Below are 57671 nucleotides of genomic sequence, written 5' to 3'. Positions count from 1 at the left end.
ATTCAACGCATCTCAGGCTTTGATGTGGAAGAACAAACCCTCATCGGCTTAGTCAATCTCTTTTCGGATACAAATTTCAGCCGGCCTACCCTCAACGGGCAGCCCATTTCAATGGCAGCGAAAGACATCTTAGGCCACGTTTACGAATACTTTCTCGGACAATTTGCCCTCGCCGAAGGCAAAAAAGGCGGACAATATTTCACCCCAAAATCCATCGTTAGCCTCATTGTCGAAATGCTCGAACCCTATCAAGGGCGAATTTACGATCCCGCAATGGGTTCAGGCGGTTTCTTTGTACAAACGGAAAAATTCATCGCCGCCCATCAAGGCAACATCAACAACGTCTCCATTTACGGGCAAGAATTCAACCCCACCACTTGGAAACTCGCCGCAATGAATATGGCGATTCGTGGCATCGAATTTGACTTCGGCAAAGGCAACGCCGACAGCTTCCGCAACCCACAACACCTCGACAAAAAAATGGATTTTGTAATGGCAAACCCGCCTTTCAATATGAGCGACTGGTGGAGCGAAGCCCTGCAAAACGACCCACGCTGGCAATACGGCACACCACAACAAGGCAACGCCAACTTCGCTTGGCTACAACATATGCTCTACCACCTCAGCCCACAAGGGCGAATGGCATTGCTGCTCGCCAACGGCTCAATGAGCAGCCAAACCAGCGGCGAGGGCGAAATCCGCAAACAACTCATCGAAGCCGACCTTATCGAAGCCATGGTCGCCTTACCGGGGCAACTGTTCACCAACACCCAAATCCCCGCCTGCATTTGGTTGCTGAACAAAGCCAAAGCACGCAAAGGCGAAGTGTTGTTTATCGATGCCCGCGAAATCGGCTATATGAAAGACCGCACGTTACGCGACTTCACCGCCGAAGACATCGCCCACCTCGCCAGCACCTACCACGCTTGGCAAAAGGAGCAGGGCTACCAAAACCAAGCAGGCTACTGCTACACCGCTAGCCTTGAAGAAATCCGCCAAAATGATTTTGTCCTCACCCCAGGGCGTTATGTCGGCACAGCAGAACAACAAGACGACGGCGTGCCTTTCGCCGAAAAAATGCAAAAACTCACCGCACTTTTAAATGAACAGTTTGCACAAGGGCGAGCGTTGGAAGAAGAAATTAGAAAGAGTTTGGGGATTTTGGGATAAGGAATAATAAAATGTATAGAAAAATAGAAGATATTTCTAAGAATTTTGATAAATTCAGAAAACCTCTTTCCTCTAGGGAAAGAAGCAAAATACAAGGCGAATATCCCTATTATGGTGCTGCTAAGATCATTGATTATGTAGATGGCTTCACTCATACTGGATTAAGTTTATTAATAGCCGAAGATGGAAGTGTTGAAACTGAAGAGGGTTTCCCTGTCTTACAATTAGCTAACGGAAAATACTGGGTCAATAATCATACACACGTATTAAAAGGAGAAAATGACTACGAAACGAAATATTTATACTATGCCTTAAAACAGGTCAAAATATCACCGTTTATTACTGGGGCGGTTCAAAAGAAAATATCTCAAAAGGCATTAAACTCCATAGAAGTGAGATTTTTAGAAAATGCTTCAGATAGAAAAAAAGTTGTTGATACTTTAGATGCCTTTGATCAAAAAATCACCCTCAACACCCAAACCAACCAAACCCTAGAACAAATCGCACAGGCGATTTTCAAGCATTGGTTTATCGACTTCGCCCCCGTACACGCCAAAGCCAACGCCTTAGCCTCAGGGGCAAGCCCAGAGCAAGCCGAACTTGCCACAATGGCTTGTCTCAGCGGAAAAACCCTTGCAGAAATCACCGCACTTCAACACACCACCCCCGAAGCCTATCACCAACTCCAACAAACCGCCCAAGCCTTCCCCAGCGAGTTTGTGGAAAGTGAAATGGGGCTAGTGCCGAAGGGGTGGGGGTACAAGTTCTTAAACGAAGTTTGTAAGATCGCTTATGGAAAAAACCTACCAACCAAACAACTATTAGATCAAGGTTATCCTGTTTTCGGTGGTAATGGAATAATTGGGTATTTTGACAGGTATCTCTATGAACAACCACAAACATTAATTTCTTGTCGAGGAGCAGCTTCAGGAAAAATTATGTATTCTGCACCAAAATCTTTTATCACAAATAATTCATTGATAATAGAAAGCAATGAATTGTTAGATTATTTTTACATTTATGAATATTTAAAAAATAAAGATATAACACCATATATTTCAGGAAGTGCACAACCACAAATAACTATTTCTAGCATTGAAAAAATCAAAATACTTTTACCACAAGAATTTATATTAGAACGATACAGTTCATTAGTATCAAATTTATATAATAAAATATATCTAAACAATAAAAATAATGAACTTCTAGCTAAGACAAGAGATCAATTATTACCAAAACTTTTAAATGGGGAGGTTGAGCTATGAGCAATAGAACTGACTTAAAATCTATACAGAGCCATTGGACTGACGTTAGACCCTATTTATTAAAATTAACATCAGAAGATATGCAGCCTGAAAATAGTATAAAAATTAATATTGATGTATTACCTTATTATTTTTCACCTTTCATTCTTGAGCTATTATCTGAAGATAACAAAAAGAAATTAACAGATTACTTATTAAATATAAAAAAGTATCTTATTAATGAAGATAATTATACCCTTTCTACGCAACACTGCCAAAAAGTGGAAAATTTAGTTAATGAGATGACAGATTATTTAAATAAAATAGGAGGAAACATTCCTAATATAGCCATATTGGAAAAATATGACAAGGCAACAAAAGAGCAAATAGAAAATATTGAAAAGAGAGCAAACAGCCTATTTGGAGAATTAACAACACATAGTATAAAAAAAGCTTTTAATGAACAAGCTGAAAATTTTTTAAAAATAAATAAGCGTTATACCGCCTTTTTCTATATATTATTAGTATTGTTATTTTTTATAGGCTCTATAACATTTATTCTCTCTTTAGGAGAAAATGAAATTAAACTTAACAATTTTATCAATAAGATAATAATCATTATGCCTTTTATCTGGGCTATTTTATTTACGAATAAAAAAGTAAATGAATCTAAAAAATTAGAACAGGCTTATCTACACAAAGCCGTTATAGCTCAATCTTACTTAAACTATCTAAAATTTATAAAAAGTACTTTTTATACTGTTCCAACGGGAGATACCAACTCTTATCGTGAGGTACTTAATACTTTACATAAGGTTACTATGGAAAGTTTAGCTTTAAATCCAGCTTTACTACTGGATAAATCAACTGCCGAAAAAATTCCAATGGAAGAATTACTTTCTAGGATATTAGATAAAACGACAACAACTAAAAAAGGCGAATAAAAATATCACCTGATAAAACGGGCGAACACATAGGTTCGCCCCTACGTGGCAAGGCATTTAATAAAATAAAGTGCGGTAAAAAATTAATAATGTTTTTAGAAAAAAGCATATTCCCCACTAATTATTCCCCTCTTTGAAAAAGAGGGGCTAGGGGAGATTAAAAACAAAAAATCAAAAGAGGAAAATTAATATGTTTCAGGTTTTATTTAGTGGTTTTGGTTCTATCTTTTCTATTTTATTTTTATTTTTGCTGCCTAAATTTGTGCTAATAGTTATGCCTTTAAGCTGTCTTATGTTATTAGGTATCGCTGCATCATTTACCTTTTCAATACTAGCAGAAAATAGAATAATAAAGTGGTGTGCTGTATTTTTCAATTGTGTACTTATCTTTTGTTTTTTCTGGTTTGCATTTAGTGGTAATCAAACGCTAATTTTGATAGCAAAATATATTATTGGCTTTTTTACGCTGATTGGCATCATTACTGTATTTGCCTTTATAATAGAAAAATTAAATCAGAGAAAAAAAGCAAAAGAAAAAGCACAAATTGAAAATTCTGAAAATAATAAACCGCTATTACTCGAACCTACAGAGAAAACACCAAGCGATCTTATTGTTTCATCAGAACAAAAAGAAGAAACCCCAAGCAATTTAATTATTCCGCTAACCCAAACAGAAAACAGCTTAGACGCACCTATTTCTTTACCACCGCAAAAAGAAAAAGGAAACAAAAAACGGAAACGCTCCGAGCAAGCAGAAAATAACCTCACGCCAGAAGAAAAACATCAGCGGAAAACTGATGATATTAAGCTCAGAATTCTTGAATGTGAACGAAGAATTGCCGAGCTAAAAAAACAAGAGTTAGAATATAAACTTAAATCATTAGAGGCATTAGAAAAATACAGAGAAATAAAAAGAAAAAATAATTCTTCTAATAAAAAATAACGAAAAAAAATGTAGGAGTGGACCTATGTGCCCACCCGAAAAAACAACTAAATTGATAAACAAAGAATAATTATCGAAACGGGCGAACACACAGGTTCGCCCCTACGTAGTAAAGTATTTAATGAAATAAAAAATAGGGTAAAAAATGAAATATAAAAATCACCTAAAAAACCACCGCACTTTATCTTTCGAGAAATAAAAGATAAGCGAAAAGATGTAGAGGTGTAAGATAAAATCTTAAATCTCCCCTAGCCCCTCTTTTTCAAAGAGGGGAACTTAAAACAGAGATAAATAGATTTTCAGCAATAAAATAAAGTGCGGTAAAAAATTAATAACGTTTTTAGAAAAAAGCATATTCCCCACTAATTATTCCCCTCTTTGAAAAAGAGGGGCTAGGGGAGATTAAAATTTAGATTAAAAAACCACCATAGCGAGAACCTCACGATACGGTCGAAATTTGGTTATTGATTACATACAAAATAAAAAGGAAACACTATGCACATCAACGAATCCACCATTGAAAATTTAGCACTGGAGCAGTTGCAATCGCTGGGCTGGCGGTATGCCTATGGCAAGGAGGTGCTGGCTGGGTTGGCTTATCCTTGGCGAGAAACCACACAAGCGGTGGTGTTGAAGCCGTTGCTGTTGGAAGCCTTAGTGCGGATTAATCCCCATTTGCCGTCTGCAGTGTTGGAAGAGGTGGCGGCGGAGGTGTGCAAAAGTGATATTGCCCCACTGGCGGAGCGTAATCAGCGGTTTTATCGTCAGCTCAAGCAAGGGGTGGCGGTGCGTTATCAGGAAAACGGGCAGGAAAAGCACGATGTGGCGTTGTTGGTGGATTTCAGGCAGCCTGAGCAAAACAGTTTTTATGCCATTAATCAGTTGGAAATTCAAGGCACAAAAGGCAAACGCATTCCTGATATTTTGTGTTTTATCAATGGTTTACCGATGGCGATTTTTGAGCTGAAAAATCCGCTCAAGGTGAATGCTGGCATTAATAAAGCCTTTGAGCAGTTGCAAACCTATAAACGTGAAATCAGCGATTTATTTGTGTTCAATCAATTAATGGTGATTTCAGACGGCACAACCGCACGGCTTGGCTCGCTTACGGCGGATTTTCAACGCTTTTTGCCTTGGAAAGTGGTGGACGAAAGCCAGCAGAGCCAACGCATTCCTTTTGAAAATGAGCAAACAGGGCTGTTGCAAGGGCTGTTTTCGCCTGCGGTGTTGCTCGATTATGTGCGTGATTTTGTGGTGTTTGAAAGCGATAGCCGTGGGCAAACGGTGAAAAAAATCGCTGCCTATCATCAGTTTTACGGCGTGAATGCGGCGGTGGAATCCACCATTGCCGCCTATTTGGGCGATAGTCGCAAGATCGGCGTGATTTGGCATACGCAAGGTTCGGGCAAATCGCTGTCAATGCTGTTTTATGCAGGCAAACTCATCAGCCAGCCTGAATTGCAAAATCCCACCATTGTGGTGGTTACCGATCGCAATGATTTAGACGGTCAGTTGTTCGCCACTTTTAGCCAAGATCAAGACATCACCCGCCAAACGCCGATTCAAGCCAACGGTCGGGAAGAATTGCGTGCGGAGCTGGCGAAACGAGAAAGCGGCGGCATTATTTTCACCACCATTCAAAAATTCGGCTTGCGTGAGGGCGAGGAGCAACACCCTGTCCTTAACGACCGCCGCAATATTATTGTGATCAGCGATGAAGCCCACCGCTCACAATATGGCTTTTCGCAAAAAATCAACCAGCAAGGGCTATATCGTGATGGCTACGCTAAATACCTGCGTGCCGCCCTGCCCCACGCCAGTTTTATCGGCTTTACGGGTACGCCGTTGAGCCTTGAAGACAAGGACACGCAAGAGGTGTTCGGGCGTTATATTTCCATTTATGATATTCAAGATGCGGTGGAAGACGGCGCAACCGTGCCGATTATTTACGAAGCACGCCAAATTCCCTTGCAAGAAAGCCAGCAGTTTCATCACGCCGTGCAAGAAGCCCAAGCCATTTTAGAGCAAGACGAAGAAAGCTATTCTTTCCGCTTGCTGGAACAATTAATGGGAACAGAACAACGCCTCGCCCACCTCGCCCAAGACTTGGTGCAACATTTTGAAGCACGCAATCAACTTTCAGATGGCAAGGCGATGGCGGTGGTGATGAGTCGCCGTATTTGCGTGAAATTATATAATGAAATCATTAAATTACGCCCCGATTGGCATAGCGATGATGTCAATCAAGGTGTGGTGAAAGTGATGATGACGGGCAACGCCAGCGACCCCGAAGAAATGCAAGCCCACGTTTACCCGTTCACGGAGAAAAAGCAGTTAGAAAAACGCTTTAAAGACCCCGATGATCCGCTCAAACTGGTGATCGTGCGAGATATGTGGCTCACGGGCTTTGATGCCCCTTGTTGCCATACGATGTACATCGACAAACCAATGCAAGGGCATAACCTAATGCAAGCCATTGCACGGGTGAACCGCGTTTTTCGCAACAAAAGCCGTGAAAATGGCGGCTTGATCGTGGATTATATCGGCTTGGCGGAGGAGCTAAAAAAAGCCACCCAGCAATATACCAACGCAGGCGGCAAAGATGCCGTTACCACTGATATTCATCAAGTTTTCCAAAAAATGTTGGAATATCTAGACATCATTCGCGGGCAATTCGCCAGCCCTGTGGACGGCAAACCCTTTGATTTAACAGCGGCATTACACATCAGCGAGCCTGAAAAATTACTCAATGCCATCTGCCAAGCGGCGAACCATATCCTCGCCTTAGATCGACAAAAAACAGCAGAAAATCACACCGCACTTTATCCGCAAAAATCTGCACAAGGGGAAAAAACCCCACGCAAAAATGCCTTTTTGCAAGCGGTGCGACTGGCGAAAAAAGGCTTTTCCCTGTGTGGCTCAATGGAAGAAATCCAGCCCTACCGCCAGCAAATCGCCTTTTATGATGCCGTGCGTGCCACTATTGTGAAGCCTGAGCAACAGCACCGCCCCAACTCGCCCAAAGAGCGACAATTAAAACTGGTTACCCTGCTCAACCAAGCGGTGCGTTCAGACGGCGTGGTGGATTTGTTCGACTTAATGGAAGAAGAACGCCCCGATCTTTCCCTGCTTTCCGAAGAATTTATGGGCAGAGTGGAAGCCAGCGACACGCCTGATTTATGGCTCTCAGCCATTGAAGGCTACCTGAAATCTTCCATTAAAAACAAAGCACAGAACAATCTCGGCACGCAAAAAACCTTTGAACAACGGCTCAAAGAAGCGATGAACCAATATCACAACCACAATTTAAGCGTGATGGAAATCATCAAAGAGCTGGTGGAAATGGCGAAAGAGTTCGAGCAACACCTCTCGCGTGGCGAAACCTTAGGGCTAAACAGCACCGAACTGGCGTTTTACGATGCCTTAATCCAAAATCAAAGTGCGGTGGAAAAAATGGAAGATGCTAACCCTCACCGCCCTTGCCAAAGAAATCACCGCCCAACTGCGTAAATCCGTCACCATCGACTGGCAGCATAAAGAAGCCGTGCGAGCCAAAATGCGTGTGTTAATCCGCCGAGCTTTGCTAAAATACAAATACCCACCTGATTTGGCAACGGACGCTATTGAGTTTGTTTTGAAACAAGCGGAAGTGGTGGCGGAGGGGTTGGTGATGGAATAAAGTGCGGTGGAATTTTCGCGAGATTTTTCCATCTTCTATTATGAAACCATAAGTGTAAATAATAAGATACACAGGTTTCGTATAAAAATAAATTTAGAATAATCCGTTATAAAAAACCTTGTGGCAAAATCCACAAGGTTTTTTATTGTATGGCGAACGTGGGCTACTTCAATTTTTTGCTATAATCTATTGAATTTTATAGAGGTTTTCTTTTTTCTTGTCTGTTACAGGGATCTAAACAGGGATCTAAATCCTTTTTTCAGTATAAAGCGAAAATAAAACAGCTTTCAATAGCTGATGATTTTTACAGGTTGGATAACGCATTTTTTGATTATTCTTTGCGGGCGATTTTTTCTTTTTGTTTTGGGGTGAAAAAAATTTTTTTTGTCTGTGTGTAAAAAACAGTGGGAAAAGTGGGAAAATGGGAAAAAACGTTAATTTTATGTTTATATTCAATAAGTTAAGCTAAAAATAAAAATGGGAAAATGCTCAAAAAAATGGGAATTTTCGCCCCCAAAAATGGGAATTTTCTAAATTTGTCTATTTTTTATTCGGTTTTGTGTCAAAATGCGATTTTTTTCAATTTGGGAAAAAATCCGCTCATTTTGGGAAAATTTCTTTAAATTTGGGAAAATTTTTTTTAATTTGGGAAAATGATTTTTTAATAACTTGTTGATTTATTTATAATAATCTATTTATATTCCTATATTTTCCCATTTTTCCCAAAATATTTTATATACTCTAGAAAATTTTATTTTATAGCTTGCTTGGTTTTGTGGGCGGCTGAGCAAAAAAAAGCCAACTTGTGAAGCTGGCTTTGTGAGTAAGTGCGGTGCTTATTCTTCCTGTTTTTCCTCTTCTTCGATTAAAGCGGGGTACACAATAAAAAAGCGTTTTCCTTTGCTGTTGATATACCGTTCTAATTTGGTCGGTACTTTATGCTGATAAGGTCTTTTTTCTTGCTCTATACCTTTCTTGAGCATTTTGTGCTTTTCCATTGCTTCAAACACGAGTTTACGCGGGAATTCGCTTTCTTTGATTACATCTTTAAAGGCTTTAGGGTGAATATAAAAATGCTCGGGTTCTTCGCCCACAATTTCCAAAACACGATAGCCCAAGATTTTTTGAATAATCCGCTGCGTGGTGGGTTCTGGAACTTGAATAAAGCCGCTTTCCGCGTTTTCATCAAGCCAGCCATTAAAGAACTCTATGATTTTTTCTTCTTCCCGCTCGCCCGTGCCGTAGTCTGTGTGCCAGTCGTTGAAAGATTGGATCAAACATTCGCGGTTATCCGCTTCGCTCCACTGGGTTAAATGGCGGGCGGTTTGTAGTGCGGTTTCGAGTATGGCGAAGTTTGTGCCTACCCGTTGCACCTGTGAAGCGGGGTTGCTGGCTAAGCGTTCCGCCCATTCCGCTTTATAGCGTTGATATTCGGCTTTGATAAAGGCTTGGTTTTCTGAAATGTATTTGATCCATTCTCGCCCTACTACGCCATAATGATTTAGGCTCGCTTCGTTTAGGTGATCGGCGTGAGCCTTGTTATTGGCAAAGCCGTGAAGATGATTGGCTTCGATTAAAGGAATATTCAAAAGCCGCACTAATTGCCCCGCGTTAATATTTACCCCTTTCGATTGTAAAAAGCCCTCTACGTCTTTTTCGCCCGTTGAAAGTGCGGTAATTTTCCAGCGTGAAAGTTCATCGTTACCGCCTTCTTTCATTCCTTTGGCTCGCCCTTTTTCGTTGAAAAGTGAATAGGCGATATTTTCCACATCGTAAATCTTTTTGGCTTGCCCCAATTCATCAAGGGTAATAAAGCCGTCATTTCTTGCCGCCGCTTCGTTGCTTAATGCGGTGGCGGTGGTGTTCCAGCTTAAATCAATTAAATCAGGGTTGCCATAAAGACTATTGGCAATGTTAAGCGTGGTTGTTTTCCCCTTGCTTGAAGAATTAAATAAATGCACGCCAAAACTTTTTGCATTAATCAGGCGTAACAGTGGGCTAGCTAAGGCGGTGGCAATCCCTAACATCATCGACGTGTTTTTATTGGCATATTGGGCGATCTCTTGTTGCCAGCTTTCAAGCGTGCCTTTAGTGTCGTAGCCGTTGGCATTCGCACTTTTATTTTTAAAGATAATAGGGTGTTCCGGTGTGCCTAAAATCTCCCCGCTAGGCAATAAATACGCCCCATTATGCCAGCCTGTGGAATGGGTAACCGTCCAGCTTTCCACATTTAGCCCTAAGGCGTGGAAATGCTCCACAAGGTTTTGGGCGATCCCCGTTTTGGGTGTCATTTTAAAGCCTTGGTTTTTGAGCAATCGCCAAGCGGTATCAGTGCCAAAATCACCGCAATTTATCGCTTCAATGCGGGGTTCTTTTTCGTCTGGGTTGTGCCATTGGAAAATATAGAAATAATCGCCGTTTTCGTTTTTACCTTTGCCGATTAATTCCAGTTTATCGCAGATCCATTTCAAATCTTCCCGCAGCACTTCGCCCGTATCTTTGTCTAGCTTTGGTACAACATAAAATAGCCCCTCAAGTAGCCCGTTTTCGCGATAATCAATATAAGGCGAGGTTTTCGGGGCGGTCTGGTCTATGCTAGCTTGTGCGATCAGTTTCGCCGCCTCCGCTTCCCCCTTGCGGATCTTTTCAATGTAATTACTGAAATTCTCGATTAATTCGCCCGTTACAACGCTATGCAATGAAACGATTTTCGCGTCGGTTTTGGTGGCTAAATTATGACAAATTGCCGTTTTTTGTTCTTCCGTGAGCTTCCCGCATTCAAAGAGCTTGATATATTGCTGATTTTTCGGGGCAAGGGTGATTTCTGGAATATTTTTTAAAGGGTTCGCCCCAAAAATATAGGGCTTAAAATCGCAAGGCTCTTTAAGCTGATTTTCGTTGAGCATTTGCCACAGCGTGCCTTGTCCATTGCCCCACGCTTCCCACGCCTCATCACCAATTAAAATGATCTGATCTTCCATCGGTTGGGGTTTTGTGGCTTTATATTTTGTTTTTCCGTTCATCATAATTTCACCTCCACAACGGCTAATTTATTAAGCTCGGTATTTAGCTTTTCTTGTAGGCTTTCAATATGATGCAAATAAACTTGTTCAATTTGTGCCATTGCATTTAAACGCCCTAATTTCTCGCTATGGGTTTCGCCTAGATTAAACGCCGCTAAGGTTTCATAGAAATAAGGGAACACGGATAAATTCTTTAATTCCGCACTGATTTGCTCGCTTAAGGCTTTAATTTCTTGTAATGTCGTTTTCATTTTTTCCCCCATTTCTTATTCATATGATTTACTGAATTTTCGATAATCGCTTGTATGGAATGCGTAACGCCCCACATATTCCCGTTGTGATGATAAACTTTTGCGGCGTTTAATCGCTGTTCAATAAATTTAATCACCGCTTCGGCTTGCTTCTCACTTAATGGATCGCCGTGGTTAAACGGTGGTTTAGGCTCTACAGTCTTCATTGTTGAGCTTTCCACGGGTTTAGGGGGCGTGGGCTGTGGTTTGGGTTGCTCCACTTGAGGCGGCTTCGGGGTTGGCTTGCGTAAAGGATAAATCGCATTTTCAATCCGCATCAGGTTTTTTATTGCCTCGGCATATTGTTTTTGTTTGGCTTTTTCCTTCGCTTTATCTAGCCAATACTGAGCGATTTTTATTTGATTTTCTATCATATCTAGCATAGTTCACCCCACTTTTTTCTCCGCATTCAGTTCAATAATTAAATGGTTGTGGCTTCCATTTACAATCTGATTTTTAGAATAATTATTAATAGAAATGTTGATCGTTAAAGGCGTGTTTGGGTGTTCTTTTATAAATGCCAATAACAATTCAAGAGGAGAATTAGACATAGCTTGCCCCCTTAATTCTTGCGATAAACGCGGCTTTGTCGCGGGGTAAATTTAAAAATTGGCGGGCTTCTTGTTCTGAATTGGCAAGAATGGCGATTTTTAGGCGTTTTTCGCCTAGCAATAAGAATTTATAAAGCATTATTGATAGCTCCAATTGTAAATTATTGAAAGCTACCGCTAAACTTTCCACGGTCTGGCGGTAGAACGTAACAGGGTGGAAAACCGCTACAATTGGAAAACGGCAAAGGGCTAAGCCTTTCCTATTACGCTCTACCATTGAGAGAAAAACGCCTAAGGCATTTTCTTTAGGTGTGCGAAAAATACGAACAAAAAAAGCACGGTTTAACGGCGTGCTGTTCGCCAATTGTAATTTATTCAGCTTTCCACGGCTGGCTTTCGATTTTGCGAAAGCGTGGCAAGTGTAAGCTGGAATAGTTGGGGTTGTCAAGGCTAAATTACGCATATTTCACCCCCTTAATTCTTGCGATAAATGCGGCTTTATCGCGGGGTAAATTTAAAAATTGGCGGGCTTCTTGTTCTGAATTGGCAAGAATAGCGATTTTTAGGCGTTTTTTGCCTAGCAATAAGAATTTATAAATCATTGCTGTAACTCCACTGAATAAATATTTAGAAGTTACCGCTTGAAGTTTCGAGGCTTTTGGGCGGTAACGTGTTACGGGCTCGAAAACTGCGATCAGTGGAACACAGCAAAGGGCGAAACCTTTCCCATAACACGCTACCATAGATAGACGCTCAGGGCTTTCGTGAAGCTCGGGGCGTTCTTGGGGTGTGTTTGTGCTACGCATAAAAAAACACGCATTTAAGGGCGTGTATTTATCCGCCACTGATATATCGTTCGAGTTTCGAGGCTCGGCACTTTTTAAAAGTGCGGTGATAAAATACGACAAATTTCCCGCACTTGTCAATAAATGGTGGCGGTTTTGTAAAAAATGATTGTGATATTTTCTTTTTAGTGTAAAATCCAGTGTTAAATCATTACTATTTTTTCTCATAATTAAAAATCCTTACCTTTGTTATATTATGAAATAAAAAGCACATCTTGATGTGCTTTTTCTTTGCCTGAACATTGCACTTTATCGCTTGGGGTCTTGTTGCCATTTGTGGCTTGGTTTTACGGGCTGAAAAACGCCTTTTTTAATTTCGCCAAGTTGTGCCGTAACCGTAGCTTTAATGTCGCACTCTACGCAATAAACGCTCGCTTGCGTTACGCACGCACTGGGGCGATCAGAGGTGCGGATATTCAAAGCTTTTCCGCACTCGGGGCATTTGATTTTTAAGCCTTTCATTTTATCTAAGCTCCTGTTCTAGCCCTTGTTCAAGCCGTTTAATTAGGGCTTTCTTTTGCGGTGTAGAAAGGCGGTTGAGTGTGGCATAAATCTGCCCTAAGGGTGAATGTTTTGTCTTGATATGCTCTTCGCGGTGTACGTCTTCATACAAGGAAAATAGCACTTTCATTCTTCCCTTATCATTAAGCGGGATAAATGCCCGTATAATAGCGAGTTCATCAGCGTTCATTATGCTTTCCCTTTATTTGGGTTTTGCTTTGCGATCCACGCTTGCACGTCTTCTAATTGCCATAAGCTACGTTTGCCAATTTTGAGCGGTTTCGGAAATTTCCCCGTTTTTATGAGCTGGTAAATTTTTGTTCTTCCGCCAATTTTCATTTCTTGCAATTCTTTCAAGGTGAGTAATGCCATTGGGTTTTCTCCTCTTAATATGGGCGTAGCCTTGCCCGCTACGCCGTTAGCACTAGCCTAAAATTACCATTGCGGGATCAATCGCCGCCATTAAGCCTAAATCTTCAATTACATAGCCTTCATATCGCCAGTAGCTCACGATTTCCCGCTTGTAATCCTGATCTTCTCGTATGGAATAACGCCCGCTGCGGTTGAAAATATAAAGGCTTAAATTTTGCAACGTGGTAACTACCGCCCCATAAATTGGAAATTGTGGCGGGGTGAGGGTTTTCATTCCGCCGAATTGGTTAGCAATGTAGTGATTTTGTAAACCTGTTTTTTCTTGTGCCGGTGGGTTCGCACTGGTGATCGGCTGAGCTTCTCGGGCGAGTAATCCCGCTCCAACAAGGAAAACAAGATCATTGCGGTTGCGGTGATGCTCGTCGAGTTGGTTTCTTAGAGCAAGGGCAAGTGTATCTAAATTTTCATAATCCGCATTTTCGCCAAAAATTTTTAACTTGCCATTTTTACCCGTGGCTTTGATATTTTCGGGCTTTTGCTCCGCAAGCAATGCAAGCCAGCCTTTATTTACGTCTGATAGGTCTACCGCTTGTGTATTTGTGGCTAAACTTTTCCCCGCCCAACCGATTTGCATCATATTTGCGGCAATTTGATCTAAAACAAATTCATCGAGTAAGTGATCGAACTTTTCGGGGTGTTGGCTGAAATTATCAAGTAAGCCCCATTTGACTGTAACGCCGCTATCAGTTTCATAAACTCTATAGCCTTGTTCATTATCAATTTGATCAATAATATGTCGGGCTTCTGCTTGTCGCCCAGTAATATTTGGCTTTAATGGGCCGTAGATTTTTGCCCCTTGTTCTTGGTGTACGGGGATCATATTAATCGCGTTGAGAAAATCAGAACGTTGCTGAATTTTCTCATTCATTTCTTTTACTTGATATTCATCAAGCGAAAAAGCACTTTTATCATATTGATCCTGTGCATTAAATTGCTTCGCCTTGTTATCTCTAAACTTGTGAAGTTCGGTTGAAAAATTCATTGTTTTTCTCCTATTTTGGTTTCCAAAAAATGCAAATAAAGGGTTTTATACGTTCGCCAACGTTGAAAAACGCTTTTTTTGTTTGCGGTGGGAATGATAGGAAAAAAGAAATTTCAATGGTGAAAACTTGCCAAAAAACGCAATTATTCTTTATAACCATTTGATTTTTATTGTATTTTTGTTCATTTTTGGCAAGTTTTTAGAATGGCAAATAACGCCTTTTATAAAAAAGCAAGGCTTAGCTTGCCTTGCTTTTGATGATGTTACTGAAATGATTTCTGATCGTGCGATTACTCACTTTTTTAATTTCTTCTAGGCTTACATTTTTCAAAAACTCGTCAATATCCCTAGAAAGTTTACTTATATTTAATCGCCCCGCTTTAGTTAAATAACGCCTATCAATGGGGCGACTAGGGTCAAGAATATGTAGTAAGCCAAAAATTATACTTTTGAGCGAGTTGATTTCTGTTGGGTTGCCGTCGTAAGCAAGTTTGTTTTTTAGATTTATAATTTCTCTTTGGATTTGTTTACTTGCGTTATAATCTTTTAAGAAAATACTTGTTTTTTTGCTTTGTTGAATTAAATCTTGTATTTCTTTCTTGCACAGATATAGATTATCTGTAAAATCAAATCCTGATTTAAATAAAAAATCTTTTTTAATATAAATGCTTAAATCCTCTATTTGTAAATAAATATAGAAAAATCGTTCTAATAGATCTAGGTACTCTTTTAAATAATTATTGCTAATACCTTTTAATAAATTATATAAAAAGTAATATATTAATGATTTTAAAGTATTTAATGCCTCTTTATTATCTATTTCAAAAAGTTCATCAAAATTGAAATGAAGTAAGAATAAACCATTAAAATTAAATTTATTGCTTATTCTCATTACTTTTTCTTCAAAATAAAAGGGATTATAACTAACGTTTTTTGCTATTTTCCCTTTCTCTAATATTTCAACTGAAATACTACCAAAATTATTTTCTACTGTTTGTATTTTATTTTCTATAAGTTCTTTATTAACAATTTCTTCACTTTCATATGTAATTAACTTATATTCATTAATTTCATCACCTAAACCAAAATAAGGATTATTTTCAATAGTTTTTCTGTTAAGGAAAATAACTTCTTGATTTCCTGATATTAGTATGTACAAATTAAGAAACTTATTTAATATCAAGTTAGCTAATTCTTCATATTTAATTTCTCTGCCAAAAAGCTCTGAAGAAAATCGCATAAATGTACGCAATGGAATAAAATCTTGATCTTTAAAAATATCCATAATCCCTACCAAAGAAAGCTGTTTATATATACAATAATTATACTGTTTATTATCACAGTTTAAAAGTGCTATATCGTGCGATAGGGTGCAAAATTGAAGAAGCAAAGAGAGAAAAGAAAAAGCCGCACTAAGGCGGCTTGTAGGGGGATTATTGGCGTTGTTTTAGCTCTTCTAAACGTTGTTGGGCGAAAAATCCTTTTGGTCTAAGTGGATATGAAAAACAAGGCTTATTCACTTCTAACGGTGAATTTTGTGGCGGCTCAACAAGTGGCTTTATTTTGCGGCTGAAATCCTCTAAAAACACTTTTTCTATGCTTAAATTAAAGGTGCAAAGCTGATTTTTGTCTATATAATCTAATTGTTCTGCATAGATACCACATAAAAAATTCAAGGTAGCGATAAAGTTATCATCTTGCATAACATTTAGGGCAAATTCATAGGCATAGCTATGTAATTTTCTGTATTTTGAAGCAAGTTGAGAGCCTAACTTACTATATTCGTCTAGCTTGATAATTTCAATTTCATCACGGGTTTTTTGGTTGAGCTTTTCCAATGTAGCGATTTTTCTTGTGTTGGTATTGAGCTGATCGGAAATTTTATCAAAGGCGGAAAAGTCAAGATCGCCGTTGTCATTTTCGACCCCATTATCTAGCTTTTCTTCAAGCTCTGAATTTTCAGTTGTCAAGGCTTGAATAATGGTGGCGTTTCTTTCTACTTTTTTTTCTAGGTCTTTTATTTTATCTAGAACTTTATTAAACTCTTCTAATTCTTGCTGATATTCGGTTTTAAGTTGTATAAAAGTTTCATTTTTTTGTAGGGGTTGTAGCATTGTTTTATCTCCGATAGTGTTTGTTACATTCTTTATTCATATAGATTTACAAAAAGCATTATATATTCTGGCAATCTGTAAATAAAAATAAGGAATATTAAAGATAATATTACGGCTAAAATATTCGGTTTATTGGGTTATGTTGTCATTTTTATTTGATCCTTTATTTATTTTTGAAAATTTCTTATTATGTTCTTTATTGCGTTCTTTTAAAAACTCTGTGTACACTCTGATAAAATCAGGCAATCTATACACAATCACAATTAATATAACGCATAAAGATAGGGATATAATGTTATAATTCATTCGTTCTCCTTGACTATATAAAAAAAATAAAATTAGAATACATACAATCAAAACTTCTTATTTAGTTGGTTGATAAGGGAATAAGCCCTAAATGATATTAATAGTTTAGGGCTTCTTTATTGCCTCTTATCTAACTTTTCTTTTATCCAGTTATCTATCTCACTTTCTACCCACACAACACGATTACTTGAAATTGTAATACTCTTAGGAAATTTATTTTTTCGCATATAGTTATAGATTGTTGATTTGCTCAAGCTTGTTCTTGCTAATACTTCATCTAATGAAATAAAACGTTCTTTCTTCTCTGTCATTTATACTCCTAAAAATTGCACGGCAATACACGCGATAAAACTTAATTGAATGCTGAGATAGTAGGGTAATTAATGAGCTAATTAAATAGAGGGGCTTTGTGATAATCACTATCACAATAAAAAGCGGAATAAAGAAAGAAAAAAGGCTAGAAAATGATAGAGGGCTGGGTAAACTTCACGCCACGTAAAACATCACGAAATTTCCTCTCCCCCACCCGCGTTTTTTGTGTTAAAAATTGCTGTTTTTTCAGTTAATTTTCAACATTAAAAATATGTAATGGATTGAAAATAAAGGGAATAAACTCATTTTATCCCATTTTCTTAACTGAAAAAATTACAGTTAATTTCAGTGATTTTCAGTTAAGAAAAGGCAATAAATTATCTATTTTTATTGTAATTTATTGAAATAAAAAGAATTTTTTGATTTTACGTGAGAAAAAAGCCGCAAATTTTTTACAGTTAAGAGATTGAACAATGTCAAGAGCCTTTAAAATTTACTGCACCGTTTGCAAAAGCCAAGCAAAGATCACAAGAACAGAAAGACCACTTCAAGGCTTCAGCCGCCTTTATTGCTCTTGCAACAATCCAGAATGTTTACATCGTTTTGTAATGAATTTAGAGTTCAGCCATACAACAAGAACAAGCCTACTAGATAAAGACGCTTTTATTAATACACTTATAAGCCAATTTTCACCAGAAGAGAAAGCCAAAATGCTCACCGCATTACAGAAAGAAAATAGCCCTACTAAGTAGGGCTACATCTTTATGCCTTAATCGCTTCTATTTTGCATTGCTCCACAAAATCCCCCCAAGTTTGCATAATCTCAATTCTTGATTTCCATTTTTTAGATTTATCATAAGCCGCCCTTACCTTGCTCTTATTCTCGTGAGAAAGGCATAATTCAATCGCTTCAGCGGAAAATATATCTAAATCGTGCAAATAAGTACTTGCAATAGAGCGTAACCCGTGAGCAACCAAAAGCCCCTTAAATCCCATTCTTTTTAAAGCCACATTTGCCGCTTGCGTACTCATATGATTAGTATAGGGGGCGGTATAAGTTGAAAAAACATATTTTCTATTGCCATTATATTTATACATCTGCTCTAAAATATATAAAGCTTGTCTTGATAATGGCACACTATGCGGGCGTTTTCCCCCTTTCATCTTTTCCGCTGGAATATTTAACACCTTATTTTTAAAATCAATTTCAGACCATTCAACCCGCACCGCTTCAGCGGATCTCAACATTGTTAATAATTGCCATTCAATTAAAAAAGCGGTCGGTTGCTGAACATTCGCATTAAGCAACACCTTAAAAAAGTAAGGCAACTCACTAGGGCTAATTGTTGGCTGATGTACCGCTTGAATATAATTGAACTCATTATGAATTCGCCGCAAAGGATTTTTAATGATTAATTCTTCATCTTCCGCAAGTTGAAACATCTGATTTAGAGAAACATTGATCTTATAAAGCGTATTGGTATGCTTCAACGGCGATAAAGCAAAATAAATACTTTTCATATTTACTTCTTTTATATTCATATTCCCCACAATTGGCAAAATATGAATTTCAAGCCGTCTAAAAGCCTCTCTAATCGTTTCCTCTTTTACTTTTCCTTGCTGTAATCGCCTATCTCGCCATCTAATCGCCAATTCTGTCAAAGTGATATTCTCATTTTCTAACTTCTCAAATTGAGCGTTTTTATAACTCAAAGGATCGATATTTTGCACAAGTAGGCTGCGATATTCTTGGGCGATCTCTCTTGCTTTGGCTAAAGACAAATCAGGGAACGCCCCCAAACTGATTTTTTTATGCTTCTTCAGATATTTATAGCCAAAATACCAGATTTTCACGCCATTAGGCTTTATTCTGATATAAAGCCCTTGCCCATCTGATTTAATGTATTCTTTTGCCATCGGCTTTAAACGCTGAAGCGTTGTATTCGTTAAAGGTTTTACTATTTTGCTCATCTCATAACCTTATAAAAAATAAAGAAAAACTAGAATTTTAGATCCCTCGTAGATTTCCCCCAAAGACGAGGGATCTAAACAGGGATCTAAAACTCACGGCTGTAAGCAAACAATAAAAAACGAAAACAACAAAAAAAGAACAGTAACACGCTGTAATTACTGGATTTTTTGAAATTTTTGAACGTTGGCGAACGTAAAAAAACAATAATATGGCGAACGTGGGCGGGGTCGAACCGCCGACCTGTCCCTTAGGAGGGGACTGCTCTATCCTACTAAGCTACACGTTCTTTTGAGTTTCAGTTTGACATAAATTTATGTGAATGAAAAGCCAATCAATAACAGAAAACACGATGTCATTTCCCATAGATACCACGGGTTATCTAGGATCAATATTTTTAAGTAAGTAATTGCCTACCTCATCACAAAGACTACGAAAACCCACATTGGTAATTTTCAGTTCTGCATTTTGATTTGTGTGATGATAATCAAAATTTTCGTGGTGATGTCCGTGAAAAATATGGGTAACCCCCATTTTTTCCGCAAGCTGATTAAACACAGCAAAACCACGTGGATGAGGTTTAGGAGCTTCGTGTGTAATTAAAATATCCGCTTGCTGAGTTTCTAGCTGTTCAAAATCAGAAGGGAAAATCGAGGTGCGATGACGCAAAGGCACACCACCACGCCAAATTCGCTCAGCGGGGCTATATTGACAAAAATGAATCGGATCAAAAAAGGAAGGACGGTAAGGCGGCATCCAGATTTGTCCACGGAATACACCACCTAATCCTGCAATACGTTTGCCTTGAATAGTTTCCACTTTACCGTGCAAATTTCGACTACACCATTGCGATCCCCAAATAGCTTCAAATGCTGCCACCGTTTTACTGTCGTGATTACCGTGAATGAACCAGAGATCACAATATTGTGCCAACTTGTCAAGTTCTGCAGGGCTGGTGAGTTGGAGATCGCCGAGGATAATCAGGGCAATATTCTCCCTTTCTTGCAAAAAAGGATAAAGATGTTCATATGCACCGTGTGGATCGCCTGCAAATAAAATCATTTTATTCCTCAAAAAGCAATTTATCGTGAATTAGCTCGGGCAATTCTTCTTCGTTGAGAATTTTTTCCACAATCTCTTTCACTTTATTGTAGCGTTCTAGATAACTTGGCGATTCAATTTCGATATAAGGCACATTATATTTATCCAAAAGTTTTTTCAATAACTGTTGGAAACGTTGCCGTTGCTTGTGACTACCTAAACTACGCAATCCATCATCAACCCATTTAGTGTTGTTGTTCAGTAGAATGGTAATATCAAACGGATATTCTTTAATCATTGAATCTAAAAATGGGTGGGCTTTGCCTTCATATTGAATGCAAAATGCTTGCGTAGTAATGAAATCTGTATCCACAATCGCCACTTTATGAGCGTGGCGAACTGCATAATCAATATAACGTTGATGTCCCAGTGCCATTTGTGGGTAATCAGAATATTGCATCGCTTGCTCATCACCACCAAGCTGTTCAAACACAAACTCTCGACCATATTCCCACGCGGACGTAGTATTAAAAACGGTCGCCAATTTATTCACTAATACTGTCTTACCACTGCTTTCTCCACCTAAAATCGCAATGGTTTTGGCGAAAAATGGACGCACTTCTTTCGGAATAAATTTCCAATAATGGAAAGGATTATTACGAATTTTAGTGGCAGACACATTAAAAAATTGACGCTGTGGATCAACCAATTCTACCTGCAGATTCAAATACTTTTCGTAAGGGGCTTTATCTTGAGGTTCACTGCTAAATACGACACTTGGATTAACATTCTTCTCGTTAAACAATTGCTTTACCCGCTCTGCCCAAGCTTCCCATCCATTTGGGTAACTCGGTAAACCATCTTCCACTAGGTGATGAATAACAATTTGATTTTTCTGGTATTTAAAGATTTGTTGCATCCAACGCAGACGATCTTGCACCGTTGGCATTCGCTTCATTTTGCTATCATAAAAGAGTTTGAGATCCCGCTCCGTATCACTACACACCACAACGTGAACTTCATCAACCTTACTGAAAGCCTCATAAATCATATTAATATGCCCTGTGTGAACAGGGTAAAATTTGCCAAAAATGACACCTACTTTTTTATCTAGCTGTTCAGTAATTTGTAGTACCTTATGCAGTGCCGAAAGCTTTGCAGCACTCGGATTTTTAATTTTGCCACTAACTAGCTGATTAAAATAAGCACGCGTAATATTGGCTTGTTCGCAAACTTCGCTTACTTTTAAATGAAGTTGTTTTCGTTTTTGTTGTAAATAGGCGAAACTAGACATCAATAAGCTCCTCAATAGCATTAACGCTTAAAATTATGTAAAAAAGACCGCACTTACACAAAAGTGCGGTGAGATTTTAATCCGTTTTTTGTGCCAATAGCGTATCAAGCCGTTTTTCTAATTCAGTCAGTTTTTCGCGAGTACGCATCAACACTTGGGTTTGTACCTCAAATTCTTCACGAGTAACCACATCAAGCTTAGCCAACTGAGCCTGTAGAACCTGCTTAAATTTCGCCTCGGCATCTTTACCGAGATCTTTCATACTTTGTGGCAAAGCATTTTGAACTTGTTGTATCACTTGCTCTATTTTTTGTGGATTTAGCATAAAAACCTCATTCATTACAATTATGTTGTCTATTGTATGCAATATCGCTCCAAAGAAAAACATTTTTTCTCCATTAAGATTGCGTTATACTACGCACACATTCTCAGGGCAGGGCGAAATTCCCTACCGGTGGTAAGTGAGTCAGTACTCATCAGCCCACGAGCGTTTATTCTTCGTGAATAAAGTCAGCAGATTTGGTGCAAATCCAAAGCCGACAGTAATAGTCTGGATGAAAGAGAATAGACAGATTTTATTAAAAATAAAATCTGCTTTTGTTATGGATTTTCCTCTCTAACGAAAACTTCCCTCATCAGCCCTGATTCAAGTATCAATTTGTTATTAAAAGGTTTTTTACTATGAATCAGTCAATTTTAGCCCAATTTGGCACACCGAAAGAACGCGTTGCCAACGCCATTAATGCTTTCAGACAAGGCAATGGTGTTTTGGTTTTAGACGATGAAGATCGCGAAAATGAAGGGGATCTCATCTTCCCTGCCGAGACCATCAACACTGAGCAAATGGCAAAACTTATTCGCTACGGCAGTGGTATTGTTTGCCTTTGTTTAAGCGATGAACTCTGCCAACAGCTCGAACTGCCACCAATGGTTCAGCACAACACCAGCGTCAATAAAACCGCTTTTACCATCACCATTGAAGCTGCTGAGGGAGTATCCACTGGAGTATCCGCAGCCGATCGTGTAACTACTATTAAAACTGCAGTGGCAGACAATGCCAAACCACAAGATCTTCACCGCCCAGGCCATATTTTCCCCTTACGTGCAGAAGAGGGGGGGGTTCTGAAACGCCGTGGACATACAGAAGCTTCCGTTGATCTCGCTCATCTCGCAGGCTACAAATCTGCCGCTGTAATTTGCGAAATCACCAATGACGATGGCACAATGGCACGCACACCAGAAATTGTAGAATTTGCCAAAAAATTTGGCTATCCCGTAATGACGATTGAGGATTTAGTGCAATATAGAGTAGAAACTAAATAAACAGCTATAGGAAATCATCTAGATTTCCTATTCTTATATAGGTATTTTTGATTTCAAAATCATAGCATTACTTTATTCTATCGTATTCTTACAATTGCTCTTACTGTTTCTCATCAATAAATGTGGCACTAATGGTAGATACAAAGGCAATAATCCTTATATCCAAATTATTAAATACGACATAAAATATCCTTTAATAAATTTCAGATATAAAAAAAAGCCTACTAAATGTAGGCTTTCAAAAATCTAAAATTATTCAGTAACTGTAGCTTCTTCAGATGCTACTGGGCGATCAACAAACTCAATGTATGCCATTGGAGCATTATCACCAGCACGGAATCCACATTTTAAGATACGGGTATAACCACCAGCACGCTGTGCAAAACGTGGACCTAACTCATTGAATAATTTAGCAACAGTTTCAATGTTGCGAGTACGAGCAAAAGCTAAACGACGGTTTGCAACACTATCTTCTTTTGCTAATGTAATTAACGGCTCAACTACACGACGTAATTCTTTAGCTTTTGGTAAAGTAGTCTTGATTATTTCATGACTTACCAAAGCATTTGCTAAATTACGAAACAGCGCTTGACGATGGCTGCTATTACGGTTTAGTTGACGACCACTCTTACGATGGCGCATGATCTTATCCTTCTCAGAAAAATCTTAACCTAATGACCACTAATCTTCAGCAATACTTGCTGGTGGCCAATTTTCAAGGCGCATACCAAGTGATAAGCCTCGGGAAGCCAGAACATCCTTAATTTCAGTAAGAGATTTCTTACCTAAATTAGGTGTTTTTAATAATTCAACTTCCGTACGTTGTACTAAATCACCGATATAGTGAATTGTTTCTGCTTTCAAACAGTTAGCAGAACGAACTGTCAGCTCTAAATCATCAACAGGACGTAAAAGAATCGGATCAAACTCCGGCTTTTCTTCCTTAATTTCAGGCTGACGAACATCTCGCAAATCAACAAATGCATCCAGTTGCTCTGCTAAAATCGTTGCAGCACGGCGAATTGCTTCTTCTGGATCAATAGTACCATTTGTTTCTAACTCAATTACTAGCTTATCTAAGTCTGTACGCTGTTCTACACGAGTAGCTTCAACATTATAAGCAATTCGTTGAACTGGGCTATAACAAGCATCTACTAATAAACGACCAATAGGACGCTCTTCATCTTGAGAATGAACTCGCGTTGAAGCTGAAACATATCCTCTACCACGCTGAACACGAATACGCATATTAATTGAAGCGTTTTCATCAGTAAGATGGCAAATAACATGCTCAGGATTCACAATCTCAACATCCCCATCATGAGTAATGTCTGCTGCAACAACAGGGCCAATTCCAGATTTGCTTAGTGTCAGAAATACATTATCTTTATTCTGTACTTTAACCGCTAGGCCTTTTAAGTTTAAAAGCACTTCAAGAATGTCTTCTTGAACACCTTCTTTACTACTATACTCATGCAATACACCATCGATCTCCACTTCAGTAACTGCACAACCTGGCATTGAAGATAGAAGAATTCGGCGTAATGCATTACCTAGAGTATGACCAAAGCCACGCTCTAACGGCTCTAAGATCACTTTAGCATGAGTAGAGCTAATTTGCTCAATATCAACTAAATGTGGTTTTAAAAATTCTGTAACAGAACCCTGCATTTTATCCTCTCTTTGCTACGAAGCTTTAACTATTATTTAGAATAAAGCTCTACGATCAGATGTTCGTTAATGTCTGCTGATAAATCAGAACGTTCAGGAACACGTTTGAACACACCTTCCATTTTAGCAGCATCAATTTCTAACCAAGTTGGTTTTTCTCTCTGTTCTGCTAGTTCTAATGACGCTTTAATACGAGCTTGTTTCTTAGATTTCTCACGAATAGCTACAACATCATCTACAGAAACTTGGAAAGATGGGATATTAACCACACGACCATTAACAACAACTGCTTTATGACTCACTAATTGGCGAGCTTCTGCACGTGTTGCCGCAAAACCCATGCGATAAACAACGTTATCCAATCGACCTTCTAATAACACTAGTAAATTTTCACCAGTATTACCTTTCAAACGGTTTGCCTCTTTGTAGTAATTACGAAATTGACGCTCTAAAATACCATAGATACGACGAACTTTTTGCTTTTCACGTAATTGACTACCATAGTCTGACAAACGAGGTTTACGAGCACCGTGCTGACCTGGTGCTGTATCAATTTTACATTTTGAATCAATCGTGCGTACTCCTGACTTAAGGAATAAGTCAGTACCTTCACGACGGCTTAGCTTGAGTTTTGGACCCAAATATCTTGCCATTTTCTTTCTCCAACTATCCTAATACGTCTTACACACGACGTTTTTTCGGTGGACGACAACCGTTATGTGGGATCGGGGTAACATCAGTAATGTTCGTAATACGGAAACCCGCAGCATTTAATGCACGGATTGTCGATTCACGACCAGGACCCGGTCCTTTTACCATAACTTCCAAGTTCTTTAAGCCAAATTCTTTGACCATTTCCGCACAACGCTCTGCCGCAACCTGTGCAGCAAACGGTGTTGATTTACGAGAACCACGGAAACCTGAACCACCAGCAGTAGCCCATGCTAGAGCATTACCTTGACGGTCAGTAATAGTAACGATTGTATTATTGAAAGATGCGTGAATGTGAGCAACGCCATCTACTACTTGTTTTTTTACACGTTTACGTGCACGAACTGGTGTTTTTGCCATTTAATTTACCCCGACTTATTTCTTGATCGGCTTACGTGGACCCTTACGGGTACGCGCATTAGTTTTAGTACGTTGACCACGCACCGGTAAGCTACGACGATGACGTAAACCACGATAACAACCTAAATCTAATAGGCGTTTAATGTTAAGTGTTACTTCACGACGTAAGTCACCTTCAACGGTAAATTTACCAACTTCGTCACGCAGTTTATCAATCTGCTCTTCAGACAATTCTCTGATCTTAACGTCTTCAGCAATTCCTGTCGCAGCACAAATAGCTTTTGCTCTAGTTTTGCCGATACCGTAAATTGAAGTTAATGCAATTACAGTATGTTTTTGATCAGGAATGTTAATGCCTGCAATACGGGCCACTATGCACTCCTATTATTCTAACTAATTGATATACTGATCTTGAAAAGCCCGTTTTCAGGATACTCAAACAGTATATCAAGGACATAAATGAGCTGAGCATTATATATACCCAGCTGGTTATTTGCAAGAAAAATATCAATTAACCTTGACGTTGTTTATGTTTAGGATCGCTACATAAAACACGAACAACCCCTTCACGCTTAACAATTTTACAGTTACGACATAATTTCTTTACGGAAGCACGAACTTTCATTGCTTATCCCTTTCACTATATGAGCATTACTGCCCAAAACCTTTAAGGTTTGCTTTTTTCAACGCAGATTCATATTTTGTTGACATCAAATGACTTTGAACCTGAACGATGAAATCCATAATTACCACTACAACAATCAGCAAAGAAGTACCACCAAAATCAAATTGGACATTCCAAGCTGATGTCATAATATAAGGAACTAAACATACGAATGTGATATATAAACCACCAATCAAAGTCAAACGACTCATGATCTTATCAATATAACGTGATGTTTGTTCTCCTGGTCTGATCCCCGGAATAAATGCACCAGATTTTTTCAAATTCTCTGCCGTATCACGAGGATTATATTGCATTGCCGTATAAAAAAAGCTAAAGAAAATAATAGCTATAGCATAAACGATCAAATATAAAGGCTGACCCGGATGTAATAACATCGATAAATCAGTTAACCACTCTAAGCTTGCCCCTTGCCCAAACCAAGAAGTAATAGTGGCAGGAAACAAAATAATACTTGAAGCAAAAATAGCAGGAATAACACCAGCCATATTCACTTTCAGAGGTAAATGAGTGCTATGTCCACCAAGAATCTGACGTCCATGCTGACGCTTTGCATACTCAACTTTAATTCTACGTTGTCCTCTCTCTACAAAAACAACAAAATAGGTTACAGCAAAAACAATAACGATGATAAACAACAGAGCTAAAAAATGCATTTGCCCTTGACGCGCTTGCTCAATTGTAGTGCCAATCGCAGAAGGTAAACCAGCAACAATACCTGCAAAAATAATCAAAGAGATGCCATTGCCTATACCTCGTTCAGTAATTTGTTCACCTAGCCACATTAAGAACATTGTTCCTGTGACCAAACTAATCACTGCCGTAAAGTAAAAACCAAATCCTAAATTAGGAACTAATCCAGGTAGCATATTAGGCAATCCTGTAGAAATACCGATTGCCTGAATAGTAGCAAGAACTAATGTCGAATAACGCGTATATTTACTGATTTTACGCCGACCAGCCTCACCTTCTTTCTTTAATTCTGATAAAGCAGGATGAACCGTTACCAAAAGTTGGATGATAATAGAAGCCGAAATATATGGCATAATACCCAACGCAAATACTGAAGCACGGCTCAAAGCACCACCAGAGAACATATTAAACATATCAATGATGGTACCTTTTTGCTGTTCAAGCAATTGAGCTAAAACGGCCGCATCAATACCAGGAACCGGAATAAAAGAACCAATACGGAAAACAATCAGTGCACCTAGCACAAATAATAATCTGCTCTTTAGTTCACCTGTACCGCTTTGAGTACTTCGACTTTGATAACCTGGTTGTTTAGCCATTTGTCAATTATTCCTCAATCGAACCGCCAGCTGCTTCAATTGCTGCTTTAGCGCCTTTAGTTACGCGTAAACCGCGAATAGTTACTGCTGACTTAATCTCGCCTGCAAGAATAACTTTTGCAAATTGAATATCTTTAGTTAATACATTTGCTGCTTTTAACGCATCTAATGTAACCACATTTCCTTCCACTTTTGCTAAGTCATTTAAGCGAACTTCAGCAGTTACGGCAGATTTCATTGAAGTAAAACCAAATTTTGGTAAACGACGGTATAAAGGCATTTGACCACCTTCGAACCCGCGACGAACACCGCCACCAGTACGAGATTTTTGACCTTTATGACCACGACCACCTGTTTTACCCAAGCCTGAACCAATACCGCGCCCTAAGCGTTTTGCACTATGTTTAGCACCTTCCGCTGGAGATAGAGTATTTAAACGCATTCTCTTAGTCCTCCACTTTAACCATATATGAAACTTGGTTAATCATACCTCTCACTGCTGGAGTGTCGATTAACTCAACAGTATGGTGCATGCGACGAAGACCAAGACCACGCAATGTAGCTTTATGCTTCGGTAAACGAGCAATAGAGCTACGAACTTGTGTTACTTTAATAGTTTTAGCCATTGTCCATTACCCCAAAATTTCATCAACGGATTTACCACGTTTCGCAGCAACCATTTCTGGTGATTTCATATTTGCCAATGCATCAATTGTTGCACGAACAACATTAATTGGGTTTGTTGAACCGTATGCTTTTGAAAGAACGTTACGAACACCTGCTACTTCTAATACTGCACGCATTGCACCGCCTGCAATAATCCCCGTACCCTCACTTGCAGGTTGCATAAATACGCGAGAACCTGTATGTGAACCTTTAATTGGGTGTTGTAATGTGCCTTCATTTAAAGCCACAGTAATCATATTGCGACGAGCTTTCTCCATCGCTTTTTGGATCGCTGCCGGAACTTCGCGCGCTTTACCATAACCAAAACCAATACGACCGTTACCATCGCCTACCACAGTTAATGCAGTAAAGCTCATAATACGACCACCTTTTACTGTTTTTGAAACACGGTTTACCGCGATTAGCTTCTCTTGCAGTTCACCAGCTTGTTTTTCGATGTTTGCCATCTCAAATTACCTCTATTAGAACTGTAGACCAGCTTCACGGGCAGCATCCGCTAAAGCTTGGACGCGACCATGATATTTAAAACCAGAACGGTCGAATGCTACATCTTTGATGCCTTTCTCTAAGGCTCTTTCTGCAACAATTTTACCAACCACTGCAGCAGCATCTTTATTTCCGGTATATTTAACTTGCTCACTGATTGCTTTCTCAACAGTAGAAGCAGCGGCAAGCACTTCTGAACCGTTTGGTGCGATCACTTGTGCATAAATATGACGAGGAGTGCGGTGAACTACTAAACGAGTAACTCCCTGCTCTCTCATCATATGACGAGCACGAGCCGCACGACGGATACGAGCTGATTTCTTATCCATAGTGTTACCTTAATTATTTCTTCTTAGCCTCTTTTGTACGTACAACTTCATCAGCATAACGTACACCTTTACCTTTATAAGGCTCAGGGCGGCGATAAGCACGAATATCTGCTGCGACTTGACCGATTAACTGTTTGTCAGCACTTTTCAGAATGATTTCTGTTTGTGATGGACATTCACCAGTAACGCCAGCAGGTAATGTATGCTCAACAGGGTGAGAGAAACCTAAACTTAATGCAACCACGTTGCCTTTCATTTGAGCTCTGTAACCTACACCCACCAATTGTAACTTCTTAGTGAAGCCTTCAGTAACACCGATAACCATTGCATTAACTAATGCACGAGCTGTACCCGCTTGCGCGTCAGCACCAACTACGCCTGCACGAGGCGCGAAAGTTAATTCATTATTATCTTGTTTAACTTCAACTGAGTTATGAATAGTGCGAGATAACTCACCATTCTTACCTTTAACTGTTAGTTGCTGTCCGTCAAGTTTAACCTCAACGCCGGCAGGAATACTAACAGGTGCTTTTGCAACACGAGACATTTTCCTACCTCTCTATTAAGCTACATAACAGATAATCTCACCGCCTAAGCCCGCTTGGCGAGCTGCGCGATCAGTCATCACACCTTTAGATGTAGAAATAACAGCCACACCTAAACCACCCATTACTTTTGGTAATTCGTCTTTACGTTTATAAATACGAAGACCTGGACGGCTTACGCGTTGAATACTTTCTACAACTGGTTTACCTTGGAAATATTTTAACGTAATTTCCAACTCAGGCTTAGTGCCTTCTAAAACATTAACGCTTTCAATATACCCTTCTTCAGCTAATACATTGGCAATTGCCACTTTTAGCTTGGAGGAAGGCATACTGATCACAACTTTGTTCGCAGCTTGACCGTTACGAATGCGGGTCAACATATCTGCGATTGGATCTTGCATACTCATTGTGCTTTTACTCCGATTCCAAAATAAAGTAGTAAATTACCAACTTGCTTTTCTAAGGCCAGGAATTTCGCCACGCATTGCTGCTTCACGAACTTTAATACGGCTCAACCCAAACTTGCGTAACACACCATGTGGACGACCAGTCTGGTTGCAACGGTTACGTTGGCGGCTAGGGCTTGAATCACGAGGTAAAGCTTGTAGCTTTAACACAGCTGCCCAACGATCTTCATCTGATGAGTTTACATCAGAGATGATTTTTTTCAATTCCATACGTTTTGTATAGAATTTCTCAGCGAGTTTCACACGTTTTACATCACGTGCTTTCATTGATTGTTTAGCCATCTGTAACCTGCCTTATTTACGGAATGGGAAATTAAAGGCAGCCAATAATGCTTGACCTTCTTCATCGCTTTTTGCAGTTGTTGTGATAGTGATATCTAAACCACGAACACGATCTACTTTATCGTAGTCGATTTCTGGGAAGATAATTTGCTCACGCACACCCATACTGTAATTACCACGTCCGTCGAAAGATTTCGCACTTAAACCACGGAAATCGCGGATACGAGGTACAGCGATTGTAATTAAACGTTCAAAGAACTCCCACATACGCTCACCGCGTAGTGTTACTTTACAACCGATTGGATATCCCTGACGGATTTTAAAGCCTGCAACAGATTTGCGCGCTTTAGTAATTAAAGGTTTTTGACCGCTAATCGCTGCTAAATCTGCTACCGCATTATCTAGCAATTTTTTATCGGTCAATGCTTCACCCACCCCCATATTCAGGGTAATCTTTTCGATTCGTGGGACTTGCATGACAGACGAGTAGTTGAATTTACTTTTTAATTCATTAACTACTTGATCTCTGTAGTAATCATGCAGTTTCGCCATCGCATTACTCCAGTTTACAATTAAATAATTTCATTATTAGACTTGAAGAAACGGACTTTTTTGCCATCTTCAAATCTAAAACCTACACGGTCAGCTTTGTTTGTTTTCGGGTTAAAGATCGCAACATTTGACACATCAATTGGCGCTTCTTTTTTCACTAAACCACCTTCTTTTCCTAATGCAGGAACTGGTTTTTCGTGTTTAGTGATAATGTTGATACCTTCAACAACAACTTTACCGTTTGGTAACACTTGAGTTACCTTACCACGTTTGCCTTTGCTTTTACCAGCAAGAACAATTACTTCATCATTTTGACGAATTTTTGCAGCCATTTCTCTCTACTCCTTATAGTACTTCTGGTGCCAAAGAAATGATCTTCATAAACTTCTCAGAACGAAGTTCACGAGTCACTGGTCCAAAAATACGAGTACCGATTGGTTGCTCACTGTTATTATTTAAAATAACGCAAGCATTGCCATCGAAGCGAATGACTGATCCATCTGGGCGACGAACACCCTTCTTGGTGCGCACAACAACTGCTTTTAATACATCACCTTTTTTAACTTTACCGCGTGGAATTGCTTCTTTCACAGTAATTTTGATGATATCACCAATAGCAGCGTAACGACGGTGCGATCCACCTAGAACCTTGATACACATTACACTGCGAGCGCCTGAGTTATCAGCAACGTCCAGCATAGTCTGTTCTTGGATCATCTTAGTACTCCGCTAAAATTAATAACACCCTTTCGGGACGAATCTATCCTTACAGGATAGGGGATGGATTCTACTATAAAAAATGCAATGAATGCAAGATAAAACTAACCCTCAAGCCGTATTTTCTTCTAAAAAAGTGATTAAACTTACCAAACCAAAGTGCGGTGTAATTTTGTCAGATTTTTCCTGATATAAGTACATCTTATAATACTCATCTAAATGATATTTGTAGCTACTAGAACTTTCTCAAAATCAACTGAGGTAAATCCCATTAGCCTATTTAAAGGATAAAATGCAATATCCAGTAAGCCCAAAAATACAAGAAAATATAAACATCAGAAACAACAAAAAACGCCATTGAGTTCCCTCAATGGCGTTCTTCTTTCATTCAAAACCTGGCGGTGTCCTACTCTCACATGGGAAATTCCCACACTACCATCGGCGTTACAGCGTTTCACTTCTAAGTTCGGCATGGATTAGGTGGGTCCACTGCACTTTCGCCGCCAAGATAATTCTTTATATGCTTTATCTTTCTTTATGTTCTTTCTCTTAGTCGATAACTTCTATCATTTCTAGTGCGTTATCCTACTAAGTGTTTTTATTTTTACTCTTCCTTTACAATCAAAAACAAGCCAAAACCCTTGAGCGTTGTATAGTTAAGCCTCTCGGGCAATTAGTACTGGTTAGCTCAACGGCTCACACCGCTTACACACCCAGCCTATCTACGTCGTAGTCTCCAACAACCCTTACAGTCTTATAGACTGGGAGAACTCATCTCAAGGCAAGTTTCGTGCTTAGATGCTTTCAGCACTTATCTCTTCCGCATTTAGCTACCCAGCAATGCCTCTGGCGAGACAACTGGTACACCAGTGATGCGTCCACTCCGGTCCTCTCGTACTAGGAGCAGCCCCTCTCAATTCTCCAACGCCCACGGCAGATAGGGACCGAACTGTCTCACGACGTTCTAAACCCAGCTCGCGTACCACTTTAAATGGCGAACAGCCATACCCTTGGGACCTACTTCAGCCCCAGGATGTGATGAGCCGACATCGAGGTGCCAAACACCGCCGTCGATATGAACTCTTGGGCGGTATCAGCCTGTTATCCCCGGAGTACCTTTTATCCGTTGAGCGATGGCCCTTCCATTCAGAACCACCGGATCACTATGACCTGCTTTCGCACCTGCTCGACTTGTCTGTCTCGCAGTTAAGCTTGCTTATACCATTGCACTAACCTGACGATGTCCGACCGTCATTAGCAAACCTTCGTGCTCCTCCGTTACACTTTGGGAGGAGACCGCCCCAGTCAAACTACCCACCAGACACTGTCCGAGTACCCGTTTCAGGCACTTCGTTAGAACATCAAACGTTAAAGGGTGGTATTTCAACAACGACTCCACGATAACTGGCGTTACCGCTTCATAGTCTCCCACCTATCCTACACATCAAAATTCAAGGTTCAGTGTCAAGCTATAGTAAAGGTTCACGGGGTCTTTCCGTCTAGCCGCGGGTACACCGCATCTTCACGGCGATTTCAATTTCACTGAGTCTCGGGTGGAGACAGCCTGGCCATCATTATGCCATTCGTGCAGGTCGGAACTTACCCGACAAGGAATTTCGCTACCTTAGGACCGTTATAGTTACGGCCGCCGTTTACTGGGGCTTCGATCAGGAGCTTCTCTTTCGATTACACCATCAATTAACCTTCCAGCACCGGGCAGGCATCACACCCTATACGTCCACTTTCGTGTTTGCAGAGTGCTGTGTTTTTAATAAACAGTTGCAGCCAGCTGGTATCTTCGACCGGTTCAACCTTCGTGAGCAAGTCACTACAATCTACGCCGGCGCACCTTCTCCCGAAGTTACGGTGCTATTTTGCCTAGTTCCTTCACCCGAGTTCTCTCAAGCGCCTGAGTATTCTCTACCTGACCACCTGTGTCGGTTTTCAGTACGGTTTAGTAAAGCCTGAAGCTTAGTGGCTTTTCCTGGAAGTGTGGTATCAGTTACTTCAGCACCTTAGTGCCTCGTCATCATCTCTCAGTGTTAACGGTGAGCCGGATTTACCTAACTCACCCACCTACCAACTTAAACGACCATATCCAACAGGTCGATAACCTAACCTTCTCCGTCCCCACATCGCAGCTTTACCAAGTACGGGAATATTAACCCGTTTCCCATCGACTACGCTTTTCAGCCTCGCCTTAGGGGCCGACTCACCCTGCCCCGATTAACGTTGGACAGGAACCCTTGGTCTTCCGGCGAACGGGTTTTTCACCCGTTTTATCGTTACTTATGTCAGCATTCGCACTTGTGATACGTCCAGCAATCTTCTCAAATCACCTTCTTCCGCTTACACAACGCTCCCCTACCCAACAGACGTATCACTAATATCCCTCTTCGATTCTTTGCCATTACACTCAACGTGTTTTTCGCTTTACCCACTTGCTTCGCAAGTGGTTAATCGTTAAGGCGTATTAGTGATACGCCTGATGCCGCAGCTTCGGTACTATATTTTAGCCCCGTTACATCTTCCGCGCAGGCCGACTCGACTAGTGAGCTATTACGCTTTCTTTAAATGGTGGCTGCTTCTAAGCCAACATCCTAGCTGTCTAAGCCTTCCCACTTCGTTTCCCACTTAATATAGATTTTGGGACCTTAGCTGGCGGTCTGGGTTGTTTCCCTCTCCACGACGGACGTTAGCACCCGCCGTGTGTCTCCTGTGCATTACTCTTTGGTATTCGGAGTTTGCATCGGTTTGGTAACCCGGGATGGGCCCCTAGCCGAAACAGTGCTCTACCCCCAAAGGTATTCACACAAGGCTCTACCTAAATAGATTTCGGGGAGAACCAGCTATCTCCCGGTTTGATTGGCCTTTCACCCCCAGCCACAGGTCATCCGCTAATTTTTCAACATTAGTCGGTTCGGTCCTCCAGTTAGTGTTACCCAACCTTCAACCTGCCCATGGCTAGATCACCGGGTTTCGGGTCTATACCTTGCAACTCTTCGCCCAGTTAAGACTCGGTTTCCCTTCGGCTCCCTTATTCAGTTAACCTCGCTACAAAATATAAGTCGCTGACCCATTATACAAAAGGTACGCAGTCACCCCATCACTCAATCACACTGCTATTTTTGGGTTTGACTCGCTTCGCTCGTCGTACCCTACACTTTAAAGTGCGGTGTTATTTTTGGTGCTTTTTGCCTCTTCCAACACTCAATGTGTTTGAGTGATGGGGCTCCCACTGCTTGTACGTACAGGGTTTCAGGTTCTATTTCACTCCCCTCACCGGGGTTCTTTTCGCCTTTCCTTCACAGTACTGGTTCACTATCGGTCAATCAGGAGTATTTAGCCTTGGAGGATGGTCCCCCCATCTTCAGACAGGATTCCTCGTGTCCCGCCCTACTTCTCGTAAGCTTAGTACCACAGCCTGGATTTTAAGTACGGGGCTATCACCCTGTGTCGCTTGCCTTCCCAGACAATTCCTCTATCTCTGCTGCTATTACTTACTGGCTCCTCCGCTTTCGCTCGCCGCTACTCACAGAATCTCGGTTGATTTCTTTTCCTCGGGGTACTTAGATGTTTCAGTTCTCCCGGTTCGCCTTACGAGGCTATTTTATTCACCTCGCAATGATAGGCTCTTCGCCTATCGGGTTTCCCCATTCGGACATCGTGGGTTAAACGCTTCTTATCAACTCACCCACGCTTTTCGCAGATTAGCACGTCCTTCTTCGCCTCTGATTGCCAAGGCATCCGCCCTGTACGCTTTCTCACTTAACTATACAACCTCAAGGATTTTTCCCCGAAGTTGTTCTCTCGTTGAGAACGCTTACTTGCTTTTGTTCAAGTAAGTCTTTTACTCAGACTTCTTCAATTTAATAAGAAAATGGCTCTATCACTATCACCACTCCCTCATTAGCTTGAAAGTCTCTTCAGTTTTCAGCTTGTTTTTACATTGTTAAAGAGCAAATCGCGAAAAATTCGCTTTCTATGGCGTCCCCTAGGGGATTCGAACCCCTGTTACCGCCGTGAAAGGGCGATGTCCTAGGCCTCTAGACGAAGGGGACAACATAGAAAGCGTCTCTCTGCTTTATTAAAGTGCGGTATGATTTTAAGCCATTTTTTCATATCGCTAGTTTCTTCAACACCATCACCATTCCTTTCTTTGCTTCTTATTGTCTAACAACCATCACGACAATCTGTGTGAGCACTCATCTATTCTATTAGGTAAGGAGGTGATCCAACCGCAGGTTCCCCTACGGTTACCTTGTTACGACTTCACCCCAGTCATGAATCATACCGTGGTAAACGCCCTCCCGAAGGTTAAGCTATCTACTTCTGGTACAACCCACTCCCATGGTGTGACGGGCGGTGTGTACAAGGCCCGGGAACGTATTCACCGCGACATTCTGATTCGCGATTACTAGCGATTCCGACTTCATGGAGTCGAGTTGCAGACTCCAATCCGGACTTAGATGCACTTTCTGAGATTCGCTCCCCCTCGCAGGCTCGCTTCCCTCTGTATGCACCATTGTAGCACGTGTGTAGCCCTACTCGTAAGGGCCATGATGACTTGACGTCATCCCCACCTTCCTCCAGTTTATCACTGGCAGTCTCCTTTGAGTTCCCACCCGAAGTGCTGGCAACAAAGGATAAGGGTTGCGCTCGTTGCGGGACTTAACCCAACATTTCACAACACGAGCTGACGACAGCCATGCAGCACCTGTCTCTAAGTTCCCGAAGGCACAAACTCATCTCTGAGTTCTTCTTAGGATGTCAAGAGTAGGTAAGGTTCTTCGCGTTGCATCGAATTAAACCACATGCTCCACCGCTTGTGCGGGCCCCCGTCAATTCATTTGAGTTTTAACCTTGCGGCCGTACTCCCCAGGCGGTCGATTTATCACGTTAGCTACGGGCACCAAGCTTAAAGCCCAATCCCCAAATCGACAGCGTTTACAGCGTGGACTACCAGGGTATCTAATCCTGTTTGCTCCCCACGCTTTCGCACATGAGCGTCAGTAGCTTCCCAAGGGGCTGCCTTCGCCTTCGGTATTCCTCCACATCTCTACGCATTTCACCGCTACACGTGGAATTCTACCCCTCCCTAAAGTACTCTAGTAAACCAGTCTGAAATGCAATTCCCAAGTTAAGCTCGGGGATTTCACATCTCACTTAATTTACCGCCTGCGTGCCCTTTACGCCCAGTTATTCCGATTAACGCTCGCACCCTCCGTATTACCGCGGCTGCTGGCACGGAGTTAGCCGGTGCTTCTTCTGTGGCTAACGTCAAATCATGATGCTATTCACATCACAACCTTCCTCACCACCGAAAGAACTTTACAACCCGAAGGCCTTCTTCATTCACGCGGCATGGCTGCGTCAGGGTTCCCCCCATTGCGCAATATTCCCCACTGCTGCCTCCCGTAGGAGTCTGGGCCGTGTCTCAGTCCCAGTGTGGCTGGCCATCCTCTCAGACCAGCTAGAGATCGCAGGCTTGGTGAGCCTTTACCTCACCAACTACCTAATCCCACTTGGGCTCATCTTATGGCAGGTGCTTTCGCCCCCTTTCATCTCCCGATAATACGCGGTATTAGCCATCGTTTCCAATGGTTATCCCCCTCCATAAGCCAGATTCCCAAGCATTACTCACCCGTCCGCCACTCGTCAGCATTGAAAGCAAGCTTTCAACCCGTTACCGTTCGACTTGCATGTGTTAAGCCTGCCGCCAGCGTTCAATCTGAGCCATGATCAAACTCTTCAGTTTAATCTTTCTCAATTTGTACACTAACAAAGCTCTGTGATTTCGTTTAAAATCACTATGAATTTCAGTTAAGCACTAATTGTTTCTAAATCTTTTAAATTTTTTCCAGAATCAACAAGTGCCCACACAGATTGTCTGATTGATTGTTAAAGAGCAAAAAACAACGACGCGAGGTGTATTTTCAACTTGTTTACAACGTCGCGTCGTTGTGTGCGGCGTATTATAGGCTTCTTTAAAATCTTTGCAACCCCTTTTTGCAAAAAAATGGCAAAAAATGCGAAAAATCATTGCGACTGATTATTTTAAAGCCATGCCACTGAATTACTAGGCAAAGTGCGGTGAAAAATTAGCAAAATTTTTACCGCACTTGATTTATTTCTTAAGCTTTTTTATTAACGCTGGCAAGTCCGCTACACTATTTATCAGGATATCTGCAGATTTTTCACTTTCTTCGCTTACTGCTTTTCCTGTTCGCACCAAAACACAGGTTTTTACGCCCGCCCCTTTGCCTGCCTTCATATCTTCTTTTTTATCCCCCACCATAAAAGACTGCGTTGGATCGATATGTAATTCTTTAATTGCTTGCAATAGCATTCCTGACTTTGGCTTGCGACAATCGCAATCTTCTTTATATTCGCCTTTACCCTCTGGGTGATGAGGACAATAATAGATGCCATCAAAATCCACACCACGATCCGCCAGCGACCAATCCATCCATTCCGTGAGTTGTAGGAATTGTTGTTCTGAAAAATAACCGCGTGCAATGCCTGATTGATTCGTCACTAGCACCAATAAATAGCCCATCGCTTTTAACTGCTGCAAGGCTTCAATACTTCCTTCGATAAATTGGAAATCATCAATTTGATGTACATAGCCGTGATCGATATTGATCGTGCCATCTCGATCTAGAAAAATTGCTTTATTCACATTTTGATCCTTGTTTATCTTTATCTTGCTATTTCGCTCAATTATGACTTAATTTTGTTCTAACTAATAGCTGAACATTCTAAAAATGTTGTGAATAAATATTGACATAGCAATCTAGACGTCTAAAATACGGAAAAACTTAAATTTAAGCATATTAGAAAGGGCTTATATGATTAAGCTAGAAAACCTTAGTAAAATTTTTGACATTGCGGATAAAAAAATCACCGCACTTGATAATGTCAATCTTCACGTTCCTAAAGGGCAAATTTGTGGGGTGATTGGCGCATCTGGCGCAGGGAAAAGCACGCTTATCCGTTGTGTGAACTTATTAGAACGCCCAACGTCGGGTTCGGTGGTGGTAAATGGCAAAGAATTAACGCATTTATCAGACAGCCAACTCATTCAAGAACGCCGCAATATTGGAATGATTTTCCAGCATTTCAATTTGCTCAGTTCACGTACTGTTTATGGCAACATCGCGTTGCCGTTGGAATTAGCCGGTGAAAGCAAAGCCCATATTAAACAAAAAGTGGAACAGCTCCTTTCCTTAGTTGGATTAAGTGAAAAGCGTGATGTTTATCCCGCCAATCTTTCAGGTGGACAAAAGCAACGTGTTGCGATTGCACGTGCGTTGGCAAGCGATCCCAAAGTGCTACTCTGCGATGAAGCAACCAGCGCGTTAGATCCCGCCACAACGCAAGCGATTTTAAAATTATTAAAAGAAATTAATCGCACTTTAGGTATCACTATTTTGTTGATCACGCACGAAATGGACGTGGTAAAACGCATTTGCGACCAAGTGGCGGTGATTGATAAAGGGCGTTTGGTGGAACAAGGTTCGGTAAGTGAGATTTTCTCTAATCCTAAAACCGAGTTGGCGCAGCAATTTATTAGCTCAACATTCCACATTAACTTGCCTGAAGAATATTTGGAAAAATTATCGCCAACGCCAAAACACCCAAACGCTTGGCCAATCATTAAATTTGAATTTACTGGCCGCTCAGTGGACGCACCGTTGCTTTCACAGGCCTCCAAACGTTTTGGGGTGGATTTAAGTATTCTCACCTCGCAAATTGATTATGCGGGTGGCGTGAAATTTGGTTTTACCATCGCAGAAGTGGAAGGCAATGAAGATGCCATTACGCAAGCTAAGATTTATTTAATGGAAAATAATGTTCGTGTGGAGGTATTAGGTTATGTGGACTGAATTTAGTGCGGAATTTTCCCGCCAGCTTACCCCACAAGTGTGGCAGCTTATCGCCAATAGCTCATTTGAAACCGTTTATATGAGCCTTGTGGCCACCTTTTTTGCCGTGCTATTTGGCTTGCCACTAGGCATTATCACCTTCTTAACCAAAGAAGGACAAACCTTAAATAGCAAAAAATTGAACCGCACTTTAGAAGTGATTATTAACGTTGGGCGTTCTATTCCCTTCATTATTTTGCTCTTCGATTTAATGCCCGTCACGCGTTTTTTAGTCGGCACAACCTTAGGTACAACGGCGGCAATCATTCCATTAAGTGTTGCCGCATTGCCATTTTACGCACGTTTAACGGTAAACGCCTTGGGCGATATTCCAACGGGTTTAACAGAAACCGCCAAAGCAATGGGAACAAACGTTTGGCAGCTGGTAACACGCTTTTATTTACCTGAAGCCTTGCCAATTCTCATTAAAGCAATGACACTGACGTTAGTTACGCTGATTGGTTATTCCGCAATGGCAGGCGCGGTGGGCGGCGGCGGTTTAGGTAACACCGCAATTTCGTTTGGCTTACACCGTAATATGCCTTATGTACTTTGGGTTTCTACTATTATCATCGTACTTATCGTAATGTTATGCGAAAAATACGGTAACAAATTAGCGAATCATTTTGATCATCGTTAATCTCAACATCACTCACTAAAAAGGAAAGTAAAATGAACTTTAAAAAATTATTGACTGTTGCAACACTTTCATCAGTTTTAGCGCTAACTGCTTGTAAAGATGACAAAAAAACCGAAACTGCTGCAGCGCAACCTGCACCACAAAAAATTAAAGTGGGCGTAATGTCTGGCCCTGAGCATCAAGTGGCTGAAATTGCGGCGAAAGTAGCAAAAGAAAAATATGGCTTAGATGTGGAATTCGTTGAATTTAATGAATATTCATTACCAAACCCTGCGGTAAGCAATGGTGATTTAGATCTTAACGCAATGCAACACAAACCTTATCTTGATAAAGATTCACAAGAACACGGTTACAAAAATCTTGTGATTGTGGGTAATACTTTCGTTTATCCATTAGCTGGCTATTCGAAAAAAATTAAAAATATAAACGAACTCCAAGATGGTGCCATCATTGCCGTACCGAATGATCCAAGTAACCTTGCACGTGCATTAATTTTATTAGAAAAACAAGGCTTAATTAAATTAAAAGACAACACTAACCTATTCGCAACCTCTTTAGACATCGTAGAAAATCCGAAAAATCTCCAAATTAAAGAGGTGGATACGTCAGTGGCAGCACGTGCATTAGATGATGTAGATTTAGCCGTGGTGAACAACACTTACGCGGGTCAAGTAGGCTTAAATACTGAAGAACACGGCGTGTTTGTGGAAGATAAAGATTCCCCTTATGTGAACATTATCGTTGCGCGTGAAGACAACAAAGACAGCGATGCAGTGAAAAACTTCGTGAAAGCTTACCAAACTGATGAAGTGTATCAAGAAGCGGTAAAACACTTCAAAGACGGCGTGGTTAAAGGCTGGTAATCAATTTTCCATTTTCATCTTTCATCAAAAACCTCTGGGTCTTCTCGGAGGTTTTATTTTCACTAAAAAACCGCTCTTGCTTGTTCATCAAAAATGAACACCTTATAATAGACCTCCCTTTATTACTTCTTTGAGAAATCTATGGATATTTCAATTTACGTGCAATTTTTTGTTAGTCTCATTGCCCTAGTGAACCCACTCGGAGTAATTCCTATTTTCTATTCGATGACGACGGATTTTGATAAAACTCAGCAAAATCGTACCGCACTTATTACCTGTTTTTCAGTGGCAGTCATTTTGCTTGTTAGCTTTTATTTTGGTCAGTTAATCCTTAACGCTTTTCACATTTCTATTGACGCATTCCGTATTGCAGGCGGAATTGTCGTTGCAATGATTGCTCTGACGATGATTAACGGGAAAATAGGGGATCATAAAATGAATAAAGAAGAAAAAGCAGAAAATTTCGATGATTATAACAATATTGCTGTTGTACCTCTTGCAATGCCAATTATGGCGGGACCTGGCTCAATCAGTGCGACTATCGTATTTGGTTCAAATCAAACAACTGTAATGGATTATACCTATACTTCAATTACTATCGCGTTATTTGGACTATGCTGCTATATTCTACTTCGCTATTCTGAGCCACTTATCAAAAAACTGGGCAAAACAGGTTCCAATGTTATTACCCGTATTATGGGATTAATTTTGATGTCTTTAGGTGTTGAAATTGTTGTGGAAGGATTAAAAAATCTTCATTTGTTCTAATAAATAGTAAGTGCGGTAATAAATTTATCCCAAAAAACACCGCACTTCCCTCGCAAGATTGCTATCAAACTTAGCTTAATTTCCAATATGCCGTTTAATTTTTTCAAATTAAACTACACGCCGTAGTAATCTAGTTGCCTCCAAGCTTCATAAACCGCTACTGCAACGGAATTAGATAAATTCATACTACGGCTATTCTTCACCATTGGAATTCGAATTTTTTGTTCTGCTGGCATTTCATCTAAAATAGCCATTGGGATACCTCTTGTTTCTGGTCCAAACATTAAATAATCCCCTTTTTGAAAACGAACTTGGCTATGTGCTAAATGCCCTTTGGTTGTCATTGCAAACAAGCGTTTGGGTTGCTCAGCTGCAAGAAAATCAACAAAGCTTTTGTGCTTTTTAATGTCTGCAAACTCGTGGTAATCTAGTCCTGAACGACGTAAACGCTTATCATCCCAAGCAAAGCCTAAAGGCTCAATTAAGTGTAAACGGAAACCCGTGTTGGCACAGAGACGAATAATATTTCCTGTATTTTGTGGAATTTCAGGCTCATATAACACTATATCTAACATAATTTTCTCTAACTTAGTTTAAGTAGGGGCATTCTACCGCTGAATCAGCCAAGAACAAAATAATAAAAAACACCGCACTTAATAAATTAAACCCTCATTAGAGGGCTTAATTATAGTCGTTTGCTCTTAAGTTATCTTGCCTTGTCATACTATTTGGGCTATCTGAGGAGCAAAGCCTTGTCCTATTTTGAGCTTAAACAACTATACTAAGAAGACAGTTTTTTGCGTTTACACAAAGTGCATAGCATTACTACAAATAATGTTGGCAATAACCAAGTTAGTCCTTCTTGATGCAAAGGTACTTTTTCTAATAGGCTTTGAATAAAGTGCGGTAATAATTCCATATTTTTTAAACTATCGGTAACACTGAATAATGCTGTGATACCAATAATGAGATTATAACCTCTGCGGCTAATGCCCAATTTTTCGCGTAATAACTGCATTGCCACGAGCATAATTGCGATAGGATAAATTAATAATAAGGCAGGAATTGTGACACGCAATAAGGTATTCAGTCCTGTTTCTGAAATAATAATCGTGCTGATTGTAAATAACACAACGAAGAAAGTGTAAGTTAAACGAGGATGGAATTTTGAAAAATAATCCGCACAAGCACTAGTGACGCCTACAAGCGTAGTAAGGTTGGCTAAAAGAACAATCCCACTCATAATCCAAGAACCTTCACGCCCAAACAATACATTCACATACTGAGCAAAAAGTTGCCCTCCATTACTTGAGTTTTTCGCTACTTGCTCCCCTGTTGCACCTAAATAAAATAAACATAAATACAGTAAACTCAGCAGCACAACAGAAACTGTCCCAGCGACAAGGGTATAACGTACAATCGCTTTGCTATTTGATACACCTTTTACTGCCAAAGCACGTGCAACAATACCACCAAATGCCATTGCTGAAAGTACATCCATTGTTTGGTAACCGCCAATCAACCCTGTTGCGATCGCTGAATGATCTTTATAAGCATTGCTTGGCTCGACAATCGGAGAAATCGGTGAATTAATCACTTTGAAAGCAACAATCGTCAATAATACAAGCAATGCAGGTGCCATAAATTTTCCAATGCTTGAAATCATTGTGCTACGACCAAGCATAAATCCCATACCAATCAAGTTAAACACGGTAACAAAAATGATGTGAGAATACTCTCCAGATAATAAATTCAATGGTTGCCACGCCATCTCATAAGCAACATTAGTAACCCTTGGCATTGCAAAGGTTGAACCGATCACCAAATATAAAATCGTCCAAAACATAACCTGTGCCCATTTCGGCAAATCACCAGACAATGCTTCTCCACGCCCTTTTAGCGTTACAACAATGAGGGTAATAAAAGGCATAAACACGCCTGTTAATAAAAAACCTAATGCCCCCCAAAGCCATAGCGTTCCAGCATAATATCCTTCCATTGGAGGAAAAATAATATTCCCAGCCCCTAAAAAGAGGGAGAAGATCATCATTCCTAGCACCATCACATCTTTTCCAGATAACATTTTATTAACCTCTCAAAATATAGTATTAACTTTTATACAATCAATAAAACAACTTACAATTCACTAAAAATAACAAAGTTTATAGAGTTTTATGATTTTATTGTCAAGATTGCATTAGCATTTTTCAATAAATCTTTATGTAAATTCAATGTTCAACGATAAATACTGGATTAATTTGGATAAATTCTAAAGAATAGCTATTTTCTGAACGGAATAAAAAGAGAGTTCCTGAAAGAACCCTCAGAATGTACTAGAGCGTTTTGACAAAATTTCTTAAATAAGTGCAAAAATCGTTTCCAAGTTTTGGGTGATGTACACCATATTCAACAAAAGCTTTCATATAACCTAGCTTATCACCGCAATCAAAGTTTCCACCTGTTTGATAAAATGCCTCTACGCTTTCCTTTTCAATCAGCATATCAATCGCATCAGTTAGTTGAATTTCATCTCCTACACCAACAGGCGTTTTCGCAAGCAATTCCCAAATTGACGCAGAAAAAACATAACGTCCAACTACGGCAAGATTAGAAGGAGCTTCTTCAATTGCCGGTTTCTCTACGATCCATTTAATCCTCGCACTTTCACCAGGGAGAATTTGTACCCCATCACAATCCACAATCCCATAGCTACTGATTTCTTTTTCCGCAACAGGCTCAACCAAAATTTGGCTGGCATTAGTTTCTTTAAAACGTTTGATCATTGCTGCCAAGTTTTCTTTTTTCTGATCAGCACTGAAATCCGTTAATAACACATCAGGCAATACTACCGCAAAAGGCTGATTTCCAACCACAGGTAAGGCACAAAGTACAGCGTGTCCTAAGCCTTTAGCATTACCTTGACGAACGTGCATAATGGTTACATCTTTCGGACAAATAGAACGAACTTCTTCAAGTAATCGACGTTTTACACGCTTTTCAAGCATTGTTTCTAGCTCAAAAGAGGTGTCGAAGTGGTTTTCAATAGCATTTTTTGAAGAATGCGTAACAAGAACAATCTCTTTAATACCCGCAGAAACACATTCATTAACCACATACTGAATCAGTGGTTTATCAACCAATGTGAGCATTTCTTTTGGAATCGCTTTTGTTGCAGGTAACATTCGAGTTCCAAGTCCTGCAACGGGAATGACGGCTTTCATTATTTTTCCTTTTTCCCAAAACACAAATATGTTATATCCGTTAAGAATATATAGTAAAGAAAGTGGCTACTAAATAGCCACTTTAAATCATTAACTCCACATCATAAATTATGATGTTTTAATCAATTATTGCCGTAGCAGAGCCAAAATCTCTTCGGTTTTTTCCAACATAAGTTTTCTATCACCTCGAGTTTCAAGATTTAAACGCACCACAGGCTCAGTATTTGAAGTACGCAAATTGAATCGCCAATTTGGATACTCAATACTAATGCCATCAATTTCATTCACAGAAATCGCATTTTCCTCATAAGCGGCTCGCACACGAGCAATAGCTGCTTGTGCATCTACTAATTTACTATTGATCTCTCCAGGTGATGGAAAAGTATTAATACTTTCATTTACTAGTTCACCTAGTGATTTTCCTGTAGTAGAAACAAGCTCCATTACTAACAACCAAGGAATCATTCCACTGTCACAGTAGAAAAAATCTCGGAAGTAGTGATGTGCACTCATTTCTCCTCCATAAATAGCATCTACAGCACGCATTTTTTCTTTAATGAAAGAATGGCCCGATTTAGACATTACAGCCTCTCCGCCATTTTCTTCCACTAATTTGACGGTATTCCAAATTAAGCGAGGATCATAAATGATTTTCGCTCCTTTATTTTTTTGCAGAAAAGCTTGACTTAAAAGACCAACAATATAATAGCCCTCGATAAAGCCACCATTTTCATCAAAAAGGAAACAACGATCAAAATCGCCATCAAAAGCAATCCCCATATCCGCTTGATATGTTAATACCGTATCAATCGTATCTTGGCGATTATCTGGCAAAATAGGATTAGGAATACCATTAGGAAATGTACCATCTGGATTATTATGAATTTTAATAAATTCCACAGGTACACGTTTAGCTCTGAATTGAGCTTCTATAGCATCAATCACGTGTCCTGCAGCCCCATTTCCAGAATTAATCACCAACTTCATTGGTTTCAAATTATCTACATTAATATAAGATAATAAATGTTCAACGTAGTCACCTAATACAGAAAGTTGTTTATATTCACCGCGTTGCACTACCGGTGGAAAATGATTTTCCTCCGCTAAACGTTGAATATCGGCAAGCCCAGTATCCGCACTAATCGGCCGCGATCCCTCACGTACCAATTTTAGTCCATTATAATCCATTGGATTATGGCTTGCGGTTACTTCAATACCACCATCAGCGTTAAGAAAGGAGGTGGCGAAATAAACTTCCTCTGTTCCTGTTTCACCCAAATCAATTACGTTTACCCCAGAATCTAACAAGCCATTTGTTACAGCACTCTTCAATTCTTTACTGGTTAAACGAACATCACCTCCAACAACGATAGTTTTAGGTTTTAAAAATTGTCCAAAAGCACGCCCAATACGATAGACAATATCTACATTCAATTCGTCACCTAAACGACCACGAATATCATACGCTTTAAAACAAGTTAATTTACCCATATAACAACTCCACTTCCTTTTCTTGGTTACTAATGCGAATTAAGACGCTTGATCATCTTTTGCTTCTTTAACACGTTGGTAAATTTCTTCTCGATAGACAGAAACATCTTTTGGTGCGTTCACACCAACTTTTATCTGATTACCACGAACATTTAATATCGTAATAGAAATATCATCACCAATGAGTAAGCTTTCGCCAACTTTTCTGGTTAAGATTAGCATACAACCTCCTCATTCTCTTATTCGACATCCTATCGATAATTTACCCCCTTCCAAAGGAACATCTACCTAATTAATGTTACCGCATTTATATTCACAATGTGATGAACAAACCTCAAAGTTGTGAGCTACGGCACAAAATTTTTCATTATAAATGTGAATGTAGCCACTCCTTACACATAGAAAGGGCTTTTTCGACATTTTCAGGTTGTGATCCGCCTGCCATAGCCATATCAGGACGACCACCACCTTTTCCTCCAACTTGCTGAGCCATTAGGTTAACTAATTCTCCAGCTTTAACTTTAGAGGTTAAGTCTGAGGTTACACCAACGACTAAGTTCACTTTACCCTCAAATACGGATGCAAAGGCGATAATTGCTGAGCCAAGTTGGTTTTTCAGATCATCTACCATCACGCGTAGTGATTTGGTTTCCATTCCATCTAGTTGTTGTAACACAACAGAAATCCCGTTAATTTCCCCCGCACTTTTAGCAAGATCAGATCCGGCTTGCATTGCGGCTTTTTCTTTTAACTGTTGTAATTCTTTTTCTGCTTTTTTTGCTTTATCTTGTAACTGCTGAATTTTATCTGCCAGTGAATTCGCATCAGATTTCAATAAATCTGCACTTTGTGTCAAGATTGTCATTTGTTGATTAAGCCAATCGATCGCCACTTCGCCCGTCACCGCCTCAATACGGCGAATGCCCGCCGCAATAGCACTTTCACTAATGATTTTGAATAAACCTATCTCACCCGTATATTGAGCGTGAATCCCGCCACAAAGTTCAATAGAAAAATCGCCCATTGTGAGAACACGCACTTGTTCGGCGTATTTTTCTCCAAATAATGCCATTGCACCTTTTTCTTTAGCCGCATCTAAATCCATAATTTCAGTTTGAATAAGGTGATTAGCACGCACTTGTTGGTTCACTAATTTTTCCACTTCAAACAGTTGCTCTTTAGAAATTGCTTCAGGTTGTGCAAAGTCAAAACGTAATAAATTGTCTGATACCAACGAGCCTTTTTGCACAACGTGCTTGCCTAGCACTTGGCGTAATGCGGCGTGTAATAAGTGCGTTGCACTATGGTTTAAGGAGATTTGCTTACGGCGCGCCACATCAACAATAGCATTCACCGATTGCCCAACGCTTAACGTGCCTTCTGCAAGTACACCAATATGCCCAAATACTTGACCATATTTTTGCGTATCAGTAACGTTGAACAAGAAGTTCTGCCCTTCTAAACGCCCTGTATCACCTACTTGACCACCAGATTCCGCATAAAATGGCGTATTTTCCAAAATTACCACCGCACTTTGTCCAGCACTAATTTGTTCTACCTGCTTACCTTCATAGAAAAGTGCGGTGATTTTTGCAAGACTTTCCGATTCGCTATAACCTTCAAATGCGGTTGAACCGTCCACACGAATGACGTTGTTATAATCCATACCAAATTGGCTGGCTGACTGTGCGCGCTGGCGTTGTGCTTCCATCTCACGCTCAAAGCCAGCTTCATCAATAGTGATGCCACGTTCACGGCACACATCGGCAGTAAGATCTAGAGGGAAACCAAAGGTGTCATAAAGTTTGAATGCCACTTCACCAGACAGCACACCGTCTTTCACTTGGCTTAAGGCTTCATCTAATAAGGTCAAACCTCGTTCTAAGGTGCGCGCAAATTGTTCTTCTTCTAAGCGTAAGATTTTTTCTATATGTGCTTGATTATCTTTGATTTCTTTACCCGCTTCCGCCATTACTTCTGCAAGGGTTGGCACAAGTTTATAGAAAAAGGCATCTTTCGCACCTAACAAATGCCCGTGGCGAACCGCTCGACGGATAATACGGCGGAGTACATAGCCTCGCCCTTCATTAGATGGCAACACGCCATCAGCAATCAAATATGCACACGAACGAATGTGGTCTGCGATTACGCGTAAGGATTTATTGCCTAAATCTTTCTCACCTGTTAATTCTGCTGCTTTTGCGATAAGGGTTTTAAAAATATCAATATCATAGTTGGAATTAACGTGCTGTAATACGGCGGTAATACGCTCTAAGCCCATTCCTGTATCCACTGATGGTTTTGGTAATTTTTCCATTGTGCCATCAGCTTGGCGGTTGAACTGCATAAAGACGATATTCCAGATCTCAATATAACGATCGCCATCTTCTTCTGGTGAACCCGGCGGTCCCCCCCAAATGTGATCGCCATGATCATAGAAAATCTCGGTACAAGGACCACACGGGCCAGTATCACCCATTTGCCAGAAATTATCAGAGGCATAAGGTGCACCTTTATTATCGCCAATACGAATAATACGTTCTGCTGGAACGCCCACTTGCTTATACCAAATATCGTAGGCTTCATCATCGGTTTCATACACCGTTACCCAAAGTTTCTCTTTTGGTAAACCTAACCACGCATCGGATGTGAGATATTCCCACGCAAAATGAATCGCATCTTGTTTAAAATAATCACCAAAACTGAAATTGCCTAGCATTTCAAAGAAGGTGTGATGACGTGCGGTATAACCTACGTTTTCTAAATCGTTATGTTTTCCGCCTGCACGCACACACCTTTGTGCGGTTGTTGCACGAGAATAAGGACGTTTATCCAAACCAAGAAAAACGTCTTTAAACTGATTCATTCCTGCATTAGTAAATAATAAGGTAGGATCGTTTTCTGGAACAAGCGAACTGCTCGGGACAATTTGATGTCCTTTACTATGAAAAAAATCAAGGAAAGATTTTCTAATTTCTGCGGTTGTTTTCATTAAAATGCCTTATTGTATTCCCAATAAATTCATATCAAATCTCGTTATTGTGTCATATTTTTAAAATTTAGAAAAAACTTTTTTCTCTGTATAAAAAAATAAAAGGATCTGTACCTTTTATGAAAGTTGAATCGATCATAGTTAGTGTACAGATCACTGTCTAAATAAATTGAAATAACTTTTATTCGTCTCGTAACGGAATCACCAGCATATCAACATTAATTGCATTCATTACCTGACGAGTTGAAGACATTAATTTACTCCAAAAATCTTGATGATGTCCCGTTACTAACAAATCAACATCATATTTATCAATCGCATCAACTAATACCTGCCCCAAATCACCACTGCCACTTAGTTTCTCAGAGATCGGATAACTCGCTTGCTCGGACAAATGTACCAATGCTTGATGAGTTTCAGTAGAAATTCGATCTTGCATCGAAGACATATTGACATCAATCAACCCCGTATAAAGATCTGAGAAATTAACATCAACGTGGATAATAGATAATTTTGCCTCATTTCTTTTCGCAACACTCGCAGCTTTTTCCACTAAAAATGCACTTTCATCTGAAAGATCAACAGCAACTAAAACGTGTTTATACATAATTTGCTCCTTTCTCTTATATATCTAGGGTAAATGAATTGCTTCTGTAGTAATACTAACACTTGTGTAATAAAAAAAATATGCACTGGATCACGTTTTTAAAAAAACATTTATTTTTATCAATAAAAACGTCTTTAAAAAGAAATTTTTGCATCGCTAATAATCACCTTGTATTATTTTCTACTTTAATTTTTATCTAAACACACATACTCAAGAAATATGAACAATTCTATCTCCAATTTCGTTGAACTCATCGCCAAATTACGCGATCCCAATGGTGGCTGCCCTTGGGATCTCAAACAAACTTACCACACAATGATTCCCTGTTTATTAGAAGAAAGCTATGAGGTGGTGGAAGCCATTGAGCAACAAAACCCCGCTAATTTACGCGAGGAACTCGGGGATTTATTGCTCCAAGTGGTGTTTTTCAGCCAACTCGCTCGCGAGGATAATTTATTCACTTTTGATGATGTGGTGAATGAGGTGACTGAAAAAATTATCCGCCGCCACCCGCACGTTTTCGGTGATAAAAAAGCTGGAGATGAACAAGAAGCCTTGCAAAACTGGAACGCGATAAAAGCCCAAGAGCGGAAAAGCACGCCGCAGCATTCGATTCTTGACAATATCCCCCACGCCTTTCCCGCATTGAGCCGAGCAGAAAAATTACAAAAACGTTGTGCCAAAGTGGGATTTGATTGGGACAGCCCAACAGCCGTTATCGAAAAAGTGCAAGAAGAGCTACAAGAGGTTCAAATGGAGCTTCAACGCAGCCCGCAACAGAGCGAAAAAATCGAAGAAGAAATTGGGGATTTATTGTTCGCCGTGGTGAATTTAAGTCGCCATCTGCATTGTTCGCCAGAAGAAGCCTTACGCAAAGCCAACCACAAATTTGAACGCCGTTTCCGCCAAGTTGAACAATTATTGACAAACCAAGAAAAAACCCTGCAACAGGCTTCGCTAGCTGAGTTAGATTTACTTTGGAATGAGGTGAAAGCACAAGAAGCGAAATAAGCCTTTGCACAAAAGCCTACTATCAGTATAAAGTGCGGTGTTTTTACAGTCTGTTTTGCTGATAAAAAGCACCGCACTTTTAAATGTGAATTTTTATGCGTACAAAGGGGCATTTTCCCCTTAGCTTTCTCTGTTTTTTGTAGGTGTTTTTTTCTTGAGCGATTGCACGCCGTCTAAAATAATCAAGCCCATTCCCAGTATTAGAGAGATCAATAAAGGGGCGTTGTCAGGATCGATTTTTTCCCCAATGACAAAAGAGACCACTAGCATCATTATGGGTTCAGCATAGCCCAATATCCCCAACACATTGATAGGTAATAAACTACTGGCGGCAATATAGGCGTTAAAGGCAACACCGCTAATTAAGCCCAACAAAAGTAGCAGGGTGAGAATATTCGGGTTTTGTAACCGCACTGCTGCCAAATCAACTTGGCTGGCAAAATAGAAACAGACGGGTAGCGTCATCACCATTTCAATGGCGAAGCTGGTAATGTCATTGAAGCCAAACCATTTTCGCGACATAAAATAAATAGCATAAGTGCATACTGCGAGGCTTTCCCAAGAAAAGCCGCCTTTGAGAATAATCGTGGCAAGAATGCCAATACCTGCGATCAGGATTGCGCTGAATTTCAATCGCGAAATTTGCTCATTAAAGAAAAATCGCCCCACTGCCACCATTACAAGAGGGAGCAGTAAATAGCCAAGAGAAACGCTTAATGCCCCGCCGTTATTGGGTGCCCAAAGGAAAAGCCACATTTGAAAGCCCATAATGCTCCCATTAAACAGCAACACAAAAAGTAGCCAAGGCTGGCGTTTGATGCGTTTAAAATGTTGAATTAGCATATATTTTTGCTTAAAAATGAAAATCGCCGCGATAACAAATGGCGTGGTGAAAATTACGCGATAGCCAAAAATATCCTCCCCGTCTAAGGGCAATAAAAAGGTAGAAAAATAATACAAATAACCAAACAACGCAGAGGCAAGTAGCGAAAATGTAATCCCTTTTAGCATAGCAGCACCAAAAATAGCGAAAAATCTGACCGCACTTTACCCCAAGAGCTGCCAAAATGCACGAACTAAGGGCAAATTTAACAGGTTCTTTTGCACGCAAATGCCCAAATCAAAGGGCTGCACGGGCGTGTCAATGGCTAATGTGGAAACTTGCAAATTGAGCGGGCTGTTTTGGATCACCACATCGGGCAACAACGCCACACCACAGCCTAGTGCCACCATTGACACAATCCCCTCGTGTCCTGCAACAGTGGCATAAATTTTCGGCTGCTTAATTTTTTTCTGCTGAAACCACTGATCGATCCGCTGCCGTGCGGGGCCTTCTACGGGCAGAATAAAGGGTACATTCTGCCAATCAATAGGGGATTGTTGCAATAATTGCGTGGTGGCACAAGCAACCCGCGGAGCGATGAGCGACAGCGTAATATCATCAATATGATGAAACATCACATTGGGCGGCAAATTCGCAGGTCGCCCTGCTAAGGCTAAATCCACCTGCTGACGTTGAATCATCTCCAACGCCACCGCGGGATCGCCCGTTGTGAGCTGAATTTCCACTTTGGGATAATGGGAACGGAATTTTTCTAACATTGGTGGCAGGTGGCTGTATGCGGCAGTAACCGAGCAAAATAGGCGTAGCTCCCCTTGTAACTCTTGCTGATTGGAACGAAATTGTTGTTTTAAGGATAGCCATTGTTGCCATTGTGGATAAGCAAATTGCAAAAATAGTTCGCCTGCTGGAGTGAGCGAAACCTTACGGTTATCACGTAATAACAATGGCTCACCCAGCTCTTCTTCAAGCCGTTTAATCTGCCTTGAAAGGGTGGAGGGCGACATATAATGCTGTCCTGCTGTTTTAGCGAAATTTTTGTTTTCCGCTAGGTCGATGAAGAGTTTGAGATCTTGGAAGTTCATTGGTTTTTTCCTTTTATATGAATAACGGATTTCGCCGTTGGCGACTTACTTTCTTTTGCTTTCCCAAAAGAAAGTAAGCAAAGAAAAAGGAACCCCGACTAAATTGCTGTTCTTCGCACCAATAAAATTTTCTTAACGAAAAGTAAGCCCATACTCGCTACGCTGCGTTCAGGCGTTACTTTTCTAAAAATTTTATTTTTGCTCAGGCAATTTACACGGGGAATGATCAACAACATTAATTTACTAACGGTATATTGCAAAAACTGCAATATTAAATTCCAATAATATCAATTTACGCAATCTTTAGAAAGGTATAATCTGTCATTGATTATTTTGTAAACCAACTTAACCAAAAGGATAAAAAAATGGCTAATTATTTCAATACATTAAATTTACGCCAACAGTTAGATCAGTTAGGACGTTGCCGTTTTATGGAACGTGAAGAATTTGCAGACGAAGCGAATTTCTTAAAAGGCAAAAAAATTGTGATTGTGGGCTGTGGAGCCCAGGGATTAAACCAAGGCTTAAATATGCGTGATTCAGGCTTAGACATTAGCTATGCGCTACGCCCTGAGGCCATTGCGGAAAAACGTGCGTCTTTCCAACGTGCTACTGAAAATGGCTTCAAAGTGGGCACTTATCAAGAATTAATCCCCACTGCGGATTTGGTGATTAACTTAACGCCAGATAAACAGCACAGCAAAGTGATCGCTGATGTGATGGGTTTAATGAAAGAAGGGGCGGCGTTGGGCTATTCGCACGGTTTAAACATCGTTGAAGTTGGCGAACAAATTCGCCCAGATTTGACGGTGGTAATGGTTGCACCAAAATGCCCAGGTACGGAAGTGCGTGAAGAGTATAAACGCGGTTTCGGTGTACCAACGCTTATTGCAGTTCACCCTGAAAATGACCCGAAAGGCGAGGGTATGGCGATTGCGAAAGCTTGGGCGGCGGCGACAGGCGGTCATCGTGCGGGCGTGTTGGAATCTTCATTCGTTGCGGAAGTGAAATCAGACTTAATGGGCGAGCAAACCATTCTTTGTGGTATGTTGCAAGCTGGATCAATCCTTTGTTATGACAAATTAGTGGCGGACGGCAAAGATCCCGCTTACGCAGGAAAATTAGTGCAATACGGTTGGGAAACCATCACCGAAGCCTTAAAACAAGGCGGTATTACTTTGATGATGGATCGCTTATCAAACAGTGCCAAATTGCGTGCCTTTGAACTTGCAGAAGAAATTAAGCAAGAATTAGATTTCTTATTCAAAAAACATATGGACGACATTATCAGTGGCGAATTTTCTCGTGTGATGATGGAAGATTGGGCAAACGGCGATGCTAACTTGTTGAAATGGCGTGAAGAAACGGGCAAAACTGGCTTTGAAAACGCACCAAAAGCGGACGGCATTAAAATCAGCGAGCAAGAATATTTTGATAATGGCGTGTTAATGGTGGCAATGGTTAAAGCAGGCGTGGAATTGGCGTTCGATACCATGGTTTCAGCAGGTATTTTTGAAGAATCTGCTTATTATGAATCCTTACACGAATTACCATTAATTGCCAACACCATTGCACGCAAACGCTTATACGAAATGAACGTGGTAATTTCAGACACTGCGGAATACGGTAACTATTTATTTGCTAATGTGGCAACCCCAATTTTAGCCAAAACAGTAATGCAACATTTACAACGCGGTGATTTAGGTGAACCAACACCAACGGTGGAAATCGACAACATCACTTTACGCGATGTGAATGACGCAATCCGCAACCACCCAATTGAGCTAATCGGGCAAGAATTGCGTGGTTATATGACAGATATGAAACGCATTTCTTCACAAGCAGAATAACGCTGTAAAACCTAAAAGCCAGCATTAATGCTGGCTTTTACCGCTGATACCCTATCGCTTTTATAAAACCACAATATTACCTTAATTATTAGTGTAAAATGGTAAGCCTTAGTTAAGATTATTAATCTAAATAAGAGATTTAATGCATTATAAAACTAGGTCTCTAACCAATCTACAATGATATATTGTAGGCTTATTTTTATGTTACTGAATTTTTTCTTTCACCTTCACCTCAGATTTTTGCTGTAGTTTTCCGTCTGCGGAAAAAACAAAATCGCTTGTATATTTGTTGAACGTGTTTTCGGCATAGCCACCCCATTCGCCCGCAAGCGTACGCTGTCCGCCACCATAAACAGGTAAGGTTGCACCATCAATTTCTTTGTTGATATATTGATTAAACCACAGGTTTAACTCACGCCGCATTTGGGCGATCTGTTGTTGATAATCGGGATTATCAATTTGGTTATGGTGTTCATCAGGATCGTTACGCAGATCATAAAATTCATAAGGCCCATCAGGATAGCGATGAATATATTTAAAAGATCGATTGCGGATCATTCGAGTTGGGCCGTATTCATCAAAGATCACAAGATGATTTTCTTCTCGTGAATCTGAAGGATCTTGTTTTAATAAAGTCGCGAAACTTTTTCCTGGATAACGCACCTGTGGCTGATCTTCATCACTGATATTGAGATATTCCAGCAAGGTGTGGCGGAAATCATAATGGCTCAGCAGGTTATCTATTTCACCTGTTGATAAATGATTTTTGTGATAAAGAATAAACGGCACTTTTACCGACGTGTCGAACATATTCACAGGGCTTGTACCATTCCCTTTACCAAAAATACCGTGGTGCCCCATATTCATACCGTTATCACTGGTGAAAATGATGAGCGTGTTTTCTAAAATGCCTTTTTCTTCAAGTGCGGTGATAATTCTTCCAATATTAAAATCCATTGCGGTTAAGGCAGCGAAATATCCCCTTAACACTTCCAATCGTTCTTGTTCATCACCTTCAAAGGTTTCATAAATTTTCCAAGGGTGATAAGGATCGCGTGGGCAAGATGCAAATTGACAATTTGCATAAAGATCCCGTATTTCCTGTGGGTGGTTTTTTCGATCCCAAGGGGAATGTGGTGCGGTATAACTTAGATTGAGAAAAAATGGCTGATCGGCATTATGTACCTTCTCAATAAAGTCTAGCCCATAATCGGTGATTTTATCTGTAATGTAGTCGGGCTCTTCAATTAATATACCATCTCGGTACATTGGTGCATTGAAGTAAGGGCCACCACCACGCTGATGGGAATACCAATAATCAAAACCGCATTGTGGGGTATCAGCCATACCTAAATGCCATTTGCCACTCATTGCACAAAGATAATTATGCTGTTTCAAGCGATCTACAAAAGTCGATTGCCCTTTTAAATAATGTTCTGTAGTCGCACCATTTTCCCATTCTTCCAGCCAGTCGTGGATCCCGTGTTGAGAAGGGATTCTGCCGGTAAAAATTGAGGCTCTCGCAGGGGAGCAAACAGGAGAAACACAAAAGAAATGGTTAAATTTTTTACCTTGCTGCGCTAATTTATCAATATTGGGCGTAATCGCCTCTTTATTTCCATAGCAGCCAAGTGCCCAATAGCCTAAATCATCTGCAACAATCAAAACGACGTTAGTTTTTTTCATTATTGCCTACTCCTAACATCGTTTTGATATTTTGAAAGCCTTTAAAACCAACAATAAAAATCGTGCAAATATACCAACTTAGCCCGAATAAGATGAGCCCTTTCCAAAAGAGAATGGTTAAATCTGTCATATTTCCCCCTTATTTGCGTAACACATTTTTTAATAATGAACCCACAATCATTGCAATCCAAGCAAAGACAAAGGCAGCAATACCCGAATAATAAGGGCCAATTTTTGCCGCAATGGGTTCAAGTGCAGGAATCTGTTGGGCGATTAAGTAAGAAAGTGGCGTTAAAGCACCCACAACAATGGTGGCATAAGCCCCCCAGTTATTGGCTTTTTTGAAATAACAAGCTGAAATTAACAGGGTGGAAACAGCAACGGAATAAATGGTTGCTGTGAGAGTCATATATACCCACAAGTCGCTTTTTAAGGGATACCACAACCCATAGAACAGTAAGAAAACCCCAATTAATGCCACTAATACGCGATTAACAGCAATGGATTTACGTTCTGACCATTTATTTTTATGGAAAATAATCAATACGTCATTGTAAATAACACTTGCCCAACCTAATAAATAAGAGGAGTTTGTGGACATATCTGCCGCCAACATAGCTGCGACAAGCAAACCAATGATCCCTGTTGGAATCACAATAGAAAGCATTGTTGGCATTGCTTGGATTGGTTTTCCGCCCACACTTTCTAAACTCACGAAAGCTAACGCGGCAACACCCCACATAACAGGGATTAATGAACGTACGATATAAAATAAACTGGTGCGTGTGTACATTTTTTTCGCAACATTCGCATCTTTTGCTGACAACACACGAGAAACCATTGTTTGCCAAGTAAGTACCGTCGCAGTAAGCACTAAAGCAGTGTAAAGCACATATTGCCAACCAAGATTAGGATTAACAAAAGGATTAATACCACCA

Annotated in this window: 60 protein-coding genes, 2 tRNA genes, 3 rRNA genes, 1 pseudogene and 1 riboswitch (2 of these 67 cut by a window edge); of the genes and pseudogenes, 13 read left to right on the top strand and 53 right to left on the bottom strand. The window is 40.3% G+C overall.

Annotated elements, in window-relative coordinates; genetic code table 11:
* From HBL79_RS11455 to HBL79_RS11435, 5 genes and pseudogenes are all read left to right on the top strand, one after another.
* Positions 1-1170, top strand: the 3' portion of a protein-coding gene (locus tag HBL79_RS11455; protein ID WP_244300906.1) for a class I SAM-dependent DNA methyltransferase. It extends 543 nt beyond the left edge of the window; the window shows 1170 of its 1713 coding nt (coding positions 544-1713); its start codon lies off the left edge, out of view; its stop codon occupies positions 1168-1170.
* 11 nt (positions 1171-1181) lie between these two features.
* Positions 1182-2435, top strand: a complete 1254-nt coding sequence (locus HBL79_RS11450; protein WP_035688958.1) for a restriction endonuclease subunit S — start codon at positions 1182-1184, stop codon at positions 2433-2435.
* Positions 2432-3358 (top strand): hypothetical protein, encoded by a 927-nt coding sequence (locus tag HBL79_RS11445; RefSeq protein WP_035688960.1) that lies wholly within the window; start codon positions 2432-2434, stop codon positions 3356-3358. Before HBL79_RS11450 ends, HBL79_RS11445 begins: the two co-directional genes overlap by 4 nt.
* A 190-nt stretch (positions 3359-3548) precedes the next feature.
* Positions 3549-4301 carry an MFS transporter gene (locus HBL79_RS11440; RefSeq protein ID WP_046097234.1) on the top strand — a complete coding sequence of 251 codons (753 nt, stop codon included), beginning with the start codon at positions 3549-3551 and terminating at the stop codon, positions 4299-4301.
* Between the two features lie 495 nt (positions 4302-4796).
* Positions 4797-7980: pseudogene (locus HBL79_RS11435) on the top strand (type I restriction endonuclease subunit R).
* A gap of 836 nt (positions 7981-8816) precedes the next feature.
* On the opposite strand, the gene HBL79_RS11430 reads toward HBL79_RS11435, so the two are convergent.
* From HBL79_RS11430 to HBL79_RS11365, 14 genes are all read right to left on the bottom strand, one after another.
* On the bottom strand, positions 8817-11006 hold the full coding sequence (locus tag HBL79_RS11430; RefSeq protein ID WP_167316926.1) for a DUF927 domain-containing protein: 2190 nt from the start codon (positions 11004-11006) through the stop codon (positions 8817-8819).
* Positions 11003-11254, bottom strand: a complete 252-nt coding sequence (locus HBL79_RS11425) for a hypothetical protein (RefSeq protein ID WP_035689027.1) — start codon at positions 11252-11254, stop codon at positions 11003-11005. Before HBL79_RS11425 ends, HBL79_RS11430 begins: the two co-directional genes overlap by 4 nt.
* A complete protein-coding gene (locus HBL79_RS11420; protein ID WP_035689030.1) occupies positions 11251-11676 on the bottom strand; it encodes a hypothetical protein in 426 nt (141 codons plus the stop codon). The genes HBL79_RS11425 and HBL79_RS11420 overlap by 4 nt, the downstream gene beginning before the upstream one ends.
* Positions 11677-11679: 3 nt before the next feature.
* Positions 11680-11844, bottom strand: coding sequence for a hypothetical protein (locus HBL79_RS11415; RefSeq protein ID WP_156127787.1), 165 nt, complete (start codon positions 11842-11844; stop codon positions 11680-11682).
* On the bottom strand, positions 11837-12307 hold the full coding sequence (locus HBL79_RS11410; protein WP_051128132.1) for an ash family protein: 471 nt from the start codon (positions 12305-12307) through the stop codon (positions 11837-11839). Before HBL79_RS11410 ends, HBL79_RS11415 begins: the two co-directional genes overlap by 8 nt.
* Complete coding sequence (locus tag HBL79_RS11405; protein ID WP_051128133.1) at positions 12300-12857, bottom strand: ash family protein; 558 nt, start codon at positions 12855-12857, stop codon at positions 12300-12302. The genes HBL79_RS11410 and HBL79_RS11405 overlap by 8 nt, the downstream gene beginning before the upstream one ends.
* An 81-nt stretch (positions 12858-12938) precedes the next feature.
* Complete coding sequence (locus tag HBL79_RS11400) at positions 12939-13151, bottom strand: hypothetical protein (protein WP_035689032.1); 213 nt, start codon at positions 13149-13151, stop codon at positions 12939-12941.
* A 1-nt stretch (position 13152) separates the two neighbouring features.
* Entirely contained in the window at positions 13153-13380 is a 228-nt protein-coding gene (locus tag HBL79_RS11395) for a hypothetical protein (protein WP_035689035.1), read from the bottom strand.
* On the bottom strand, positions 13380-13562 hold the full coding sequence (locus tag HBL79_RS11390; RefSeq protein ID WP_035689038.1) for a helix-turn-helix transcriptional regulator: 183 nt from the start codon (positions 13560-13562) through the stop codon (positions 13380-13382). The genes HBL79_RS11395 and HBL79_RS11390 overlap by 1 nt, the downstream gene beginning before the upstream one ends.
* Before the next feature lie 52 nt (positions 13563-13614).
* Positions 13615-14604, bottom strand: a complete 990-nt coding sequence (locus HBL79_RS11385) for a phage major capsid protein, P2 family (RefSeq protein WP_035689041.1) — start codon at positions 14602-14604, stop codon at positions 13615-13617.
* A 238-nt stretch (positions 14605-14842) separates the two neighbouring features.
* A complete protein-coding gene (locus HBL79_RS11380; protein WP_046097526.1) occupies positions 14843-15889 on the bottom strand; it encodes a hypothetical protein in 1047 nt (348 codons plus the stop codon).
* A gap of 148 nt (positions 15890-16037) precedes the next feature.
* A complete protein-coding gene (locus HBL79_RS11375) occupies positions 16038-16718 on the bottom strand; it encodes a hypothetical protein (protein WP_035689050.1) in 681 nt (226 codons plus the stop codon).
* 129 nt (positions 16719-16847) lie between these two features.
* Positions 16848-17024 carry a hypothetical protein gene (locus HBL79_RS11370; protein WP_158609860.1) on the bottom strand — a complete coding sequence of 59 codons (177 nt, stop codon included), beginning with the start codon at positions 17022-17024 and terminating at the stop codon, positions 16848-16850.
* A gap of 116 nt (positions 17025-17140) precedes the next feature.
* Positions 17141-17335, bottom strand: a complete 195-nt coding sequence (locus HBL79_RS11365; protein ID WP_035689056.1) for a helix-turn-helix transcriptional regulator — start codon at positions 17333-17335, stop codon at positions 17141-17143.
* Between the two features lie 474 nt (positions 17336-17809).
* Between HBL79_RS11365 and HBL79_RS11360 the strand changes: the two genes are divergently transcribed.
* Entirely contained in the window at positions 17810-18088 is a 279-nt protein-coding gene (locus HBL79_RS11360; RefSeq protein ID WP_035689059.1) for an ogr/Delta-like zinc finger family protein, read from the top strand.
* 10 nt (positions 18089-18098) lie between these two features.
* Here HBL79_RS11360 and HBL79_RS11355 read toward each other — a convergent pair whose 3' ends face one another.
* The 5 genes from HBL79_RS11355 to ubiK form a co-directional block, all read right to left on the bottom strand.
* On the bottom strand, positions 18099-19307 hold the full coding sequence (locus tag HBL79_RS11355) for a tyrosine-type recombinase/integrase (protein WP_035689062.1): 1209 nt from the start codon (positions 19305-19307) through the stop codon (positions 18099-18101).
* A gap of 210 nt (positions 19308-19517) precedes the next feature.
* A tRNA-Arg gene (locus HBL79_RS11350) sits at positions 19518-19594 on the bottom strand.
* An 89-nt stretch (positions 19595-19683) separates the two neighbouring features.
* Positions 19684-20367 carry a metallophosphoesterase family protein gene (locus HBL79_RS11345; protein WP_035689065.1) on the bottom strand — a complete coding sequence of 228 codons (684 nt, stop codon included), beginning with the start codon at positions 20365-20367 and terminating at the stop codon, positions 19684-19686.
* 1 nt (position 20368) lies between these two features.
* Positions 20369-21640, bottom strand: coding sequence for a multifunctional transcriptional regulator/nicotinamide-nucleotide adenylyltransferase/ribosylnicotinamide kinase NadR (gene nadR / locus HBL79_RS11340; RefSeq protein ID WP_035689069.1), 1272 nt, complete (start codon positions 21638-21640; stop codon positions 20369-20371).
* A 76-nt stretch (positions 21641-21716) separates the two neighbouring features.
* Positions 21717-21965: a ubiquinone biosynthesis accessory factor UbiK gene (gene ubiK, locus HBL79_RS11335; protein ID WP_035689095.1), complete on the bottom strand. Its 249-nt coding sequence runs from the start codon at positions 21963-21965 to the stop codon at positions 21717-21719.
* Positions 21966-22060: 95 nt separating this feature from the next.
* A riboswitch (FMN riboswitch) is annotated at positions 22061-22210 on the top strand.
* A 111-nt stretch (positions 22211-22321) separates the two neighbouring features.
* On the opposite strand from ubiK, the gene ribB reads away from it, so the two are divergent.
* Complete coding sequence (ribB, locus tag HBL79_RS11330; RefSeq protein ID WP_035689072.1) at positions 22322-22963, top strand: 3,4-dihydroxy-2-butanone-4-phosphate synthase; 642 nt, start codon at positions 22322-22324, stop codon at positions 22961-22963.
* A gap of 252 nt (positions 22964-23215) precedes the next feature.
* Here ribB and rplQ read toward each other — a convergent pair whose 3' ends face one another.
* The 22 genes from rplQ to gmhB form a co-directional block, all read right to left on the bottom strand.
* The gene (rplQ, locus tag HBL79_RS11325; protein ID WP_035689075.1) at positions 23216-23605 is read right to left on the bottom strand and encodes a 50S ribosomal protein L17; all 390 of its coding nucleotides are present in this window, start codon (positions 23603-23605) and stop codon (positions 23216-23218) included.
* Positions 23606-23644: 39 nt separating this feature from the next.
* Positions 23645-24634, bottom strand: coding sequence for a DNA-directed RNA polymerase subunit alpha (locus HBL79_RS11320; RefSeq protein WP_021724701.1), 990 nt, complete (start codon positions 24632-24634; stop codon positions 23645-23647).
* A 32-nt stretch (positions 24635-24666) separates the two neighbouring features.
* The gene (rpsD, locus tag HBL79_RS11315) at positions 24667-25287 is read right to left on the bottom strand and encodes a 30S ribosomal protein S4 (RefSeq protein WP_035689078.1); all 621 of its coding nucleotides are present in this window, start codon (positions 25285-25287) and stop codon (positions 24667-24669) included.
* A 28-nt stretch (positions 25288-25315) separates the two neighbouring features.
* Complete coding sequence (rpsK, locus tag HBL79_RS11310; protein ID WP_012072238.1) at positions 25316-25705, bottom strand: 30S ribosomal protein S11; 390 nt, start codon at positions 25703-25705, stop codon at positions 25316-25318.
* 15 nt (positions 25706-25720) lie between these two features.
* Positions 25721-26077, bottom strand: a complete 357-nt coding sequence (gene rpsM, locus HBL79_RS11305) for a 30S ribosomal protein S13 (RefSeq protein ID WP_017805524.1) — start codon at positions 26075-26077, stop codon at positions 25721-25723.
* Positions 26078-26216: 139 nt separating this feature from the next.
* The gene (gene rpmJ, locus HBL79_RS11300; protein WP_005548767.1) at positions 26217-26330 is read right to left on the bottom strand and encodes a 50S ribosomal protein L36; all 114 of its coding nucleotides are present in this window, start codon (positions 26328-26330) and stop codon (positions 26217-26219) included.
* Between the two features lie 26 nt (positions 26331-26356).
* Positions 26357-27682 (bottom strand): preprotein translocase subunit SecY, encoded by a 1326-nt coding sequence (gene secY / locus HBL79_RS11295; RefSeq protein WP_035689081.1) that lies wholly within the window; start codon positions 27680-27682, stop codon positions 26357-26359.
* A 7-nt stretch (positions 27683-27689) separates the two neighbouring features.
* Complete coding sequence (gene rplO / locus HBL79_RS11290; protein WP_017805526.1) at positions 27690-28124, bottom strand: 50S ribosomal protein L15; 435 nt, start codon at positions 28122-28124, stop codon at positions 27690-27692.
* Between the two features lie 4 nt (positions 28125-28128).
* Positions 28129-28308 (bottom strand): 50S ribosomal protein L30, encoded by a 180-nt coding sequence (rpmD, locus tag HBL79_RS11285; protein WP_017805527.1) that lies wholly within the window; start codon positions 28306-28308, stop codon positions 28129-28131.
* Between the two features lie 6 nt (positions 28309-28314).
* Entirely contained in the window at positions 28315-28815 is a 501-nt protein-coding gene (gene rpsE, locus HBL79_RS11280) for a 30S ribosomal protein S5 (protein WP_017805528.1), read from the bottom strand.
* A 15-nt stretch (positions 28816-28830) separates the two neighbouring features.
* Positions 28831-29184 carry a 50S ribosomal protein L18 gene (gene rplR, locus HBL79_RS11275; RefSeq protein WP_017805529.1) on the bottom strand — a complete coding sequence of 118 codons (354 nt, stop codon included), beginning with the start codon at positions 29182-29184 and terminating at the stop codon, positions 28831-28833.
* A 13-nt stretch (positions 29185-29197) separates the two neighbouring features.
* Positions 29198-29731 (bottom strand): 50S ribosomal protein L6, encoded by a 534-nt coding sequence (gene rplF, locus HBL79_RS11270; RefSeq protein WP_017805530.1) that lies wholly within the window; start codon positions 29729-29731, stop codon positions 29198-29200.
* 15 nt (positions 29732-29746) lie between these two features.
* A complete protein-coding gene (rpsH, locus tag HBL79_RS11265; protein WP_017805531.1) occupies positions 29747-30139 on the bottom strand; it encodes a 30S ribosomal protein S8 in 393 nt (130 codons plus the stop codon).
* A 36-nt stretch (positions 30140-30175) separates the two neighbouring features.
* Positions 30176-30481 (bottom strand): 30S ribosomal protein S14, encoded by a 306-nt coding sequence (rpsN, locus tag HBL79_RS11260; RefSeq protein ID WP_017805532.1) that lies wholly within the window; start codon positions 30479-30481, stop codon positions 30176-30178.
* A gap of 12 nt (positions 30482-30493) precedes the next feature.
* Positions 30494-31033: a 50S ribosomal protein L5 gene (gene rplE / locus HBL79_RS11255; RefSeq protein ID WP_035689084.1), complete on the bottom strand. Its 540-nt coding sequence runs from the start codon at positions 31031-31033 to the stop codon at positions 30494-30496.
* Between the two features lie 20 nt (positions 31034-31053).
* Positions 31054-31365: a 50S ribosomal protein L24 gene (gene rplX, locus HBL79_RS11250; protein WP_035689086.1), complete on the bottom strand. Its 312-nt coding sequence runs from the start codon at positions 31363-31365 to the stop codon at positions 31054-31056.
* A gap of 13 nt (positions 31366-31378) precedes the next feature.
* Positions 31379-31750, bottom strand: coding sequence for a 50S ribosomal protein L14 (rplN, locus tag HBL79_RS11245; protein ID WP_017805535.1), 372 nt, complete (start codon positions 31748-31750; stop codon positions 31379-31381).
* A gap of 393 nt (positions 31751-32143) precedes the next feature.
* Positions 32144-32258 (bottom strand): 5S ribosomal RNA (gene rrf, locus HBL79_RS11240).
* Positions 32259-32402: 144 nt separating this feature from the next.
* Positions 32403-35524: ribosomal RNA gene (locus HBL79_RS11235) — 23S ribosomal RNA — on the bottom strand.
* A gap of 211 nt (positions 35525-35735) precedes the next feature.
* Positions 35736-35811 (bottom strand) — tRNA-Glu (locus tag HBL79_RS11230).
* 161 nt (positions 35812-35972) lie between these two features.
* Positions 35973-37508: ribosomal RNA gene (locus tag HBL79_RS11225) — 16S ribosomal RNA — on the bottom strand.
* Together the 16S, 23S and 5S rRNA genes with 1 tRNA gene alongside form the textbook arrangement of a ribosomal RNA operon.
* A 369-nt stretch (positions 37509-37877) precedes the next feature.
* A complete protein-coding gene (gmhB, locus tag HBL79_RS11220) occupies positions 37878-38432 on the bottom strand; it encodes a D-glycero-beta-D-manno-heptose 1,7-bisphosphate 7-phosphatase (protein WP_035688748.1) in 555 nt (184 codons plus the stop codon).
* A gap of 169 nt (positions 38433-38601) precedes the next feature.
* On the opposite strand from gmhB, the gene metN reads away from it, so the two are divergent.
* From metN to HBL79_RS11200, 4 genes are all read left to right on the top strand, one after another.
* Entirely contained in the window at positions 38602-39639 is a 1038-nt protein-coding gene (gene metN, locus HBL79_RS11215; RefSeq protein ID WP_035688746.1) for a methionine ABC transporter ATP-binding protein MetN, read from the top strand.
* A complete protein-coding gene (locus HBL79_RS11210; protein ID WP_035688743.1) occupies positions 39629-40318 on the top strand; it encodes a methionine ABC transporter permease in 690 nt (229 codons plus the stop codon). The genes metN and HBL79_RS11210 overlap by 11 nt, the downstream gene beginning before the upstream one ends.
* 32 nt (positions 40319-40350) lie before the next feature.
* A complete protein-coding gene (locus HBL79_RS11205) occupies positions 40351-41181 on the top strand; it encodes a MetQ/NlpA family lipoprotein (RefSeq protein ID WP_035688741.1) in 831 nt (276 codons plus the stop codon).
* Between the two features lie 141 nt (positions 41182-41322).
* A complete protein-coding gene (locus tag HBL79_RS11200; protein WP_017805545.1) occupies positions 41323-41949 on the top strand; it encodes a YchE family NAAT transporter in 627 nt (208 codons plus the stop codon).
* A 113-nt stretch (positions 41950-42062) separates the two neighbouring features.
* Here HBL79_RS11200 and trmL read toward each other — a convergent pair whose 3' ends face one another.
* The 7 genes from trmL to uspA form a co-directional block, all read right to left on the bottom strand.
* Complete coding sequence (trmL, locus tag HBL79_RS11195; RefSeq protein ID WP_035688739.1) at positions 42063-42524, bottom strand: tRNA (uridine(34)/cytosine(34)/5-carboxymethylaminomethyluridine(34)-2'-O)-methyltransferase TrmL; 462 nt, start codon at positions 42522-42524, stop codon at positions 42063-42065.
* A 206-nt stretch (positions 42525-42730) separates the two neighbouring features.
* Positions 42731-44032, bottom strand: a complete 1302-nt coding sequence (gene brnQ / locus HBL79_RS11190) for a branched-chain amino acid transport system II carrier protein (protein WP_035688736.1) — start codon at positions 44030-44032, stop codon at positions 42731-42733.
* A 250-nt stretch (positions 44033-44282) separates the two neighbouring features.
* Positions 44283-45170, bottom strand: a complete 888-nt coding sequence (gene galU / locus HBL79_RS11185; protein ID WP_046097190.1) for a UTP--glucose-1-phosphate uridylyltransferase GalU — start codon at positions 45168-45170, stop codon at positions 44283-44285.
* A gap of 126 nt (positions 45171-45296) precedes the next feature.
* A complete protein-coding gene (locus HBL79_RS11180; protein ID WP_035688727.1) occupies positions 45297-46661 on the bottom strand; it encodes a phosphohexomutase domain-containing protein in 1365 nt (454 codons plus the stop codon).
* A gap of 39 nt (positions 46662-46700) precedes the next feature.
* The gene (gene csrA / locus HBL79_RS11175; RefSeq protein WP_035688718.1) at positions 46701-46883 is read right to left on the bottom strand and encodes a carbon storage regulator CsrA; all 183 of its coding nucleotides are present in this window, start codon (positions 46881-46883) and stop codon (positions 46701-46703) included.
* Positions 46884-47028: 145 nt separating this feature from the next.
* A complete protein-coding gene (gene alaS, locus HBL79_RS11170) occupies positions 47029-49653 on the bottom strand; it encodes an alanine--tRNA ligase (RefSeq protein ID WP_035688715.1) in 2625 nt (874 codons plus the stop codon).
* A 181-nt stretch (positions 49654-49834) separates the two neighbouring features.
* Positions 49835-50260: a universal stress protein UspA gene (gene uspA / locus HBL79_RS11165; RefSeq protein ID WP_017805538.1), complete on the bottom strand. Its 426-nt coding sequence runs from the start codon at positions 50258-50260 to the stop codon at positions 49835-49837.
* 219 nt (positions 50261-50479) lie between these two features.
* On the opposite strand from uspA, the gene mazG reads away from it, so the two are divergent.
* Positions 50480-51271: a nucleoside triphosphate pyrophosphohydrolase gene (gene mazG, locus HBL79_RS11160; protein WP_035688710.1), complete on the top strand. Its 792-nt coding sequence runs from the start codon at positions 50480-50482 to the stop codon at positions 51269-51271.
* Between the two features lie 120 nt (positions 51272-51391).
* On the opposite strand, the gene rarD is transcribed toward mazG, so the two are convergent.
* Positions 51392-52282: an EamA family transporter RarD gene (gene rarD, locus HBL79_RS11155; RefSeq protein ID WP_046097191.1), complete on the bottom strand. Its 891-nt coding sequence runs from the start codon at positions 52280-52282 to the stop codon at positions 51392-51394.
* 36 nt (positions 52283-52318) lie between these two features.
* Positions 52319-53197, bottom strand: coding sequence for an HTH-type transcriptional activator IlvY (gene ilvY / locus HBL79_RS11150; RefSeq protein WP_035688708.1), 879 nt, complete (start codon positions 53195-53197; stop codon positions 52319-52321).
* Positions 53198-53562: 365 nt separating this feature from the next.
* Here ilvY and ilvC point away from each other — a divergent pair, with 365 nt between their 5' ends.
* On the top strand, positions 53563-55047 hold the full coding sequence (gene ilvC / locus HBL79_RS11145; RefSeq protein WP_035688705.1) for a ketol-acid reductoisomerase: 1485 nt from the start codon (positions 53563-53565) through the stop codon (positions 55045-55047).
* Positions 55048-55251: 204 nt separating this feature from the next.
* Here the strand turns inward: ilvC and HBL79_RS11140 are convergent, their stop codons facing one another.
* The 3 genes in view from HBL79_RS11140 to HBL79_RS11130 are tightly spaced (at most 9 nt apart) and all read right to left on the bottom strand, a layout consistent with a single transcriptional unit that may run on beyond the window.
* Positions 55252-56733 carry a sulfatase-like hydrolase/transferase gene (locus HBL79_RS11140; RefSeq protein ID WP_178285680.1) on the bottom strand — a complete coding sequence of 494 codons (1482 nt, stop codon included), beginning with the start codon at positions 56731-56733 and terminating at the stop codon, positions 55252-55254.
* A complete protein-coding gene (locus HBL79_RS11135; protein ID WP_167316925.1) occupies positions 56720-56863 on the bottom strand; it encodes a hypothetical protein in 144 nt (47 codons plus the stop codon). The genes HBL79_RS11140 and HBL79_RS11135 overlap by 14 nt, the downstream gene beginning before the upstream one ends.
* A gap of 9 nt (positions 56864-56872) precedes the next feature.
* On the bottom strand, positions 56873-57671 hold the 3' portion of the coding sequence (locus tag HBL79_RS11130) for a sodium:solute symporter family protein (RefSeq protein WP_035688700.1). The gene runs 665 nt beyond the window's last position; the window shows 799 of its 1464 coding nt (coding positions 666-1464); the start codon falls outside the window, past its right edge — the gene reads right to left on this strand; the stop codon is at positions 56873-56875.

Origin of the sequence: Avibacterium paragallinarum (genome assembly GCF_011765605.1) — a bacterium.
GTDB classification, from domain to species: domain Bacteria; phylum Pseudomonadota; class Gammaproteobacteria; order Enterobacterales; family Pasteurellaceae; genus Avibacterium; species Avibacterium paragallinarum.
The sequence above is the reverse complement of the archived record's forward strand: the minus strand, read 5'-3'. Positions and strand labels throughout refer to the sequence as shown.

Bases quoted from the DNA above. Each gene is read 5' to 3' on its own strand.
- HBL79_RS11450 (WP_035688958.1), top strand. From the start codon at position 1,182: ATGTATAGAAAAATAGAAGATATTTCTAAGAATTTTGATAAATTCAGA.
- HBL79_RS11445 (WP_035688960.1), top strand. From the start codon at position 2,432: ATGAGCAATAGAACTGACTTAAAATCTATACAGAGCCATTGGACTGAC.
- HBL79_RS11440 (WP_046097234.1), top strand. From the start codon at position 3,549: ATGTTTCAGGTTTTATTTAGTGGTTTTGGTTCTATCTTTTCTATTTTA.
- HBL79_RS11430 (WP_167316926.1), bottom strand. From the start codon at position 11,006: ATGATGAACGGAAAAACAAAATATAAAGCCACAAAACCCCAACCGATG.
- HBL79_RS11425 (WP_035689027.1), bottom strand. From the start codon at position 11,254: ATGAAAACGACATTACAAGAAATTAAAGCCTTAAGCGAGCAAATCAGT.
- HBL79_RS11420 (WP_035689030.1), bottom strand. From the start codon at position 11,676: ATGCTAGATATGATAGAAAATCAAATAAAAATCGCTCAGTATTGGCTA.
- HBL79_RS11415 (WP_156127787.1), bottom strand. From the start codon at position 11,844: ATGTCTAATTCTCCTCTTGAATTGTTATTGGCATTTATAAAAGAACAC.
- HBL79_RS11410 (WP_051128132.1), bottom strand. From the start codon at position 12,307: ATGCGTAATTTAGCCTTGACAACCCCAACTATTCCAGCTTACACTTGC.
- HBL79_RS11405 (WP_051128133.1), bottom strand. From the start codon at position 12,857: ATGAGAAAAAATAGTAATGATTTAACACTGGATTTTACACTAAAAAGA.
- HBL79_RS11400 (WP_035689032.1), bottom strand. From the start codon at position 13,151: ATGAAAGGCTTAAAAATCAAATGCCCCGAGTGCGGAAAAGCTTTGAAT.
- HBL79_RS11395 (WP_035689035.1), bottom strand. From the start codon at position 13,380: ATGAACGCTGATGAACTCGCTATTATACGGGCATTTATCCCGCTTAAT.
- HBL79_RS11390 (WP_035689038.1), bottom strand. From the start codon at position 13,562: ATGGCATTACTCACCTTGAAAGAATTGCAAGAAATGAAAATTGGCGGA.
- HBL79_RS11385 (WP_035689041.1), bottom strand. From the start codon at position 14,604: ATGAATTTTTCAACCGAACTTCACAAGTTTAGAGATAACAAGGCGAAG.
- HBL79_RS11380 (WP_046097526.1), bottom strand. From the start codon at position 15,889: ATGGATATTTTTAAAGATCAAGATTTTATTCCATTGCGTACATTTATG.
- HBL79_RS11375 (WP_035689050.1), bottom strand. From the start codon at position 16,718: ATGCTACAACCCCTACAAAAAAATGAAACTTTTATACAACTTAAAACC.
- HBL79_RS11370 (WP_158609860.1), bottom strand. From the start codon at position 17,024: ATGAATTATAACATTATATCCCTATCTTTATGCGTTATATTAATTGTG.
- HBL79_RS11365 (WP_035689056.1), bottom strand. From the start codon at position 17,335: ATGACAGAGAAGAAAGAACGTTTTATTTCATTAGATGAAGTATTAGCA.
- HBL79_RS11360 (WP_035689059.1), top strand. From the start codon at position 17,810: ATGTCAAGAGCCTTTAAAATTTACTGCACCGTTTGCAAAAGCCAAGCA.
- HBL79_RS11355 (WP_035689062.1), bottom strand. From the start codon at position 19,307: ATGAGCAAAATAGTAAAACCTTTAACGAATACAACGCTTCAGCGTTTA.
- HBL79_RS11345 (WP_035689065.1), bottom strand. From the start codon at position 20,367: ATGATTTTATTTGCAGGCGATCCACACGGTGCATATGAACATCTTTAT.
- nadR (WP_035689069.1), bottom strand. From the start codon at position 21,640: ATGTCTAGTTTCGCCTATTTACAACAAAAACGAAAACAACTTCATTTA.
- ubiK (WP_035689095.1), bottom strand. From the start codon at position 21,965: ATGCTAAATCCACAAAAAATAGAGCAAGTGATACAACAAGTTCAAAAT.
- ribB (WP_035689072.1), top strand. From the start codon at position 22,322: ATGAATCAGTCAATTTTAGCCCAATTTGGCACACCGAAAGAACGCGTT.
- rplQ (WP_035689075.1), bottom strand. From the start codon at position 23,605: ATGCGCCATCGTAAGAGTGGTCGTCAACTAAACCGTAATAGCAGCCAT.
- HBL79_RS11320 (WP_021724701.1), bottom strand. From the start codon at position 24,634: ATGCAGGGTTCTGTTACAGAATTTTTAAAACCACATTTAGTTGATATT.
- rpsD (WP_035689078.1), bottom strand. From the start codon at position 25,287: ATGGCAAGATATTTGGGTCCAAAACTCAAGCTAAGCCGTCGTGAAGGT.
- rpsK (WP_012072238.1), bottom strand. From the start codon at position 25,705: ATGGCAAAAACACCAGTTCGTGCACGTAAACGTGTAAAAAAACAAGTA.
- rpmJ (WP_005548767.1), bottom strand. From the start codon at position 26,330: ATGAAAGTTCGTGCTTCCGTAAAGAAATTATGTCGTAACTGTAAAATT.
- secY (WP_035689081.1), bottom strand. From the start codon at position 27,682: ATGGCTAAACAACCAGGTTATCAAAGTCGAAGTACTCAAAGCGGTACA.
- rplO (WP_017805526.1), bottom strand. From the start codon at position 28,124: ATGCGTTTAAATACTCTATCTCCAGCGGAAGGTGCTAAACATAGTGCA.
- rpmD (WP_017805527.1), bottom strand. From the start codon at position 28,308: ATGGCTAAAACTATTAAAGTAACACAAGTTCGTAGCTCTATTGCTCGT.
- rpsE (WP_017805528.1), bottom strand. From the start codon at position 28,815: ATGGCAAACATCGAAAAACAAGCTGGTGAACTGCAAGAGAAGCTAATC.
- rplR (WP_017805529.1), bottom strand. From the start codon at position 29,184: ATGGATAAGAAATCAGCTCGTATCCGTCGTGCGGCTCGTGCTCGTCAT.
- rplF (WP_017805530.1), bottom strand. From the start codon at position 29,731: ATGTCTCGTGTTGCAAAAGCACCTGTTAGTATTCCTGCCGGCGTTGAG.
- rpsH (WP_017805531.1), bottom strand. From the start codon at position 30,139: ATGAGTATGCAAGATCCAATCGCAGATATGTTGACCCGCATTCGTAAC.
- rpsN (WP_017805532.1), bottom strand. From the start codon at position 30,481: ATGGCTAAACAATCAATGAAAGCACGTGATGTAAAACGTGTGAAACTC.
- rplE (WP_035689084.1), bottom strand. From the start codon at position 31,033: ATGGCGAAACTGCATGATTACTACAGAGATCAAGTAGTTAATGAATTA.
- rplX (WP_035689086.1), bottom strand. From the start codon at position 31,365: ATGGCTGCAAAAATTCGTCAAAATGATGAAGTAATTGTTCTTGCTGGT.
- rplN (WP_017805535.1), bottom strand. From the start codon at position 31,750: ATGATCCAAGAACAGACTATGCTGGACGTTGCTGATAACTCAGGCGCT.
- metN (WP_035688746.1), top strand. From the start codon at position 38,602: ATGATTAAGCTAGAAAACCTTAGTAAAATTTTTGACATTGCGGATAAA.
- HBL79_RS11210 (WP_035688743.1), top strand. From the start codon at position 39,629: ATGTGGACTGAATTTAGTGCGGAATTTTCCCGCCAGCTTACCCCACAA.
- HBL79_RS11205 (WP_035688741.1), top strand. From the start codon at position 40,351: ATGAACTTTAAAAAATTATTGACTGTTGCAACACTTTCATCAGTTTTA.
- HBL79_RS11200 (WP_017805545.1), top strand. From the start codon at position 41,323: ATGGATATTTCAATTTACGTGCAATTTTTTGTTAGTCTCATTGCCCTA.
- trmL (WP_035688739.1), bottom strand. From the start codon at position 42,524: ATGTTAGATATAGTGTTATATGAGCCTGAAATTCCACAAAATACAGGA.
- brnQ (WP_035688736.1), bottom strand. From the start codon at position 44,032: ATGTTATCTGGAAAAGATGTGATGGTGCTAGGAATGATGATCTTCTCC.
- galU (WP_046097190.1), bottom strand. From the start codon at position 45,170: ATGAAAGCCGTCATTCCCGTTGCAGGACTTGGAACTCGAATGTTACCT.
- HBL79_RS11180 (WP_035688727.1), bottom strand. From the start codon at position 46,661: ATGGGTAAATTAACTTGTTTTAAAGCGTATGATATTCGTGGTCGTTTA.
- csrA (WP_035688718.1), bottom strand. From the start codon at position 46,883: ATGCTAATCTTAACCAGAAAAGTTGGCGAAAGCTTACTCATTGGTGAT.
- alaS (WP_035688715.1), bottom strand. From the start codon at position 49,653: ATGAAAACAACCGCAGAAATTAGAAAATCTTTCCTTGATTTTTTTCAT.
- uspA (WP_017805538.1), bottom strand. From the start codon at position 50,260: ATGTATAAACACGTTTTAGTTGCTGTTGATCTTTCAGATGAAAGTGCA.
- mazG (WP_035688710.1), top strand. From the start codon at position 50,480: ATGAACAATTCTATCTCCAATTTCGTTGAACTCATCGCCAAATTACGC.
- rarD (WP_046097191.1), bottom strand. From the start codon at position 52,282: ATGCTAAAAGGGATTACATTTTCGCTACTTGCCTCTGCGTTGTTTGGT.
- ilvY (WP_035688708.1), bottom strand. From the start codon at position 53,197: ATGAACTTCCAAGATCTCAAACTCTTCATCGACCTAGCGGAAAACAAA.
- ilvC (WP_035688705.1), top strand. From the start codon at position 53,563: ATGGCTAATTATTTCAATACATTAAATTTACGCCAACAGTTAGATCAG.
- HBL79_RS11140 (WP_178285680.1), bottom strand. From the start codon at position 56,733: ATGAAAAAAACTAACGTCGTTTTGATTGTTGCAGATGATTTAGGCTAT.
- HBL79_RS11135 (WP_167316925.1), bottom strand. From the start codon at position 56,863: ATGACAGATTTAACCATTCTCTTTTGGAAAGGGCTCATCTTATTCGGG.